The following is a 57671-nucleotide window of genomic DNA, read 5'->3' as shown; positions in this document are numbered from 1 at the left end:
CCAGCTAATGCGGCAGAAACCCCAACAGCAACCGCTTTTTTGCTACGTGCTCCATCTTGCGAGTCAGTATTATCCTCCACTTTTGCCAGATCACTATCCATTGATCTTGGAGAGGCGTGAACACCTTGATTCGCTGAAAGATAAGTCGCTTGAGCACTTAAACTAGGCTCGACATCAATATCATCTGTCGATAATACTAGTTCACCCGCCTCACCATCTATTATCTCACTATCTGTGGAAGACTGGGCAGGCGCTAGCGGAGTAGGCACCATAGCGTGTTCTGGAGTCACCGTGAACGACGCCAAATAAGCATCAAGATCATCGGATTCATTAGATATCGCTGTGTTTTTCAGTTGCCCTTTATCATCATATTGATAACGATGGTCTTGAGTTGTCGCGCCGTACATGGCCTGAGTTTCAACTGGCAATGTCCCATTATCGGAGTGAGAGTGGCGCTCAGCCGCTATCGGAATTGCGGTCTCAGTATCATCATACTCGGTGAACTGACGATGAGGCAAAGGCTTGCCGTTATGTCCAGTCAGCGTCTGATTCGCTTGCTGCAAACGTACCAATAGATCATCACCTTCATTCATCACTTGTGCGCTTTTGTTTTCTGGAAACAATTCAGAATGAGGTTCAGTGCTTGCTCGTACAAGAGCAGCATCAACAGAAGCGTCTAATGAAGGGGACGGTTCAGATTCAGATAAACCATGTGGTGCGTCTGTGTATTCTGACGGCGTAAGTTCAACTTCAGAATGAGCTCCATCACTTGAGGCCACCATTAGCATTGAGGCTTCATCGTGCTTAGTTACTTGAGTATCCCCTTTTGCGCTGAACAGCAGCGAAGTTAACTTATCAAGAAAGCTACTTGGCTCAGCATTAGCTGAATCTTGGCTACTCTGCCCAGCGGAGCCTTTCGCCAGATTGGCGATGGAGGTATTATCGACGGAAGAAGTTGAATTAATATTCATAGGCACATCGCTCGCATTGATACTGGATCATAAAACTACGCGCGATAATTATCGTGTGTAGCATGAGATGATCGGACTCTGAGTCTAAATAAATGCAAAAACTACGCCATGATTAAATATATTCACTGCAACGAGTGAGATGAAGGACTTCAACATCAAGGTCATGTAAGTACAGATAATAACTTGACGATTACTTAGGCATATTCCGTTGACGATTAAAATTGAGCGTCGAAAACTCATCCATTTGCTTTTGTTCTTTCCGTTCTTGAATACGTCGCTGCTCTGTGCGTTTTTTGTCAATTAACCATTCATATGAACGACGTTGCTGTCGAATATGCAACCAATGTTGCTGACTATTCTCAACTTGCTGCTTAAAATGGTTTTCCGCGCCGCGTTGTTTGGCTAACGTTTCATCGAGCTGAGTAAGAAATCGGTTTAAATGACCATATTGACTGGCGGACAATCCCGCTTGCCCACGCTCAACAAGCTGTTGACAGTATTCAAGTCGATACTGCTCAATTTGCTTCAATTGCTGATAGTAGCCTTCAAGCTCATTGCGAGCCTTGCTCAATACCATTACCGCTTGGTTTTCTTTCTCCTTGGCTTGCTCTAATAAAAATTCCAACGCATTGTCCATCGCAAGACTACTCCATGCTCAAGACATTTTTTAACATGCCAATACACATATCATAAGGCACCGATTCTTTCATTTCTTGCTGAAGATATTGATCCAACCTTGGTTTGAGAGTAAATGCGCTATCAATCGCCTTATCGGTGCCAGGCTTATAAGCACCAATCGAGACTAGATCTTGATTTTTACGGCAAATCGATAAAATTTGTCTTACCGCTCGAGACATAAGCATATGCTCATCCGTCGTGATCTGTGGCATTACCCGACTGACGGATTTCTCAACGTCAATCGCTGGATAATGGCCAGCATCAGCCATTTCTCTTGAGAGAACAATATGACCATCCAAAATGGCGCGCGACGCGTCTGCAATCGGATCTTGTAAATCATCGCCTTCCGTTAATACGGTAAAAAAAGCGGTAATAGAGCCTTGGTTCGGACCGCCATTACCTGCTCGTTCAACCAATGCCGGTAATTTAGCAAAGACCGAGGGTGGATAGCCTTTAGTCGCCGGAGGCTCGCCTACCGATAAGGCGATTTCCCGTTGTGCTTGAGCAAAGCGAGTTAAGGAGTCCATCAATAACAGAACATCCAATCCTTGATCGCGAAAATATTCAGCAATAGCCAGTGCGGTTTGACAGCCTTTTAGTCGCATCAATGGTGAGGAGTCTGCGGGTGCTGCGACCACAACCGCACGTTGACGACCGTCCACACCGAGTATTTCCTCAATAAATTCTTTTACTTCTCGACCACGTTCACCAATTAATCCCACGACGACCACTTGTGCAGTCGTGCCGCGAGTCATCATCCCTAAGGTGACGGATTTACCAACGCCTGAGCCAGCAAATAGACCGATACGCTGCCCTTTACCAACCGTTAATAGGCCGTTGATCGCTTTAATGCCAACATCTAACGGCTCAGAAATTGGCTTACGTAATAACGGATTTATCGGTTGGGCATTGAACGTTGCTTGTTGATCCGTATAGATAGGCCCAAGTCCGTCCAAAGGGTTACCGACCCCGTCAATCACTCGACCTAGCAACTCCATGCCGACGGCCAAACCCGCCTCTTCCGTCAAAGGTGTTACTTTTGCTCCCGGCAAAATACCACTCACCTGCTCACTGGGCATCAAAAACAGACTGTCACCAGAAAACCCAACCACTTCCGCTTCCATTTGACCAGACATGGTGTCGACTTTACATAAACTACCAATTGGTGCTCGGCACCCCGTCGCCTCTAGAGTAAGCCCAACCACACGTACAAGCTTACCTGATGCAACCGGTCTCGTTGTTAAACCTTGTGTTTTGTACTGCGCTAATCGCTCGGCCAATGACAGCATTACTCGTGTCCTACTTGATGACGATTAGTACCGCAAAAACGTTGTAATACGCTACGAATGCGTTCTTCCATACGGTAACTGACACTCGACTCACCAGCTTCAATTTGTACATCACCACGATTTAAGGCGGGTTCACTACTGAGTGTCCATTGGCGTGAACTTAACTCAGACTCACCATAGGCATTTTTAACCAATTCATGATCTTCAGGATGGAGTTTTAAGTGAATAGCATGCCCAGCAATAGGAAGCGCTTCGACCGATTCTTTGACTGTATCTAAAATGACTTGCGGATTGGTTTGCACTTCTACATGTACCACTTCTTTGACTAAGGTCAATACCATGTCGACGAGCTGTTTTTCAACTTGTGCGTTCATTAATTGTAACGGTTGGGCAAACTGATCCGCCAATTCAATCAAAACATTCACTTGCTCTTGAATGGCCTGCTGGCCAGCTTCGAGCCCTTCGAGCTTACCGGTTTGTAATCCTTCTTGGTGACCAACCTCAAAACCACCCTGTTTACCCAACTCAAATCCTTGTTGATAACCTTCCGCTTTGCCTTGCTCAATTCCTTCTTGATACGCGGAGCGCTTGATTGACTCAATTTCTTCATCGGTTAAAGTTTGAGGAACCTCTGGTTCAGGATCATCAAAACTTGGCATCCAAGCGGGATCATAATTCATTGCCGTTTCTTTGGCTTTCTTTCCCAGCTCCGCACCATAATCGGGTAATCCCCACTTTTTGGGTGACTCAGTATTACCATCCGAGCCTAAACGGATAAAACCGCGCTTTCTTTGTCCAGTCATGAAGCATCCTATCGCGAACTAAAAAGACCGCTAGTTCATTAAGAAAGACATTGAGGACAGAAGTCGTCAACAACCGTCCAATTAATCACAAGAATTCGTCAGCGCCACCAGACAGCATTAACTCACCACTGTCTGCCATTTTACGAGCAATCGCCAAGATTTCTTTCTGTGCCGCTTCAACATCGGATACTTTGATCGGTGCCATCGCTTCCAAATCATCTTTCATCAGTTCAGCCGCACGCTTAGACATGTTCTTGAAGATTTTATCTCGCAATGTTTCATCTGCACCTTTGAGCGCTTTCAGCAATACATCCTGTGGCACATCTCTGAGTAGTTTTTGGATACCTTGATCATCCACTTCAACTAAGTTTTCAAACACGAACATCAAGTCTTCAATCTGCGTCGCAAGATCTTCATCGAGTTCACGCATTTGCTCCATAGCGATACTTTCAATGCTGTTATCCAAATAGTTCATAATATCGGCCGCCGCTTTCAAGCCACCAATTTTTGCCGCTTGTGCACCAGCCTGACCAGCAAACTGCTTCTCCATAATTTCATTCAGCTCAGCTAAAGCTGATGGTTGCACTTCTTCAAGATGAGCAATACGCATTAATAATTGGAGTCGATCTCGCTCAGAAAATTGAGCCAGAATTTCGGCTGATTGATCCGGTTCAAGGTAAGACAGGACGATAGTTTGAATTTGTGGGTGCTCATTGACAATAATCGTCGCTACTTGTCTTGGATCCATCCATTTAAGTGAATCTAATCCTTTCGAACCCGTGCCTAAGAGAATCTGATCGACCAAGTTATTCGCTTTATCTTCACCCAACGCTGCGATTAGCGCATTACGCATAAAGTCTTCACTGCCCATACCAATATTGGTGTATTTCTGAATGTCTTCCAGAAATGCACGATGCACAGCGCTAACTTTATCTTGACTAAGATCTTTCGCCTTGGCCATCGCACTACCCACTCGCTGAACTTGCTTAGGTTCTAAGTGACGAATAATTCCAGCCGCATCATCTTCATTGAGGCTCAGCAATAAAATAGCAGCGCGCTCTTCACCAGGAATGGTTGAAATATCAATTCCCTGTTCAGAACCGTCTTTTTTGACTATCTCGTTAGGCATTTTGCATCCAATTCTTCACTACTTGAGCCGCAAGTTCAGGCTCGTTAGCCACAAGAGCACGTACTGCTTTGAGCACATCCTCATCCTTATGCAGATTAGGCAAATCAATCCCCGAGCCAAACTCGAAGAGATCTCCCCCTTCAATATCACTGCCAATTAGGCTGGTTTCACCATCAGCCCCAATGGGTAAACCATCAGGTCCATACAATTGATCCTCATCATCAACCGCTGGATTAAGCAGTTTCTTCATCGCAGGGCGAACCAAGACCAAAACAATCACGATGATGACCAGTGCACTGGCTAACCAACGAACCCAATCATTAAAGTGTGGGTTTTCCCAAATAGGGATATCAATCAGCGCATCACTCTCTGGCTCGGCAAACTGCATGCTGAGCACTTTAAGCAAATCACCACGACTTTCATTAAAGCCAACAGTACCAATCAATAGAGTTCGAATCGCACTGATTTCATTCTCGCTTAATGGTTGATAAGTCACTTGCCCAGTATCTGGATTAACTACTGCACGATTTTTGATCGCTACCGCTACCGTCTGGCGATTAATCACACCCGTTTGACGCCGCTCATGGCTGATCGTCGTGTCGAGCTCAAAATTGCGTGTGGCTTCACGATGGACAGAGCCTCGTCCTAAAATAGAGCCATCCTTCATTTGGGCAATATCTTGTGGAATGGAGGCATCAGCAGGAGGCTGGTTACTCAACGCGCCAGGAATTCCCGCCACCACATTACCGTTATTATAGTCTTCTAAGGTGTATTCACTGCGCGTGGCTGGAGTATTGGGGTCAAATACTTTACGCGTTTGCTCAATCGCACTGAAATCCAACTCGATATCAACTTGGGCGGTATAATTGCCTAAGCCTAAAATAGGGATTAAGACCGAATCAATTTTATTACGTAAATTTTCTTCTTGGCGACGCTCAAGCTCTTGCTCTTTGCGGCGAGCCGTTGCGATTGGGTCTTGTGAACCTGAGCTGAGTAGGCGTCCGTGTTGGTCGGTCACCGTCACCCGAGTCGGGCGCATACCAGGAACTGCACTGGCAACCATATCAACAATCGAGTCAACCTCTTCTTGTTTTAAGTTCATCCCTGTGCGTAGAGTTAATGATACTGAGGCAGAAGCTTCTTGATTGTGACGTACAAAGACGCTTTGTTGCGGTAAAGCAAGTAAGACTCGAGCACGGTTGACTTGACGCATCTCTTCAATCGCTTTGGCTAATTGCCGCTCACGACTGAGTTTTAGTCTTTCTTGTTCAAGACGCTGCGATACGCCAAACCCCATGTCTTGTAATAAAATATCATCGCCTGCATGACGAGTTTGATTCAACCCTGAACGAACCATATTGAGTCGAATACTATTGAAATCTTTGCTGGGTACTAAAATCGTATTGCCATCTAATCGATAGTTCTGTTTTTGCTGATCGAGATAATCCAAGACGGGGATCAGCTCTTCAGTTTCAAAAGCACCCAACGGACGCATTTCCGGCTCTTTAACCCAGAAAAACAACATCACGATTAATGAGACACAAATAGAGATAGATAGAACAAGCACAATTTGGCGTAAGAGATCTAAATCGCCCATGGCAAAATCAAGCTTAGAAGTACTTTTTTCTTCTAAATCAGGATTCTGCAAGCCATCATCTAAGCTCATTGAGGTCGAAAGCGCCTGCTCTCCACCAGAAGATATTGCCAGATCGGTTGTTTGTTTGTCTTCAGCCACAGTTTACATCCTATGGTTATACTGGCATGTTCATCAGCTCTTTGTACGCATCAACGAGCTTATTACGTACCTGAATGGTCGCTTCAAACGCCACACTCGATTTATTACGAGCAATCATCACATCAGATAAAGACACACCTTCATCTCCGCGATCAAAGCGTGTCTGTAGGTGACTTGATGATTGTTGTAACCCATTAACCGTATTGATGGCTTGAGTCAGCATTTGGCTAAAATCAGCGCCAACTTTTTGTCCAGTTGCCGCCGGACGAGCATTAGCCGCTTCCGCCATCATTGCTTGCATCTCGTTGTTTAAGCCATCTAATCTCATCACAGCCTCTCAATGCCAATTCTTTGACTATTTCATTCATATTGAGTAAATGAGCAATTAATATGCCACGTCAATTTACCCAGGAATATCAATCCCTGCATCACGCATTTTCGCTAGTTTATAACGTAATGTTCGCGGGCTAATACCCAACTTCTCCGCCATCTCTTTACGTCGACCATGACATTCAACTAACGTTTCCATAATAATGGTAAACTCTTGGTCCCGTAACTCATCACCCAATCCGACAGGACTCGATGGAGTCGGATTACTCGGTAAACTTTGCGCAACAGGCTTAATTTGTGGGCTGGAAATCTCATCTTGCTCGACCAACTGTTGTAAACCTGACGCATCTTGCCAATCAAGTCCCTCGAGCAGAATATGCTGTTGAGTAATATCTGCCTGCTCACTTAAAATTAACGCTCGCTGAATCACATTATCCAGTTCACGGACATTACCTGGCCATGTGTATTGATGAAGCTTTTCCATTGCAGCAGAGGAAATCGTCGGCACTGGTAAACCGAGTTTTTTACAATGGCGCTCGACAAGATGAGTCGCCAACGGTGCAATATCGCCTTTTCGCTCACATAATGCTGGCCAAGTGATTGGAAACACATTCAAACGATAATATAAGTCTTCGCGAAATTTATTTTCTTTCACGTAGTTTTTTAAATCTCGGTTACTGGTGGCAAGAACTCGTACATCGAGTTGAATACTTTTCCGACTGCCCAGCCTCTCAACTTCTCGCTCTTGGAGGACCCTAAGCAATTTAGCCTGTAGATTCAAATCCATCTCACTGATTTCATCCAATAAGATGGTTCCACCTTGAGCTTGTTCAAATTTACCGGGGCAGGCTTGCACTGCTCCAGTAAACGCCCCTTTTTCATAACCAAATAACGTTGCTTCCAACATATTATCAGGAATAGCAGCGCAGTTAATGGCAATAAACGGCCCATCTTTACGCGGAGAAGCATTATGGATATAACGCGACATCACTTCTTTGCCTGAACCACTTGGGCCAAGGACCATCACGTTAGCGTCGGTTCTCGCTACTTTTTCTGCGAGTGCCAGTAATTTTATGCTTTTTTCATCCGCCACCACGGCATCACCGTCATCATCGGACTTTACTGGTGCATAGCGACTGACCATATTAAGCAGCACTTCGGGAGCAAAGGGCTTCGCCATGTAGTCGATTGCCCCTTCTTTCATCGCTGCTACCGCATCTTCAATATTGGCGTAGGCCGTCATTAATAGCACCGGAACATTTGGCCAGTGCTGTTTAATATTGCGCAGCAGTGCTAATCCACCCATTCCGGCCATCTGCACATCAGAGACGACGATATCAACCGGATGTGTTTTCAGTTTAATGAGAGCATCCTCAGCACAATCAGCTTCTAACCATTCATATCCGGCTAAGGCCAAAGTGTCCACTAAGGCTTCACGGAGTCCCTCATCATCTTCAACGATTAAGACTTTACTTTGCGCCATGATCATTCTCCATTATCTGGTTGAGGTGAAGGGGATTGACGTTCAATCGGAAGACACAGAGTGAAACAAGCGCCTTCACCGAGCTGCGACAGCAATTCTAGTCGTCCATCATGAGCACGGCAGACCATTTGCACCACGGCCAGTCCAAGCCCTGTACCTTGTGAACGAGTTGTAAAAAAAGGCTCCATAATTTTATGGTGCAGCTCAGGCGCGATACCAGGCCCGTTATCTTGTACTGATATTTTCAACTCATCATTAACGACACGAAAGAAAACATCAATTTGTGCCCCTTTACCAATAATCTGAATGGCATTCATGACTAAATTACTGATAGCAGAAGCCAATGCGTTGGCATTACCTAATAGTACGGTATCTTCTTGCTCAACCTGTAAATCATAATCGATTTGATTATTTTTTAACGCCGTTTCAATCATAGGTGAGAACTCTGCCACCAATTCAGCCACAGAAAAGGGTTGGATGACTCGATTATCGCCACCCTTGGCAAACAGCAGCATGTCGTTTACTTGCTTTTCTAAATCGTGTAATCGATCAATCAGTTTAGATTGGAATCGTTCGCGAGTAGCACTCGGTAAATTCGCTGCAGCTAAATTAGAAGCATAGAGCATGGCACTCGATAATGGCGTTCTCACTTGATGGGCTAACGATGCGACCATCCGTCCCAAAGACGATAAACGCTGTAAATCACCAATTCGAGATTGTAATAAGCGAGTTTCAGTTAAATCGGTGATCAGGATAAGTTGACCAGTGGTTGACGCAGAAATGGCTAAACGAACTTTTCGACCATTACGTAACGAGATTTCATGACCGTCATCCTCACGGGGAGCAAAAGCTACTTGAATCACGCTATACCATTTTTCGCCAAGTAACGGAACTTGTAATAAGCGTTGTGCCTCAGGGTTCGCTTCACGCACAATCCCTTGAGTATCCAATAAAATCACCCCCGCAGGCATCACATCGAGCACTTGTTTATAACGCTCAACCTGATCTTCTAAAGAGTCTAAATGTGACTGTTGTTTGTGTACGGGATCATTCATCGTCGAAATCTTGCCTTAATATACAACAATAGTCTGAAATGCAAAATGCAAGCCAGACTATTATTCAATAATTTCAATGCATTAACGATAGTCAATTTATTGACCACGCCAAAAACTCGCTTTAGCGTTGCATATTATACTTACGCATTTTCTCAACCAATGTCGTACGACGCATGCCTAACATATCTGCTGCACGAGCAACAATTCCACTGTGGGCATCAAGCGCTTGATTAATTAGACTTACTTCAAGATCAGCAAGCAGCTCTTTCAAATTCACCCCCTCCGGTGGTAATGACTTTGCTGCATCAAAATGACCATTGAGATCATTATGAGATTCGAAGGTAAAGTTTTCTGAAAAAATATCTTCTAATACGTCACGCTCTTGCTCTTCAACGGAGCTAAAACGACACGGTTCAGGCTGAAACTCTGGTATATCACTGTAGCGGTATTTCGTTGGTAAATGATTCACATCGACCAAACTATTAGGGTACAAAATCACCATTCGTTCAACCAAATTCGCTAATTCACGAACATTACCTGGCCAATCATGCTCCATCAATGAATTGATCGCTCGAGGGGTAAAACAAATTGGTGAGCCGCCTTCGGCTTCCATACGAGTCATCAGCTCTTGCAGTAACAAAGGAATATCCTCTTTACGATCCTTTAAGGCTGGCATCTCAATAGGAAAAACGTTTAAACGGTAATACAGATCTTCTCGAAAACGTTGTTCAGTGATCATGCTGTCCAAATCGCGATGAGTCGCTGCAATAATTCTCACATCCGCTTTAATAGTTGAATTGCCTCCTACTCGCTCAAAGCATCGCTCTTGCAATACTCGCAATAACTTAACCTGCATATTCGTTGGCATATCACCTATTTCATCGAGGAATAAGGTTCCGCCTTCAGCGAGCTCAAAACGTCCTTTACGTGAGGTGATCGCCCCAGTAAACGATCCCTTTTCATGACCAAACAGTTCGCTCTCTAATAATTCAGCAGGAATGGCTCCGCAGTTAATCGGCACAAAAGGACCTTTACGGCGCGAGGAATGGTAATGAATATTGCGCGCAACCACCTCTTTACCGGTACCGGATTCACCTAAGATCAACACATTCGCTTCCGTATTTGCCACTTGCTCAATCAAGTGACGGACATCTTGAATACCAAGACTCTGCCCGACTAAACTACGAAATAAAGCATTATTTCGTGAAGGTGCTGATAGTGCTATGCCTTTACGGCCTAAGAATTCTTTACAATGACGCAACGCATCGCTGAGTTGTGGGTAGTTAAGTGGAAACTCTAATTCACCAATAAATTGGGGGAAATATTCAACAGAAAAATGGTGTTGGTTTGCCACAAGTAACGGTATATGGTTAGCTTGACTCAACGCTTGTGTCAGCTCATCTGATAACAAAGGAGCGCTAATCGAGCCTAAAATACATCCCGCCCATGAAGTTGACCAATCAATCAACCGAGCTTGAGAAGAGTCAATAACCTCACATTGCTCCCCGACAAATTCTAATATTGTACGAAAACTTTGACGAATTTCAGGATCGTCTTCGATGACAAGTAGTTTTGCTAAACCTTGCATAGGTGAGAATATTTGCCTTAATTTAGGGACGTTGTGGTTGCACCATTACCAATCATTTACTCCTTTTGACTAAATTGTACAGTCAACAGTAGTAAACAATAGACAACGTGTGAAATTCAGCAACAAAAAAAGCCACTTGGCTAGTTAGTGGCTTCTATTCTATTTAATTAAAAAAATAAGGCAACCAAGCATTTAGTTGGTGTGATATCGGTTAAAAGTTTAAGATAAAACTTATATCCCTACATCACTTGCGGTCAAGTTATGATATTCAGTAGGGATTTGATCCCATGCAGACTTGATTTCACGCAGAATATCTATCACATCATCGAGTGGTTGCGGCTCGTTTTTGTGGTTCGCAGTAGTGATTTGCGTGATCATAAATTCATACAATTGATCAAGGTTTTTTGCAATATCCCCGCCATCGTCCATCGACAAACAGCCACGCAAACTAATAATGATGTCCAGAGCCTTGCCTAAACGCTCACCTTTAACAGGGATGTTGCCTTGCTGCATTGCCGCTTTTCCTTGAATCAAACGCTCTATGGCTCCGGCCATCAGCATCTGGACGATTTTATGCGGTGAGGCCGCACTGAGCTGGCTATCCACTGATACTTTTTTGTACGCCTGTAAAGAACCACGCATAGTCTTCCTCTTTATAAAAACTTTTTGTATTGTTGAAGCGATTTATTACCGTATCGATATTGACGTAATGAGTTACCAATCGATAGGGTTTTAGACTGCATCATTTCAACAAGATGTTGTGTCTCTTGGATCGCGCTCTGCCATTCATCGGACTGCGCAAACTGCGGATTATCTACGATATAACTCAGTAATACCGCTAACAGTTGTTCCCTATTATCGACCAAGCGATGAATTTCTTCAGTGTTAATGTCGTCAATAGTTAACTTTTCTTTTATTTGTTGATTAATATCAAATAACGCTTGTAGATCGGCCTGCATGCCATTAACCCAGTGCATTCATCATACCTGCAAGTTGAGACTGCATCTTACCTGTCGCATCCTGCATGGCTGCAAATTTCGCATGAGTTCGTTTTTCTAACCCATCCATACGGCGATCCAATGCATCTTGATCATTGACTAATCGACGATTCTGCTCAGTAATACTGTTCTCACGAGTTCTAATCGAGCCGGTCGCTCCGGTCAAACCTTGAATCGCCTCTTCGACTCGTCGAGCAAAGCCTTGATTACCACCAAAAAAATCACCCAGTTGATTAAAATTATTATTCAACTGGCGATTGAGCATAGCATAGTTAATCTCTAAGTTCCCTTGACGGGTGGTAGTAATCCCTAATTCCGTCAAACTTTTGAGCTGCTCAGGCCCTTGTTCAATTGGTGATGAAAAAACCGATTTAAGTCGTGAATCGGCACTACGAACAATGCTATCTCCAGCAAGCGGTCCAGCGCGGCCTGTCCTTGGATCGACAGCCGATAATTCTTTACTGATTTGATAAAATTGATTGTAAGCCGCAACGAATTGCTCAATGTCTTGACGAACACTATCCCTATCGTACTCTATGCCAATTTCTGCTGGCCGTTGATTGGCGTCATGTCGACCTTTAAGAGTAAGATTAACGCCATCGATAGCATTTTCAATTATGTTATTTTCACTGGATAATGTCGCGATCCCATCAAGTAGGACCAAAGAATCTTGCCCAGCTTGAACTTGGATCATCCCTTGATATTCATCAAAAGAGTGCTGCGCGGCTTTTAATTGAGCTTGAACTTGTTCCATCTTTTCAAAAACAGCAAGCTCTTCAGCAGATAACTTGGCTCTTTCAGCGGCTTTTGCCTCCTCCGGAGTCATATTGCCGCTTTTTATCGCTTCTTGTATTGCGGCTTGCTCTTGGGCAAGTTTGGCATCAATTTTGGCTTGGGCTTCTTTAGGCGTCACATAAGAATCAAGCAACGTGCCTGACGCGGTATTACTCCAACCAGGAATATCGGCGGCCTTTGCTAAGCCATTTTCATCGAGTTCCGGTTGAGGTTCAGAGTAAGAGTCAAGCAAGGTACCTGAGGCAGTTTCGGTCCAACCGGGAATGCGCTCCTCAGGTCTTAAATAACGATTAGCCTCTTCTGCAGCCTTTATGCCAGCACTTGAGACATCATCGAGCTCTTGTGTTGTTGAGACCACTTGCTCAGCTTGAGCCGCGAGCTCGCTATCCACAGCACGTGCGGCCGCACCAATTTTTTCAGCCACTTGTGCCGCGATTTCTTGCTGCTCAGCCGTCAAAGGAGCAATAATTTGTTGCGCTTCAGCTCGTGCTTTCTCTAAATCTTTAACCCTTTGCTCTAAAGTTTTATACTCCAAGCGTTTTAACGGATTACCAGACTCAGCTTGCGCTTGAATTGAAATTTGGTGTTTTTCACCCGATAAATTCGAAGCAATGATCAGCCGAGGCCCTTCGACATCATTGATGATCGACGCTCGCACACCGGGGTTATTTTTATGGCCATTAATCTCTCGTATCACATCTGTCAGCCGAGAATTATTAGCAACATCAACTGTAAATTGTCTTTTCCCGAGAGAAATTTGCAGCTTACCCTCACCAAATCTTGTGTCACTCGGTATAACCTCTGACGCAATTTTATGGCTTTGAGCAAGCTGCAACACATCGACTGAGTATCTCCCAGCAATCGCATCGGTTGAAGCGGTTGCAGAAACAATCTGGTCATCAGAAGTGTCAACTTTGCGCACAGCAAACGCTTTCTCTTGACGAAAATTCGCCATGAGATTTCGCATGGTATCCAGTGATTCTCTGAGCCTGCCATAGGCACTAATACTGGCTTCATTATCATAGCGTTTATTATCAATGCTTTGCTGTTTTGGTATACGCTCAGCATCAACAATCGTCCTTACGACGCTATTGATATCAAAACCAGTGTTCATCCCCATTGGGCCTAAACTCATCCAATCACCTCAATCATACGATTACGCCTTAATCACCAGCAAGCCTGACTTTGGACTCTGCTCACGAGAGAGACGCCGTAATACTTCAAGCATTTCTTCTTCAGGGATCTGCCGAATAATGTCGCCCGTAGAGGCTTCATAAATCGTCACAACATCCCGTCCGGATTCTTCATCAACCCGAAACGCCAAACCTTTATTGATCGAATTAACAAACTCGTCCATTTTCTCAATAACCACTGCGCGTTGCTGCTCGTTTATCCGCTCTCTTTGTTGAGATTGTTTAATCGCGGCTTGCAACGCTTGTTCTTGGTTGCGTTTTAGTTGTTCAGACACTTGCGCATTGACTTTTTCTGTCTTGCGCACCGAACGGTGACTCTCCTGCGAAGAAGCACTTACCACGCTGTCGTTTCCTGAAGCAAGTTTAGTGCCACTTTGCGAGCCGTAAGGCTGGATGTTCGATGTGTAGGATGGTACTTCCATAACAATCTCCCTTCCACCTTATAGGTAGCTTAATCGCTAATCGCGCGTTCAGCTACCCATGCTGCCCATTGCACCGTCAGTTAACCTAACAGGCTAAGAGCTGCAGATGGTGACTGCTTCGCTTGAGCTAATACTGAGGTACTCGCTTGCTGCAAAATTTGTGCTTTAGTCATTGCCGTTGTTTCACGTGCGTAATCCGTATCTTGGATACGACTGCGCGAGGCATTGACGTTTTCATTAGTATTCTCTAAGTTATTAATCGCATGAGAGAATCGGTTTTGAAAAGCACCTAATGAAGCTCGCTGGCTATCCACCGACTTCAGTGCGCCATCAAGAATAGCAATCGCTTCTTGTGAACCAGCAACAGTAGTGACATCAATGTTTTTAACGTTAACATCTTGTCCTGCGCCAAAACCGATTTCGGTAGCAAGATCGCCAGCTATCGTCACATCACCGGTTACTTTTTGCGAAGAGGCATACAACTGAAGCTTGCCATCTTCACCGACGGAAGCATTGATATCTTCACTTTGACCATTGATGTAAGTCGCAACCTCTTCAAGATCATCACCAGATTTCGCGTTAATGGTGATTTCTCTCGCTTCACCCTGCTTATCGGTATAGTTAAGCGTGAGTTCAGTCGCGGTAGTGACTCTCCAATCTGGCGTTTGGCCTGTTTCTGCTCGATACGCTTTTCCGCCCATCTCAGCCGTATCAGAGCGCAAACTTCCCATCGTTAGCAACACCGCTTCGCCTGACTCAGCACCAATTTGGAAAGATTTACTACCAAAAGTACCGTTCAGCAGCCGGTTGCCACCAAAGGAGGTACTTTCCGCAATCCGGTTAAGTTCTTGGTTAAGGGCCGTGACTTCTTCTTGAATCGCGACACGCTCAGAGCGTGAGTTTGAACCGTTAGAAGATTGCAGGGCAAGATCTCGCATACGTTGCAAAATATTGGTACTTTCGCCCATCGCACCTTCTGCGGTTTGAGCAATAGAGATCCCATCATTTGCATTGCGTACTGCTACGTCAAGCCCTCGGCTTTGTGAAGTTAATCGGTTTGAGATTTGCAACCCTGCTGCATCATCACGAGCACTGTTAATACGATACCCCGATGATAGGCGTTCCATTGATTTTTGCACACCTTCAGCGGCACCATTCAGGTGGCGTTGTGCGGTCATCGCCGACACATTGGTGTTTACGTTAATTGCCATAGTTTGATCTCCTTAGGCGGATAGTTGGTATACCTTCAAGTCTCTCACCTCTCGTCGGTATACCTCATTTCTCTCGTATCCTTTAACGGCCTCAATTAAATATCCTTTAGGGAAATAGTCGACATTTTTCTATTTTTTTTCTTCTCATCGCTAAAAGGCGATCCAGCTCAAAAAATAACGCTCGTCTATGGCTAAAGATTACAAGAAACCGCCCCACCTAACTCAATTTCAAACATAAAAAAATCCAGCCGAAGCTGGATTCTTTGTAAAGGCAGAGATTGATTAGCCAAGTAAACTTAATGCGGCATTCGGTGCCTGCTTGGCTTGAGCTAAGATAGAACTTGAGGCTTGACCAAGGATTTGCGCTTTGGTTAACGCTGTGGTTTCCTTCGCAAAATCAGTATCTTTAATACGGCTCTTCGATGCATTAACGTTCTCGTTAATGTTATCCAAGTTGTTGATAGCATGGTTAAAGCGGTTTTGGAAGGCACCAAGTTCTGCACGGTGACTATCGACATATTGTAACGCGGCATCCACGATAGCCACAGACTCTTGGGCTCCACCAACACTGGTGACATCAATGGTACTGACAGTAACGGCTTGACTCGCCCCCATCGCCAGCTCAGTCGCTAACGTGCCACCAAAGGTCACATCGCCGTCGACTTTATGGTTACCAGTGAAAACCTGTAGTTGTCCTTTTTCATTAACTGAGGCTTGCACTAGGTCCGTTTGGCCATTGATGTAAGTGGCAAGTTCTTCAATGTCATCACCAACTTTGGCGCTGATATTAATGGTTTGCTCTACGCCGTTCACATCATTAAGTGTCATCGTTAATTCATTATTGCCATCGCTAACGGTCCAGTTCTTATCGGCTTCGGTTGCGGCCACATAGCTGTTCCCACCCATTTTAGCGTTATCACTACGCATGTCGTTAAGAGTCAACATGACGGCTTCACCACTGTTCGAACCAATTTGGAATGCTTTGGTTTGGAACGTGCCGTTAAGTAAACGGTTACCACCGAAAGACGTGGTTTCAGCAATACGATTGAGCTCATCATTCAGCGCGGTTACTTCTTCTTGAATCGCGACACGCTCTGATTTTGAGTTAGAGCCGTTAGCTGATTGCAATGATAGATCACGAATACGTTGTAAGATATTAGTGGTTTCTTGCATCGCACCTTCAGCCGTTTGTGCCATTGAGATACCATCATTGGCATTACGCACTGCGACATCTAAACCACGACTTTGTACATTTAAACGGTTAGAGATTTGTAGACCAGCAGCATCATCTTTAGCGCTGTTGATCTTAAAACCAGAAGATAGACGCTCCATCGACGTTTGTTGCGCATTAGTCGCGCTATTTAGGTAACGTTGTGCGGTCATTGCGGCTACGTTGGTATTTACATTCACTGCCATGGTAATTTCTCCAATTGATTTTCCGATGTTTCCGGTTTTCGACGTCTCGTAAAACCAAGGTAGTTCTCTCAAAGTTATTTTCTTAGCGGCGTGTTCTGAAAAACCTTTAGAATTTTTTTTACTTTTCTTTAAAAAAACTCACTTTGTGGTTAAAAACGCACCAAACTAGGAAAAATAACAAAAAAGGTATTTTTTTCACTCAAGCTTTCAAATGACCTGTCGATATAGATCTTTTTTTTAATTATTCAGTAAAGACAATGCGAGATGAGGCTGTTTTTTCGCTTGGCTAAGAATCGACGTGCTGACTTGTTGCAGTATTTGCTGTTTAACCATTTGAGTGGTTTCTTTAGCAAAGTCAGTATCTTTGATCCGGCTATTTGAGGCAGCTAATTGCTCATGCATATTATCAAGGTTATTAATGGCATGATAAAAACGATTTTGAAGGGCGCCTAATTCGGCACGGTGACTATCGACATACTGCAATGCGGTATCAATCACAGCGACAGCACTTTGCGCGCCACCAACGGTGGTGATATCAAGATCATTGACGGTTTCATACTTTCCAAAGGTAAGCTGTAGCTGGTCAGCCAAACCACCTGAAAAATAAGGCTGGCCGTGAATAAAATGGCTATGTTGATTTTCGAAATAAATCTGTAACTGTCCATGTTCATCAACCGAAGCCGACAGCTTATCGGTTTGACCATTAATATAAGTCGCTAATGACTCGATGTTATCACCGACTTTAGCCTGAATATCGACAGTTTCCGTTATGCCTGCGCGATTCATAAACGAAATAGACAACTGGTGATTCCCTTGTTCAACTTGCCAATCCGAACCTTTAGGCAGAGAAACATATTTAAAGCCGCCCATTAGCAACTGGTCACTCCGCATCGATTTCAAACCGACTTGTACCGCCTCTCCAGAGGCCGCACCAATCTGAAAAGAAGCTGAACCAAAGCGCCCATTAAGCAATTTACGCCCAGCAAAAGAGGTGGTTTCTGCAATTCGGTTTATTTCATCATTCAAAGCACTCATTTCTTCTTGAAGTGCTCGTCGCTCAGCTTGGCTATTCGAGCCATTCGCTGACTGTAAGGAGAGATCGCGCATTCGCTGCAAAAGGGTTGTTGTCTCTTGCATCCCGCCTTCTGCGGTTTGCATGATCGAAATACCGTCATTCGCATTACGCGCTGCGACGCCTAAACCTCGCATCTGTGTTTCTAATCGATTGGAGATTTGCAACCCAGCGACATCATCTTTAGCTCGATTAATTCGTTTACCAGAAGATAATCGATCCAGTGATTGCTGAAGGGCTACTGACGCTTGGCTAAGGTGCCGCTGAGCAACTAGCGCCGAAACATTGGTGTTGACCGAAAGAGACATGCTGTTTTATCAAATTGCTCATTAACTATTCTACTTGAATAGATATGTCGGTAATTTAGCAAAATACTTTAGGAAATATTGATATTTTCTAATAAGCAAATCAGAAATTGATACAACGTGATAATTCATCAACAACTTGGACAATAAGACTGCAAGCTCTTATGCATATAGATAACGATAGAATTGGTGCGAATGTATCGCAACTTAAAGTAGGAAGGAGATAAACACTGACTCACATAAACGAAATATATCTGGGATAGCTCAACACGACCAATATTCCTATAGATTATTTTGTAAAATACCATTGTTCATTCGAGTGTTTACTTTGAATCCCCCTTAGTTACTCTCTGTGAATGGACGACGAAAACAGTCGCGAACGATTCTGCTGTTAAATAAGTATAAAAAACACCATAACAGAACGATTAATGTGATGGCATTAACCCAATCAAAAGAACCTTGCTCTAGATAAACATGGTAAAGCGTTTGTATAAATTGCAAACCAACCATGAATAGAGTCAGTGATCTCCCTGAACTCACGATGCCGTTAATCCAGCTACGATCAGGAGTCCGCAAATTGATCAGCCACATCAATACCAGGCTAGGCATCCCCATAGATAAACCTAAATAAAACAATGAATGGTCTGGGTAAAATAATGTTAAAATCGTAGAACCATGGTCTCGGCTCACCCCTGCCACAACAAAAACAACCCACGCTTTAGCTAAAAACAGCCAAATAAACCAGACCAATAGTGGGGCTTTAAGAAAACCATATCGGTCATAGCGCTCTAAGCAATAAAGCATTCGTTTTGCCACCTCATTGAGAAAAAACGCCATAAACTTAACGTATACATTTAAAATAGCTAGGCTGATTATTCAATCCTTACGAAACTCTTACCTATTTCACGAATTTCTCACTTAAAGATAACACCTATTCATTCCGTCTCATTTGATAATAGAGAGGGGCGATGGTTCTATACTCAACGACAAATAGAAGTTAGGTGATTGGTAACAACATCTTACGTTCAACGTAACACCGCACACCGCTGGCCAGCGAGAGCAGCATTTTTTACAAAAACCAACACCCCGACAATAACCACTTAAATGATGAGGAAAAACCTAACAATGGACTAACAGAAAGTAAAATTTTTGTACTTTTCTCTATAAACATAAAACCACCTAAGCAGTTCATCCCTACCTCCGACAATAACAACATAAGCCATTGTTTTAAAATGGATTAATTAGTAATGATAACAAATAATAGAAAACAAATATAGTTTGATAACCTACAAACCAAGAACCTAACAAACTGATAAGCTTCGGATCTTAACTTTCACACAAGTAACCGGTTACTGACTAAGTGAACCTATATTAGAAGATAACTCATTGATATTATGAAAGCAGCGTTAGTCATATACCTATCTTCAACTTGACATCGATTTTATGATTTATACTCTAACTAAATAACGTCTAGTCTAAGATAGATAAAGCAGTGACGAACTTTACAATACTAACTCATAACTATACTAAAAAGATTTAACACTATGACCATACAATACAAGTACGCTGATAAATTCATTTTCGAGCCAGAAACATTTCGACTCATTTTAGAAAAAAAAGAGATCAAGTTGAGCCATAAAGAATCTGCGGTACTGGTTCAACTGTGCATCAATGCTACACGAGTTGTAGATCGTAGAACGATGTTAACAGAGATCTGGGGAGATAGAGAAAGTAGTGATATCAGTTTGAATAAAAACATTTTACTACTAAGACGAAAATTCGAATCCATTGGCATCAAAAATGCCATTGATACTGTCCCTAGGGTTGGTTATATCTTAAAATTAGATATTGAGACTATGCAAGGCGATTCACTCGCTCATCGAGAAGAGATTATCGATGACAGCATCAATACTGAAAAATTAGACGCGAATAACTCATCTAAAAAAGCTATAAATAAGCTAATACCAGTTATTTTAATCCTCTCTATAATCATAGTAACATCAATTGTAATAAACTTAACTGAAAAAGAAAAAATAACTGAAATATCGTTAATCCGTCCAAATAATAAAGACAATCAACGAACCATAATCTATACAAATGATATACCTGAAAATGATTATAAAAAATATATTACATTATCTGACCTCGTAAACAAAAGCATTCATTACTACGCTCTTATATCAAATGAAGCCATCTCATTTATTAATTTGGATAAAAAACAAAATATGACATGGCAGAAAACATTTTTAATTGATAAAAATAAAGATTTATCATCACAGATTAAGTGCATGGCCAATTATATAAATAGTTATGAAGCTAAACCACTTAATGTAAAAAACATACCAGGCATGACTTTTGTTCGTCTCAATTTTTATCGCTCTTGTTCTGAAAGTGATGCTTTTATTGGGACAATGCTGATAAAGAGCACAACTACAGATGACGGAACTTCAACATGGACTCAAGACTTTTCCTTCACAGGTAAAAATGATGAAGTTTTATTTCACTTAAAGCGCTTTTCAAGGGCATATAACTCTAAAAAATCGATGCATCTTGATATAAAATCATTCACTATTGATTATGTTAAACAAGAGGCTTTGCAACTTGATTTTGATTTAAATCGTATCTTTAATCAATTTACACAGGATGATATTTATTTAAAAACCGTAGATAAACAGCGTAAAATTTACCTATCATCCGTTTTTGGCGGGATTATTTTTCATGTAAGTACATTTCAGAATAATATGGAATAAAATTAAACTTATCTTTAGTGTGAGTTCAAGGTATTATTTATTCTCATGAGACAAACGAACGGCGTTTTTTATTCGTTCGTTTTTTAATTTTGTTTGCGCAAGAGGAGGTAAGTAACACATTTCAGACTCAAGCTGATTACTAACATTATGTTTTATGATAAAACATAATGTATTTACAAATCAAAATGATTTAAAAGGGTTAATAAAAGCAAACAACTCTAGAGAGATTTCGATTGCACTAATAATATATTAACTTTAAGTCAACTTACTAAAAAACATTATTGAATCTGTGGGTTATCAACTCCACTATCAGTTTATAAAAAGGATAAATAAGAAAATGAATAAACTTCGTTTCTCTTTACTCACATCAATGATTCTGGTTGGTATTTCACATACTGTATTAGCTGATGAATCAAATCTTTATTTAGGGGCAGGCGTCGGTGTCGGACATATTCATGGTTTAAATAACATCGAAGGGGTTCAATCTTCTGTTAATGATGCTACTGCTGGCAACCTATTTTTAGGTTATGACTTGAATGATTACCTGTCGATTGAAACGGGTTATCTTTATGTAGGTAAAGGAAAAACCGATCATCTTCCATTTAAAAATCAAGGCGCGAGCCTCAGCCTTAATGGACGAGTCCCATTGGTTGGCGATTTATCTTTACTCGGTGAATTCGGCGCTTATTGGTCTCGCACTGAAGGGCTTGGTGAAAAAGGCAGCAAGGCTTCGGCTATTTTAGGTACTGGTCTCTCTTATCAAATTAACGATCAGTTTGATATACAAGCCCGCTGGAGATATATCAAAAATGTCGCCGATCTGAATAGCGAAGTTTACCAAACACGATTTACACCCAATGAAAATATCGCCACGTTAGAATTGGTTTATCATCCTTTTAGAACGAAAAAGGTTGAACCTATTCAACAGACCAGTTACGAAGAACCGGTTACTCCTGCACAGGAAGAACAACCCGTAAGCGTGATCGTTGATAAACCCTTTGAAATTAACGCTGAGGTAAACTTTAGTCTCAACCAAACCACATTAGACAGTGAAGCATTACGATCTCTAGATAATCTGCAGCAACAACTATCAGAAATGAGCACGAAAAAACAGATGGAGACTATCGTGATTGGCTATTCTGATAGCTTGGGGGCGGATCTCGTCAGAGATCGGGTGGCTAAAGAGCGAGCAGAAGCAGTAGCCAATTATCTCGTGCATATCGGAGTCCCAGAAAGTCAAATGCACGTACAAGCAAAGACCATTTTTGATCCAACCTGCAGCGATGTAACCAATAAAGAAGAGCAGGTTGCTTGTCTCGCTCCTAATCGCCGTGTTGACATTAAAATCACCGGCTATCAAGAAGTGGAAGAACTCGCCTCGCCTTGGTAATTACCCATTATAGAAAATTTTGGCTGCCTATCTTCGTTTCCCCCTAAACAAAATTTCGCAGCCATACCCTTTGGCCTCACTCAACAGTGAGGCCATTTTTTTAGGTTTCATTTTCAAATGACATAACGATGCTGGCATACCAATGTAAAGTAGCTGATAACCATGGTCTCATAGAGATGCTTAATCCCATAAGCACGCACAGTTAAATCCCCCCCAAGACCCGATACTTCAGCAGCAGTAATAACAGGGTACTCATCCGGGCTGCTCACCTCATTACTCAGCGTCGTTGAAGTCTCTGCAGCGGTAGCATGCCCCACAGCACCAAATAAGCTTAGCGCTGCGAACGCCAATAACGTGGATAAATGCATTGTTTTCTGGTTGTCCTTCTATATTAGAGGTTTAGTTATTAAACGATTGAGGGCGGCAAGCTGTGTGTGAAAATCGTTTTCTCATTCCTGCGCAACCCACGCCGTTAGGCAATGTGATAGTGTCATTGGATTAGACGGGATTTCATGACGGAAATAATTCAGAATTATTCTAAAATCAATAGAATGCGAATAACGTTCAGTGAATGTTGACACGAATGATTAGGGCAATAGTGAACCACAAGGAGTGAATAAACGGCCGGGCGAGAACTGAGAACGAGGCAAATATCAGGAGAGTTATATACAGAACAGGCGCTATGTTAGCCAAACATAGCGCCTGTACGAACCGGATATTAGAAATGGTTAACTCAAATTATCCAATGACTCGCAGCATTGTTAACAGTTCGGGAACAACAACCAACGATTGTCGGTCCATCCGAGAGATTAAACTTCCCATCTCGTGGGTTGTAATAACTAGTAGGATGCAATTTTATTTGTACTCAACAATAACAGGAACAGCCCATTGGTACTTACCGGGTTTAGTCGGCGCAGCCGTCATTTCACCAGGGATCGGAACAGTACATCCATCCTTGCAGTCTAATGCCAAGCTACCCGTGGAAAAATCCTCGAACGTTATGCGAGTACCGGATTCAGGATCAATAAACTCACGGCTATTGTTGACCTTAACGTCGAATGCTGTTTTCTGGGAGCATTTCACATACATGTTCGTCTCAGATTTGTAGGGGCCAGGACCACTTATTATACCAAATCTCATCGAGTCGGGAACCTGTGCATCGCATGAAGCTGGTGGACCTGATGGCGCCCCTGCACCAGACATGTCTATAAAAAATTGATAATATGATACGCCATCATACCATTTGGTTGTCGTGGTGATGTAGATCATTAATCGGTAATCTTTTAGTTTTTCTTCATCATATTCAAATCGCACTGTACAGTTATTTCTTATGCTGTTTACTATATCACTCGCATTCGTACGCCATCTCTCTTGCCATTGTTCTACAGACATTGCTGGTAAATTGTAACCACACTCTTGGTCATCTGTCATTGTGGAATACAAAATGAATACTCGAAAATTCCCTGGGCGATCCTTTGGATTAGTAGAGGGGGATGCCTCACTTATATTCCCGTTTAATATGTCTCCCTCATCTAAGGATAGCGAGTAAACGTCCGGCATTTCTGTTTGAATAAATTGCCAGCTTAGTGCGGGTCCAGACAAGCATGAAGTAACTAGTAACGTCAGCCATGATAGGAACCGAGAGGCTTTTTTATGCCCAACATAATTTTTCATTTAAAGCACCTTATCCACCGTACCCGATAATTCTGCACTCGCGCTAGGCACTCCTGATGGGAATAGCCTTGGCGGCGAGCCTGCTCATAAAGCCGCAGAGATCGGGTACGGTAATGGCGCAGGGCGCGTGGCGCAATGCCCACTCTTCCCTGCTCGTTATACCAACCACCCAGCCAATCGAACCCTTTGCTTAGCTTACCTATCTGGGTTTTGTCTGGGTGAAGTGAAAAGCCGCCTTCGGCCAAATGGCCTCGTAAGGTGGCAAAGGCCCGTCGAAGCCGCCATCGGCTACGGGCGATAATAATCAAATAAACCATCGCGGATGTCATGGAGCACGTTGCCAGCGGTAGTCGTTAGTCATAATCCAGCGTGAAATTGGCGGTGGCATTAAAGGCCCCCGGCGTCACCCCTGCTTGTGCCGAAGGCAGTAACTGCACATAGGCGGCAAAATCAAGCACATTAGGCCCATCCGCTAAGGTTAAGGCACGGCTTGGCTTATTAATCGGTAACGCTTGGCCGCCTTGCTCTAGCCCTATCGCAATGCCTTTGGCCTTACTGTCACCGGAAAGGGCCAGTAACGTAGCATCTTCACTTTGCACACCAGAAAAAGTGACTTTGACACTGTCTGCAATGGTTGGATCGCACTGTTCAAGATGCAACTGAAACGGCTTACTCTGGGTTCGGCCATCACGCAACAGTTCTTTATTGATGATATTGCCAAAATCGACAGGGATGATTTCATCCCCAGGGCGTAGTGAGCATGGCTGACCCACCACCTCGGCGGTGATGGTCATCATCAGCTCATCTTTACCCGCTTGTGCCAAAGGTGCGAGAAACAGAGTCAAGAGTGGCAAAGTCGCTATCCAGCATTTACCCCAACGGTTACCACTGTTTGCAGCTTGCAGCGCAATGTATGGAATGCACATCATGGTTGCTTCCCTATTTGGCGGCTTTTTCAGGCAACAAACGGCAACTGCTGGTGCATTGATAGCTCAAGGTACGACGGCCACCGAAATCATCAACATAAGTAAAAGTTGGGTTTTGGCCAAGCTTTGCAACGGCTACATTAACCATTGCACTATCGTTAGGTGCCATCATCACCGCTTCAAACCCTTCCACACCATCACCTTTAACGCTGCTTGCTGCTGAAACGATCGTCACATAATACGGGGTGGGGTTACTGAGCTGATATTTTCCGTCTACCTGTTGCAAAGTCACTTGCTCCTGCCACGGCCCTTTATTACTGCCAGGTTGAACAACGAGACTCGCAGGGCGGTAAAAGAACTTAATGCGTGTTTGCAGAGCCAACTGCAGCGTGTTTGGTTTATCACTGCGTGGCGGCACTTCTCGCAGGCTAAAGTAGAACAAGCTCTCTTTATCTTGAGGTAGCTGCGCGACACTAGGGAGTGTCTGGATTTTTACCAAGCTCTCCATGCCAGGTTCCAAACGCTGAACTGGGGGTAACAAGGTAAAAGGCTGATTAACTTTATTACCTTCTTCATCTTCTAACCAAGCTTGTGCTAGGTAAGGCATGGTTTTGTTGTTGTTGCGAATGGTAAGGCTCATCGATTTGGCCTCTCCCGGGTAAATTACCCGGGTTCTGTCCAAAGAGACCGCTGCCTGTGACTGGCCTGCAAGCAGAGCCAGTAACATAGGAAAGGTATAACGCAATGTATTGTTCATATTGTTTATCTCAATCTAATAATAAACTATCGGTCATTAGTACAGGTGAGTTTGACCATTGTGTCTAACGCAGGTAATGGTGAAGGTAGCTGTATGTGACAATGTTGCTCTCTCCCCCAACGTGCTTCGACGACATCGCCACCATGTAGGCCAGCCAAGTAAGCCAGGCCATCCTCACCGACCATCCCCAAGGCCTGACCTTTTTCATTGAATACCTCTGTAGCAAAAGGTACCGATTTACCGTCCGATTTAACCAGTTCAAGCATCAACTTACTGCCCGAAAGCATATCGAAATGGCGATAACCGATAGCCCCTTCCGTTAAGGTTCCCATGGATATTGGTGTGCCGATTGGCTCGGCATTTTCGCCTAACTTATTGACATCAATACTGGTACGTTGACGATAGTAGCTAGCAACATCGGCCACCACTGCCTTACCGTATTTATCAGTATAAGTTGGCAGCCCACCGGCATGCACAGGTACATCCTTAGTACCATCTGTGTCGACCATAATGCGGCTGCCGCCCATCATACCCACACGGTGCACGGCTACGCCTTGCCCTGTAGCGGTTATTCCACCATTCAGTGATACACCCACTGCGGTTGATCCGCCGGTTTGATGGCTAAGGTTAGCCATAATATTGGCTTTATCACCAGTATAAGTATAGAAACCGCTCGCACTTTCACCAGCCGGTGACGTTGAGGCAGTCACTGAATAGCTGTTGCGTTCATCAACTCGATTATAGAAACTCATGCTATTGGTGGTTTTTCCGCCCATGGTTGAAGCGCTGTAACTAACGTGTTTATTATTTCCCAAAGGTACCGACAGCGTAAAATAAAGCCCATCATCAGTGCGATCATTTTGCTCAAGATGATAAGCGCTCACTGAGGTACTCAGATTTCGCCAGTCCATCACATCGAAGGAGTGAGAGAGCGAAAGACTAATTCGATCACTATCAGTCTGCGACCAATAGGACTGATGTGTATAGTCAACGTAAGCTCCCAACTTTGCATCTCTAAACTGTTTACTCAATACCACGCTGTACATCTCTTTCGAGCCGCCACGGTATGGCTCACCAATCTTTTTAGCGACCATAAAATCATTCATGGTCATAAAATCCCGCTCAGAGAAGCGATATCCTGCAAAAGCAACTTGGCTGTCATACTGTTCAAACATTTTCGAGTAGTTGACTCGATAAGAGCCGCCACTTTTCGTCCCTTCGGGAAGTTGAGCACGTGACTCAGTAATATCGAACGAAATAGCACCAAACTGAAGCAGATCTCGCCCTATACCTACAGATACGGCTGAATAATTATTAGCAAATAAACCGCCACCAAGTAGTGACCAGCCATTATTAACCCCCCAAGAAAATTCAGCACTGGCAAAGGCTGGACCATCTAACTCATGTTCTCTACTGCTAACTTTGCCACTGTTGAATTTGTAACGTAATGACCCAGGGCGAGATAAATAGGGAATAGTGGCAGTGTTAACTTGAAAAGTCTGCACTGAACCGTCTTGCTCTTCTACCTGCACATCCAACATGCCACTGATGGAGCTGCTCAGATCTTGAATTCTAAAAGGCCCTGATGCGACTTGCGTTTCATAAATAATCCGGCCTTGTTGGCTTATCACTACTTTGGCGTTTGTTTTAGCTATTCCTACCACTTCTGGTGCATAACCACGTAGATTCGGAGGCAGCATTTTATCATCGGTGATCAATGAAGCTCCGGTAAATTGGAAACCGTCAAAAATCGAATTGCCCAGATCTTGTTCACCCAACGTCAGTTTTGCATGCAGTTCTGGTAAAGCTCTATAGGCATAGACACGACGTACATCGAACTCACTTTGAGAATCTTCTAGACCATTTTTATTTTCGTTATGTTGGTAACGACCTTGCCAATTCGCTCGTAACCGCCACACGTTAGCATTAATCCCAGCCACACCGTAACCGGTCAGGCTGGTTTTATTGTTATATTCTGAATGGTCATTACGGAGGTTAATACCGTAATCAAGCAACGCACCGTTCACTCCGTTATCCCAGCGAGAAGGTGGCTCCCAAGAGTCACTCATATAATTTCGATAAGCTTGAGGTACGGAAAATGTCAGAGTGTCTTTATTTAATTCACCTCTAATAAGCATCCCTTCAAGTACCGAAGGGTTATAACAAACTGAACCTGCTTTTTTCGAAATAGGTGGGCTTGTCAATAACCGTTCAAGTTCGGCTGCTTTTAAGCCTAATTCATTAGCTAGGTCAGCGGTTAAGCAAACTTGTGATTCGTTCTCGCTCTGCTCATAAAAGAGTACTTTACGTTCACCAATCAGCATATTATTAACTACCATTTGCATGGTGTATTCACCAGGCACTATATATCCTGCTTGCTGAAATACTCCAGATTCAATGCTTTCTTTATCTTTGACATCGAGTAGATCAGTATTAAATTCAATATTTGCAGCAAGAGATGATTCTATTCCACCCAAAATAACCGATGAAACAATCAGAGATAATGTTTTTTTGTTTATATGTTTCAATTACCAACCCCATGCAAATCTTAAATATTAAATAAATACGCGCATCCCTGCGCGTATTGTCCTACAATATTTAGAACTAAAATTACTCGTAGCTGATCATAAAGTTTGCAGTTGCAGTAAACTCACCTGGGACTGCTTTTTCGCCTTCTTTAACAGTACCAACAAGTTTTGCACCAAAGTTCAGAATGTTTTCACCTTCAATTAGTGAGATGCCCTTAGTTTTTGTACCCAGTTCAATTGAAGAGCTGTCGTGCATGTTAACTAGAGCAATAGCAGCGCCTTTACCTGAACCTTGGATAGCCAGGGACTTAGTCATAACAGCGTCACCATTACCGGTGAATGTCATAGTGGCTGCTTTCGCTGTTTCTAGAGAGCAAGACTCAAGATGTACTTCAATAGGACGTAGTGGGGTCTCACCATTTTTTTCTAATAGAACATTGGAAATCTGACCCATTTGGATAGTCTGATCGACACTTTCCGGAGCAATAGAACACGGCGCATCAACGATAGAACCCACAAAGTTAATTACACCGTGACCATGGTCAACTGGCGCATCAGCAGCAAATACAGAAGCAGACATCATCAAAATTGCAGAAGCGATAATTGTTTTTTTCATTTCTTTTATACCCTTTAGTTTTTAAGGCTAATAATTGACTAATTGACTTTACGTTTATTGCACTCGAATTAATCGGCGATCTACACAACCCAAGAAAGCACACCTAACCCAAGTGACTGGAAGTATTATTCACAATCGAACCAAGGATTACCAAATACCAAAAAATACTAAAAAATCCATTTAAAAACAGAAACTTGTAATTAAATGCAGAGGGAGAATAAAACGAAATAAAATATGAATAATAGAAAACAAAACAAATAAGTCGAGGTAACACCATGCAAAATAAAGATTAACAGGGTGAATATAAAAATTAATGGTAAAAGTTAATAAGTGATATGTTTAAGCTTAGTATATGAATCCAAGAGGTATAATAGTGCTTATTGAGAGACTGAACGATAATAATTAGCTGATAAAAAAAGCCAGCGTAGGCTGGCTTAAGCATGAAACCCAAGGCTTGCTGCAATAGCAGCTCGGCGTTCGATGACCCATTGACTATCAAACGGCCCCCAATCCGATAACCGATAATAGCCATCATTATGACGACGTCCATCTTGAACAAAGCTGAGCTCAATTCCGATCCCCGGCATCGCTTTGATCACATCCTGAATGGTGCGACGTGGCCATCCGGTTTTTTCAATTAACTTAGGGACATTTGGTCGTTCAAGACTTTCAACTAATAAAGCAAGATATAACCGCCTTGCAAAAACAGGACTCAATTCCATTGATACCTCCTAAATGGTGCAGAGTGCATTATTTCTGTTTTGTCAGTTAAGATGTTGCGTTCGATCAATAACAGGCCAATCGATAGCGCTACAGAACCACTTTCTTATCTCCCACGTGCTATCCGCATAGTATTTGTGCACACTCAACCAAATCATCAATAGGTTTTTTTGTCACTACTTGCGCTTCCTGTTAGGATTTGAACTCTGAGTCATACCAATGATTAACCAGCCAATGATGACGATAAATTGGCACCAGAGCGAGGAAAAGGAACCTTATGCTTATTACTCTTTACGGCATCCCCAACTGCGACACCATCAAAAAAGCGCGAAAATGGTTAGACGCCAAGGGGGTCGAATATCAATTTCATGATTACCGAAAAGATGGTATTACTGCTGAATTAATCGATGAGTTTTTTCAAGCGCTCGGTTGGCAAAATGTGATCAATAAACGGGGAACGACTTATCGCCAATTGAGCCCACAGCAAAAAGAGAACCTCAATGAAACGACCGCTCTGCCTTTGTTACTTGAGCAACCTGCGATGATTAAACGCCCTATTTTACGTATCGAAAAATTACTCTATGTCGGTTTTAGCACCGATGATTACGCCACTCTTTTTCCATCACCACAAGGACAATAAGGATGATAGATAGCCCCGTACTCGCGCTAGCAAAAGATTTGATCAGTCGCGAATCCGTCACCCCAAATGATGCAGGTTGCCAACAGGTGATGATTGAACGCCTTGCCGCGTTGGGCTTTAATATTGAGCCGATGGTCTTCGAAGATACGACCAACTTTTGGGCTCGTAAAGGAACCGAAGGTCCTTTGTTTGTCTTTGCAGGTCACACCGATGTAGTTCCTGCTGGGCCTCTTTTTCAGTGGCATACACCGCCATTTGACCCCACCGTCATTGATGGCTATCTGCATGGTCGTGGTGCCGCGGATATGAAAGGCTCATTAGCGTGCATGATAGTGGCGGTAGAACGCTTTTTAGCGAAACATCCTAATCACAAGGGGTCCATCGGTTTTTTAATTACCTCTGATGAAGAAGGCCCTTTTATTAACGGGACAACTAAAGTGGTTGATGCGTTAATGGCTCGCAATGAGCTGATTGATATGTGCATTGTCGGCGAACCTTCTAGTACCTTAAAAGTCGGCGATGTTGTTAAAAATGGGCGTCGTGGTTCGATTACTGGCGATCTAACCATTAAAGGAACACAAGGCCATGTTGCTTACCCTCATTTAGCGAATAACCCCGTACATCAAGCGCTACCCGCTTTGGCGGAACTCGCAGCGACCACGTGGGATCAAGGCAATGCTTACTTTCCGCCAACCAGCTTCCAAATCCCGAACTTACAAGCAGGGACCGGCGCGTCAAATGTAATACCTGGTGAATTTAGTGTGCAATTCAATTTCCGATTTAGTACCGAATTGACCGAGCAAGAGATCAAACGTCGTGTGCACTCGGTATTAGACGCGCATGGTTTAGACTATGAGCTAAAATGGACATTGAGTGGTGATCCTTTTCTGACTGATGCTGGCTCGCTACTCGATGCGGTGGTTTATGCCGTCCAAGAGGTCAATCATCAACAGCCCCAGTTATTAACCACTGGAGGCACTTCTGATGGCCGCTTTATTGCCAAGATGGGCGCACAAGTCGTCGAGTTAGGACCTGTCAATGCCACTATTCATAAAGTCAATGAATGTGTCAGCATCGCAGATTTAGAGAAACTCACGGACATGTATCAAAACGTGCTGGAGCACCTTTTCGGCCAATGATGTCACCTAAACAATTAACGGGGAAAACCGACGACCACCTCAATGCGGTGCTCGTCGGCCAAAAAAACTTTTGGATTCATCCCCAAGTCAGCCAAGATTTGCTGGCTTTAAAACAAGCGGCCGACTCAGCTGGGTTTAATTTTAATATCGCCAGCGGTTTTCGATCTTTTGCGCGTCAGCAAAGTATATGGAATCGCAAAATGAATGGTGAGCTCGCTATCTTAGATGATAATAGCCAACCTATTGACACTTCTCTTTACTCAGAAGAACAACGAGTGTGGGCTATTTTACGCTGGTCTGCGTTACCTGGCGCAAGTCGCCATCACTGGGGGACTGATTTTGATGTTTTTGATCGCCATGGATTACCCGCCGGAGAGTCATTGCAGTTAGAGCCTTGGGAATATTTACAAGCCCATCAACGCCCATTCTATCAATGGTTAAAAGAGCATATTAAACCGTTTGGATTTTTTTTCCCTTACCAACAAAATAGTATCGGAGTCGCTTTTGAGCCTTGGCATATCAGCCATCGACTGACTGCTGAAAGGTGCTTAACACAATTAACCCTTGACGTACTCGCCGAACAATTAGCAGTTGAAGACCTATTAGGCAAACAAACCGTATTACAAAACCTAGAGACGATCTACAATCAGTACATCATCAATATTGCATAGGCAGGACGGATATGGACTTTTTATTCAACCCATGGGTGATTTCAATTGCTGCGATGAGCCTGATTATTGGTAATTTAGCGGCACTCAAATACCTATCCAAAATCAAATTCCAACCCATGAGCAAAAAAAAAGATTTTGAAAAGCTCAGCGAGCTAGACAAAAAACTGCAATCAATCACTGCCGAACTTGATTCCTCAGAACCGACACCATCAGAGCAGGAAATAGAAAAAACAGAACAAGCTAAAAAAGAGAGGGATACTTAACATTAGTATCCCTCGTCGTAGTAATGACTTAACTTAGTATTAAACTATTTCTCTGCAATCGCAGCCAGAACTGGAGCCATTTCTTTCAATAACTCTTCTTCAACAGGTTTACCTGCCGAGTTGGTTACGTTGACTGACGTTCGATTACCTAAATCACCAAACAAGAAAGTATAAGTGCCCGCCCTTAGATTCATGGGCTTGACACCAATATGATGCCAAAATTGATCATCAGGAGAGGCGTAACGCGCTTTAATAGTTCCCTGAGACTGATTACGCTCTTCAATAGTAAAGCCCATCTCAGGTAATAAAGTCGGTATACGCTGCCATAACACATCATAAGGTGTACGAGCAATGATCACCGGCAAACCACTACGGTCGGAGCCCATCGTGATGGGTATCTGCTTGACTAACTCTTGCGCTCGACGCGTCGCTTCTTCCCGCACTTGCTGATCATAACGGCTAGTAACTAAATTGGTCATAAAAGCGTTATAACGCTCTTTATTACTGGCGGTTACCGGCATTGGTTTACCATCTTCCCGCCAATCTATCAGGGATATTTTAAAACCAAAACGGTTGTTAGCTTCGACACGGGTTAACTCATAGCGGCTACCAAGCGTGGTATCCTCATCTTCAGAGACCCAATTAATCCAACTGGTTTCGACACGATTATCGCTCTGCTCTACCGCGCCAATCCCTCGCTCTTCCATCATGGTTAATGCCGTTTGCCATACTCTATCGGCTTCATCTTGACGAATCATCCACAAGGTTACTTCACCATTTTGGCGCTCCGCACGGGCGCCAGGAATTAACTCAAGAATTTGTTGAGGTGGACGAATATCCACTTTTCGGCCGATTTTCCCAGGGAATTGTCCTTCAGGAATCGTATAGTTAGGATAAAACTGAGGTACCGCGCCTTCAGGTAAGACCCAAGACGTTAATGGTTTAGTCTCTAAGTAAGCAAAATCATTTTTTGCTTGACGCCGCTGTGCCGGACTACTTGAACAAGCACTCAACACCAATACAGCCAGCGAACCAACAACCAGCTGGTGGGATAACTTCATTGAAACTCCTAAGTTGCTGAGAAGAGTCTCAGCCGTAAAACGTTATAGAATACAAGCTTCTGTCATAGCTTGGGCAACAAACGGGCGAGCGGATTCTGAAAGCTCAGTTAAAGGTAAACGTAAATGACCGTGTGCAATTAAACCCAATCGATGAGCCGCCCATTTCACTGGAATAGGGCTAGACTCAACAAACAGCCCCTTATGGAGAGGCATTAAACGTTGATTAATGATTTCCGCTTCTGCAAACTGGCCAGAAAGCGCAAGTGACATCATTTTAGCCATATCTGCGGCCGCAATATTATTAGTAACCGAGATAACGCCTCTTCCCCCCAGTTTAACAAACTCAAGCCCAGTAGCGTCATCGCCACTTAGCAAAACAAACTGGTCACCGCAAAGCTCACGATGTAACGCAATACGACTTAAATCACCCGTTGCGTCTTTGAGTGCAACAATATTTTTTAGTTCCGCTAAACGAGCAACGGTTTCTGGTTTTAAGTCAACAGCCGTTCGGCTCGGAACATTATAAAGAATCACCGGAATATCCGTTTCTTGGCTGATCGCTTGATAGTGCTGAAACAATCCCTCTTGCGTCGGTTTATTATAATAAGGAGTCACACTCAAATAACCTGCAATTCCGGTATTATTCAGTAAACGACTAAACGTTACCGACTCATGCGTCGCATTCGCTCCCGTTCCAGCAATAACGGGAATACGCCCAGCGGAAAACTCGACCGTTTTCGCCACAACTTTGACATGTTCTTCTACCGAAAGGGTCGATGACTCGCCTGTCGTACCGACAGAAACAATGGCGTCAGTCCCTGCGGCGACATGATAATCGACAAGTTTTTGTAAACTAACGTAGTCTACTTCACCGTCATGGTCGAAAGGCGTAATTAACGCAACGATACTTCCTGAAAACATGTCTATCTCCCTAAATTGATAACTTTTGCATGGTACTGCATGGCACTTAAAAAACACAAGGGGGGAGATCTGCTTAAATGACACCTAACCGTGAATATTTATCAAATCTTATAGCAGCGCCACTGAACCTAGTCGTGTCGAAGTCACTCAGTGGGCCCCCAAGAATCTATTAATACAACGTTAGTTCAGATAAACCAACGTTATTACTCTCGTTATGATTGCAAAAGAGAGTATGCATGGCTCTTTCGTTTGGTTATATACCTAAATGACTTGGCGTTGCAAGTCAGCGATAAATAAATGAATGCATGCCATGCGCATCGATAAACAAGCTGAGTGACTAGACAAACGTAGCTAGCCTCACAACATCAAGCTAGTCGGTTATACACTTGTTTTGTACAACGGATTGTCAACTTCCAGCAAGAAGGTGATTAACAATTATTGACTCATGACCATTCACCAGATGTACGATTTTCATATCGCTTATTAACTGTGTTAACATCAATGAAAACATTCAACTTAAGTGGCCTTATGATTCAACATCTCGTGATAACCGCTATAGGCTCTGACCGTGCGGGCGTTTGTAACCAAGTCGTTCAATTGGTTACTCAAGCTGGTTGTAACATTATTGATAGTCGTATTGCTTTATTTGGTAATGAATTTACCTTAATAATGCTGGTTTCTGGTAATACAAACAGCATTACTCGCGTCGAAAGCACACTGCCGTTACTCGGACAACAACAAGATCTGATCACGATGATGAAACGAACTTCTCCGCATCATCAGCCACATTATGCTTATAGTGTTGAAGTGTATGTCGAATCTGACGATAAACTTGGCTTAACTGAAAAATTTACCCATTTCTTTGCCGAGCGATACATTGGTATGGCTTCACTGAGCGCACAAACCATTCACAAATCAAAACTCAGTACCGAGCATGATCAATTTCATATTGCGATTACAGCTCAAGTCAATGCCGACTATAATCTTATGCAATTACAAGAAGAGTTTGCCGCACTCTGCCAACAGCTGGATGTGCGAGGCTCACTCAATTTCATAAAAAACAGTCAATAAAAGGAAAATAATCACCATGACTCCTCTACACGTAGGTTCAACAGTACCGACGCTGACTCGACTGGATCAACACGGCAAGCCAATCTCACTGGCAGATTTTGCAGGGAAAAAAGTACTGCTGTATTTTTATCCGAAAGCCATGACACCGGGCTGTACTGTACAAGCTCAAGGCTTACGTGACATTCAAGCAGAACTTGCAGCGCACAATGTCGTGGTACTCGGCGTAAGCATTGATCCCGTAGCTCGGTTAGGTAAGTTTATTGAGCGCGATAAGCTTAACTTCACATTATTGTCCGATGAAGATCATCAGTTGGCGGATCAATTTGGCGTTTGGGGAGAGAAAAAGTTTATGGGTAAAACTTACGATGGACTGCATCGGATCAGTTTTTTAATTGATGAACAAGGCAAAGTTGCTCATGTGTTTGATAAATTTAAAACCAAAGATCATCATCAGGTCGTTCTTAACTATTTAAATCAAGCATAACGTCGCAGAGGCATTCCCTTCGCTCAGTAAAAACCGCTCTATTATCAACAGAGCGGTTTTTTAGTCACGACTGATTAATTATCAATCAGTACGCTCAAACAATAAATTTACCTAAAATGGCGTCTTGCTCACGCACGTTCTCAGCTTGAACCTGCATGGCAATATTGGCCTCTTCAGCCGAGTCAGAAACTTGGGTTGATAAATCTTTTATCTTCACCGTATTGCTGTTAATTTCTTCCGCTACTAAGCTCTGTTGTTCCGCCGCAGAAGCAATCTGTAAGTTCATATCACTGATTTGCTGAATGGCATGGCGGATACGCTGTAATGCACCATCGGCTAACTGCGCTTTGGCAACCGCATCTACCGCCGTATCTTTACTCTCTTTCATCGCTTTCGATACCGAGCTAGAGCCAATCTGTAGTTGCTCAATCATACCGCGAATTTCCGTCGTTGATTGCTGAGTTCGTTGCGCTAACGTACGTACTTCATCAGCAACAACCGCGAAACCACGCCCCGATTCACCCGCACGCGCTGCTTCAATCGCCGCATTGAGTGCTAATAGGTTAGTTTGATCGGCGATATCGTTAATGACTTTTAAAATCGTTTCAATATTAGCCGTTGCCGACTCCAAACCTTGAACTTCTTTAACAGCCATTTCAATGTGCGCGGATAACTTATCGATCGATTGCGTCGTTACACTCACAACTTGCGAACCTTCAATGGTTGCTTCATCGGCTTCTTTTGCGGCAGAGGCGGCCCCTTGAGCATTATTGGCGACTTCCGTCGCGGTCACCGACATTTCATGCATCGCCGTCGCTAATTGCTCAAGCTCTTGCAACTGAGAGCGCATCGCTGAAGATGAACCTTCAACACTCATGATCGTCAGCTCAGCCCCACGCATGATCTCCTCACCAATCGCTTTCGATTGCTTGATTTGCGTTTGTAATGTCTCAGTGAAGGTATTAAAGCCGCGAGCAAGCTCAGCAAACTCTTGATCGGTATTGGTATCTAGACGTTGAGTTAAATCACCTTGTCCCGAAGCAACATCTTTGATCGCTTGATTCAGCACGCTCAGTGGACGCATCAATACCTTGATCAATAAGGTCAGGCCAATGATACTGACAATCACACCAATCAAAGTATAAATAATCGAACTATTACGTAGTTTAGTCAGTGCAACAAATGCTAGCGACTCATCAACCACTGCTCCCACATACCAATTTTCACTGGCGACACGACTGAAATAGACTAGGTGTGACTGGCCATTAATATCAACGTGCTGTATGCCCTCTTTTAATTGAACATCGGGTAAATAGGTCGTCAACTTCTGACCGTTATATTGCGTTTCAGGGTGCGCAATGGTTGAGCCATCGGCAGTCACAATAAACATGTAGCCCGCATCAAATAGGTTAATTCGATTAACCATTTCTGCTAATTGAGTCAGCTCTAAATCATAAAACATTGCGCCGATAAAGCGTCCAGCATGACGTACTGGCGTGCCGATAGAAATGATGATCGTATTGGTCGACGCGTCAGCATAAGGCGCGGTAACGACGAGTGAGTTCTGAGCTTTAGCGCCGATATACCATGGGCGACGTCTTGGGTCGTAATCACTACCCGGATCCCAACCGTCGTCATTCTCGACCATGGAACCATCTGATTCATAACCCAAACCGATGGATAAAAAGCTGCCTTTCAGCGCCGGTTTTTCTAGCACATTACTGACATATTGACGGTTTAAAGGATCAAGTTCTAAAGTTTCGGTGATGGTTTGAGCCATCCCTTTCTTGCTCCCCATATCCAAGCTAATGGTATTTTTTACTCCAGCGACCATTTCTTTTAAGCTGCTGTGCACCAAAGCTTGCACCTCTGAGCGAACCGTCGTCAACTGTTGCACAGACAATGAAACGACAATGACCAACAGTAGTGCAGATGAAGCTGCCACAATTTTTTGACTAAATTTCATAATTTCCCTCTACTAATCTTCCTGATGTTCTTTTTATTTTTTATGTGGGCGAAGTTGGCCTTAATCACTGTATCGCCAAGTTCAATCAAAACTTAAACGAGGATATTAAGAGTGTAAGCAAAAGTTAACTCTTTTTCCGCAACGACGACATAAACATCGCTTAATTATCTTTAAACAAAAAGCCTCATTTATAATAATGAGGCTTAACAATTCAATGATGAGGCAAAAAACACACCGTCATTTAACCATCGACAGAGGCCATGTCGTCATCATTACTGGGTAAAGCATGCCACACGGCTTTCACTAATGTGGCCAGAGGAATGGCGAAAAAGACGCCCCAGAATCCCCATAATCCGCCAAAAACTAACACTGCGATGATGATGGCAACTGGATGCAAATTGACCGCTTCAGAAAATAAAATAGGCACCAGTACATTACCATCCAAAATTTGAATAATGAAGTATGCCACCAATAAGGTATAGTATTGAGGCGTTAATCCCCATTGGAACAAACCAACAATCGCCACCGGAATTGTCACCGCTGCCGCCCCAATGTAGGGGATCAGAACCGAAAAACCTACCGCTACAGCGAGTAGCGCAGAGTAACGTAAATCTAAAATCGCAAACGTCACATAGCTCACGCCACCAACGATTAAAATTTCCAACACTTTACCGCGAATATAATTAGAAATTTGTTGATTCATTTCTAACCATACCTTGGTCGCTAAACGTCGATTTCGAGGCAAGACGCCACTCGCGATCGACATCATTTCTTGTTTATCTTTCAGTAAAAAAAACACCAACATCGGCACGAGAATCAAATATACCGCCAACGTTGCTAAACTAACCAACGAAGCTAATGAGCCTTTAACGACCGACTCTCCCATACTCAATGCTTTATTTTTAGCATTGTTCACTAACGATTCAACGATTTGTAAATTGGCCAACTCTGGATAGCGATCCGGTAAACTGGCAATAAAGTTTTGCAAACCGTTATACATATTAGGGATATCATTAATTAAATTAATTACTTGCTGCCAAATGGTTGGAACAATACCAAATAACGCCACTAACATGAGCCCGAGAAACAACGATACAATAACCAAAACTGATAAGGTTCTCGGGATCCCTAAACGGCATAATTGCGTGACAGGCCACTCAAGCAGATAGGCCAAGACAATCGCAACCAATAATGGGGCGATCAAGTGACCAAAAAAATAGATAATAACAAAACCAAAAAATAAGATAGCGACCAAACTAACCGCATGAGGATCGGAGAATCGTCTTTGATACCAACGATTGAGCATTTCAAACATCGAGCGGGCTCTCCTTAATAATAGAACACGAAAAATAGCCATGATTTGGCAAATTAACAGAGTGCACAGGCAACGTGTTGAGATAACCTTGAACACCAACATTACTCTGCCTGCCAATCAGAATAGTGAGATTTTGTCTATCATCAAGCGCTAAGATGTGACGCTTTGCAAGTAATAATGTCATTAGGCAGTACGACTTAGGCAAATCAACAATCTTGGGTTCCATTTTAGAGCTCAATCCTTAATATAGACTCAAACCACCGATGGATGGATCAGATGGTTCCTCGTTATTAAACGCGAGGAGAAGTGGCAACACAGTGTATAAAGCAAACACCAATAATACCACTGCCGCCGTCAGTAAACGAGATGACTTTCTCCGGCGTAGGAAACCAATTACATCGTGCAGTGTCTTAGAGAAAGATAAGCTTGGAGCATTCCCTATCACCATGAAAATAAAACGTTCTCTTGTTTACCTCTGCCTTGCGGCAACCTTAAGTCCTCTTTCCGGTGCGTATGCGAACCGTTTTGGGAGTGATAGCATAGAGCTGCCCGATATTGGTACCGTAGCGGGCTCAACATTAACAATTGATCAAGAGCTTATCTATGGCGATGCGTATATGCGCATGTTACGTAATAGCCGTCCTATCATCAATGATCCTGTCATTAATGAGTATATCGAAACCTTGGGTTATCGCTTAGTTGCTAGCTCCGACGATGTCAAAACACCATTTACCTTCTTCATGATCCGCGATCGTAACATTAACGCTTTTGCGTTTTTCGGTGGTTATATTGCATTGCATTCTGGCCTACTGCTACACGCTCAATCAGAAAGTGAACTCGCATCTGTCATGGCGCATGAAATTGCTCACGTCACTCAGCGCCATTTAGCACGCAGTATGGAGGAACAAGCTCGTCGCTCTCCAGCAACGATTGCCGCCTTAGCTGGCTCACTACTGTTAGCCATCGCCGCGCCTCAAGCAGGAATTGCCGCTATCACCGCAACGACAGCGGGTAGTATGCAAAGCCAAATTAATTACACTCGCAGTAATGAAAAAGAAGCGGATCGCTTTGGGATTGCGACTTTAGCTAAAGCTGGGTTTGATGTGCATGCCATGCCACGCTTTTTTGGTCGTCTTGCTGACGAATATCGTTACGCCAGTACACCACCACCGATGCTACTGACTCACCCTCTACCCGAAGATCGTATTACGGATAGCCGAGCTCGAGCACAGCAGTTTCCTAGTGTGAATGTTGCCCCTTCTCTGAATTATCATTTAACACGCTCGCGAGTTGTCGCTCGTTACGCCGGAATCAACAGTGAAGCCGCATTAGATTGGTTTAAACGTAACCAAAGAAAAGCGGACCCGAGTATGGCTGCCGCTTTTGATTATGGTAAAGCACTCGTTTATCTTGATACTAAACAATACGACGAAGCAGAAAGCCGCTTAAAAACGTTGCTACAAAGCCATCCTGACAATAATTTTTACCTCGATGCGATGAGTGATCTTCTGATTGATACTGAACGTGCAACAGAAGCACAATCCATGCTGGCTCAAGCATTGCAACGCAAACCCAATAATCCGGTGTTGGTGATAAACTACGCCAATGCCTTAATCAAAAATGACCAGTTTCCAGAAGCTATCCGAATGCTACAGCGCTACACACATGATCGCCCAAATGATGTCAATGGATGGCATTTATTAGCAGAGGCCAACAGTCGAAGTGGTAATAGTGCGGAAGATTTAGCAGCCCGAGCCGAAATTTTTGCTTTAGGTGCGAACTGGAATAAAGCGATTCAATTTTATACCCAAGCCAGTCAGCTTGCTCCTTTAGGAAGTTTGCAACAAGCTCGCTATGATGCACGACTCGATCAGCTCATGGTACAAAGAGATCGATTTTTAGCGCTACGATAAATTTAGCGACTCAAGTCATTGTTAGCCAACAATGACTCGAAGTGGTCGATGGTCAGCAAACGAGTGAACCCCTAATAATATCGACAGGGGAAAACGACGCAGCCTCGTCAATTCGCGGAACAATGAACCACTTAAATAATAAACCATCTTTATTAAGGAGAAAGGATGTCCGTTACCATTTATCATAATCCACGCTGCTCTAAAAGCCGAGAAACGTTAGCTTTATTAGAAGCGCGTAACCTACAACCTAATATTATTCATTATTTACAAACTCCACTGACGATTGAACAACTCAAAGCCATTTATGCAAAGTTACCCCATAGTCAGGTTCGCGACATGATGCGTTGTAAAGAAGCCTTGTACAAAACCCTGAATTTAGACGATCCTTCCCTCTCGGACGAGGCGTTATTTTCAGCCATGGCAGAACACCCCTCTCTGATCGAACGTCCGATTGTTGTGGTAAATCAACAAGCCCGTCTCGGCCGCCCACCAGAACAGGTACTGGACATCTTATGACCCGTCTGATCGTTTTGTACTACAGCCGTCACGGCAGTACTCAAAGCTTGGCTCGGCACATTGCCCGAGGCATTGAGTCAGTCTCTGGATGTGAGGCGATTTTGCGTACCGTTCCTGAGCTGGAACCTACGCAAGGAAACGCGAGCGAGCCGTACTTAACCCTAGATGAGTTAGAGCAGTGTCATGGCTTAGCCGTTGGCAGCCCCGTTTGGTTCGGAAATATGGCCGCGCCATTAAAACATTTTTGGGATCAAACGACTCCACTATGGGTTAAAGGCTCGTTAATTGATAAACCTGCCTGCGTATTTACTAGCTCAGCAACGTTACACGGTGGACAAGAGACGACCCAACAGACCATGATGCTGCCTTTACTGCATCATGGCATGTTGATCATGGGGATTCCTTATTCAGAGCCTAAGTTACATACAACCCGAACGGGAGGTACTCCCTACGGAGCCAGTCATGTGGCAGACTCTGTAAATACCACTTTAAGTCATGATGAAAGTGAATTAGCACAACGTCTTGGTCAGCGCCTAGCTCAACTTGCCGTTACCTTAAATAATAGCAATAACCATTAATCGAGAATGTTAGTCCAAACCAATGAGAAGTTGGGACTAACATTAAATCGGTAGAAGGGATTTTTTTATTTTTCCAGCTTGGATAATCATCGTCATTTTGTGCTCAGGATCCTCTAAAAAGCTAATATCATGATTTAGATCTCCCGCGACTAAAAGTATATCAGCCAATGCTTGTTCTTTTATCACGCCTAATGCGCCGGGATAAGGATCACAGTGACCGGATAATTTTAGCAGCTGCCCATTTTTACCAGTCGCCATCGCTAAGACTTCTAATGGCGTGAAAAAACGTGTCAGCTTAGACAACATCTTGCCCTGCTTACTGAGATTGCTTGGTGTAAATAAGATATCAGTGCCCCAAGCAGTATTGATCTGATATTTTTTCGCCAGCTCGTAAGCTCTTATCGTCCCTTCAGCCACTAATTTCTGCTTTTTAATATTTGCTTCATCTTGATAGACGTTAGAATCTTCATCAGCAAGGAAAGGCTGCAAACTCCACCAAATCCCCTGCTTAGCCATCAGCTGGGCCGTTTTTTCATCACATAACTGACCATGCTCAATACACTTTACCCCGCATTCGATCGCTCGTTGAATACTCTCACTGGTGTAAGCATGAACCATCACATAAGTGCCCCAGTCACTGGCCGCCGCAACCGCCGCTTTGATTTCATGTGCAGTATATTGATTGGTAAACAAATGATCATGAGGAGAAGCAACTCCTCCTCCAGCCATTATCTTAATTTGCGCCGCACCTTGCATCAATTGTTCACGAACAGCCTTGAGTACCGCGTCATGGCCATCGGCGATTGAAGAAATACCAGCGCGTTCAATACTACTGAGTGTATTGCAATTAAATAAGTCGGCGGAAGTTCTAAAATCCGCATGGCCCGATGTTTGCGAAATCATTGCTCCAGAAGGATAAATTCTTGGACCATCAAACAAGTGGTTATCAATGGCTTTCTTAAGCGAAAAACTCGGGCCTCCAGCATCTCTCACGGTCGTAAAACCACGCATTAAAGTATTGTTCGCTTCTTTCACGGCAAGGAGATGAAGATAGCTAATCTCTTCCATCATCGCTTGAGACTTAGTAATGGCACACAACATTGAGTGCCAATGAGCGTCAATCAAACCGGGCATTAATGTATAGCCTTGACAATCAATCACGCTGTCTTGGGTAAGTGGCAATGGTTGGTCAATAAGAACCGTGATAATTTTGCCACTGTCGATCAATACACTAGCATTTGCTTTAATCGTCAGGGTTTCGCCATCAAATAATTGCGCATTTGTTAGCCAGTATCGGTTCCTATGCTCGACCGATGGACTCGGTGTCAGCGCTGCTGATAGCTGCTCATACACCACATGGGATGCTTGAGGAGTGAGTGCTAAACGTTGATGAATGGTCTCTATTCCTTGACTACCACATTGGCAGTGACTGGTTGTTTCACTCATAACCACTCCTCTATTAATATTTTTTATTTAATAGCTCTTATCAAATAACGTCAATCGTCGTTATTTAATGTTATTTGCATTGATAAACCATAAGGGGGAAATTCATCCCCCCTTAGAAAATTCACTTAATCTTGCCAAGAAAAATAAAGCTGCGTTCTTTTAGGGGGAGTAACCACCGATGACTCATCCTCTGACTGACGACCATCTTTCGCCTTATCTTGCTGAACGTTCTTACGCTCAATTAGCTTCGGCGCCGCTCTTTGCGTCACTTGACGAAGACGAAGCACTTCTTGAGCGAAATCTGCTTCGCTAGCTAATAAATGCACATTGAAGATAACTTCATCCCCTTGAATACTCACAATATCCAAAGAGGCAACAGAACTTAAGCGTCTGACGCTCTCCTCTAAGGTAAAGAAAGCCCGAGCATTATTAATCGGTTTAAATGCAGCCCAAAGGGTTTGTGAGGACTCAGTGCCGACTAACACAGCACTTTTTTTAGCATAGTGGTTGGCCAATACGTCGATCAATGTATTCACAGCCTCCTCACCTGACGTCTGCCCGCTCATGGGTGCTTTCGGAGAGGTTAGCAGCTGATCGGCCGATTGATCGTACAACGCCCAACGCAAAGTAGAACCTTGAGCTCGTAGCACTAAAATGGCATCGCTGGCGTAACGCTGACTCGCTGTCGCAATGGACTCCGTAAAGCCTCCCCACAGATCAGAACTCTGGATCCCCGTCACATCCTCAAAGTCACCAACCGGAAGCGTTAAGGGTAAACCTCGCTGTTCAGCCTGCCTTTTTAATTGCGATACCATGTCAGTTTGTGAATGGTCCCAAATAATACGGCGCTCATAGTCAGATTCTTCCACTAACCATACTAAAATATTAGCCCGTTCTTCAGGCCAAAACGCTAAATGCGCTTGAGTCAACAGTGCGCGGATACGAGGCCCACTAAAAGCCACTCTTAATGTTCTTTGATCATTGAGTTGTCCATAGCTGATCTGATTAGCATACTGAGCACTTTGACGCAGCGCTTTACTGACGACGTCATTGCTCAATGAGTCCTGACTACCCGTCGCTCGAATAACCACCTCTTGCATGGCACGAATTCGAGCCTCGGCTTCTGGATCGTTGTGCTGCTCATCCATCACAACTTCAGCTTGGTACAAATTGATTTTGGTTAATGCCAATGCAGGTAGACTGATTAACCCAATCAACAACAAAACGAAATAGCGCATACGGTTACCATAGATTCCAAGTGAACATTGATGATAAGCAACTATCTAGGTCGGGGCAAGGCGCTGTACGAGGGCCAGTGTCAATTTTCCGCAGTTTTTCCGCCTCTCAATCCCTCTTCATTAGTGACAACGTCTGACCTTTTCAATCGATTAATGAGCGTAAACCAGAAAAAGTTTGATCCATAACCCATAGCAATCGTTTGCAAAGATGATAGAATCCCGCGAATTTTATTTTGCTTCAGGGAAAACACGATGAAAAATGCCATTCAAGGCGCACAAATGCTATTTGTCGCATTTGGTGCTCTGGTCTTGGTTCCATTACTAACCGGGCTTGATCCTAACGTTGCTCTGTTTGGGGCAGGTGTTGGCACCTTAATCTTTCAGCTCATCACTCGCCGATCTGTACCTATCTTTCTCGCCTCTTCTTTCGCTTTTATTGCTCCGATCATGTATGGCGTACAGACCTGGGGAATTGGCGCAACAATGGGTGGCCTAATGGCCGCAGGCGCAGTCTATGTGTTACTCGGCGCTATCATTAAAGTTCGAGGTGTGGGCTTTGTACACACGCTATTACCGCCCGTGGTCGTTGGACCGGTTATTATGGTGATCGGATTGGGTCTCGCGCCTACCGCAGTCAATATGGCTCTAGGTAGAACAGGGGATGGTTCAATACAACTGATCGATGCACAAGCTGCATTATGGATCTCTGCGATTTCATTGCTGGTCACTGTCGGAGTGAGTGTTTTTTCGCGAGGCTTTTTTAAGCTGATCCCTATTTGTGCAGGTATTGCCGCGGGTTATAGCGTTTCTCTCTACTTTGGTGTGGTCAGCTTTGTTCCTGTTCAGCAAGCCGCATGGCTTGCATTGCCAAACTTTACCTTTCCTGAATTTAATATTAATGCCATTTTATTTATGATTCCGGTCGCGATTGCTCCAGCCGTTGAGCACGTAGGTGATATGTTAGCCATATCCAATGTGACCGGAAAAGATTATCTGAAGAAACCGGGCTTACACCGTACTATTGCGGGTGATGGGTTTGCCACTATGGCAGCCAGTATGGTCGGTGCACCACCGAACACCACTTACAGTGAAGTCACTGGTGCAGTCATGTTAACCAAAGCTTTTAACCCGGTGATTATGACTTGGGCGGCAGTAACAGCGATTATATTAGCCTTGGTCGGTAAACTTGGGGCATTGTTACAAACCATTCCTATCCCAGTAATGGGTGGCATTATGATTTTGCTGTTTGGGTCAATTGCTACCGTTGGGCTCAACACGCTGATCCGAAACCAAGTCGACCTACACAAATCACGAAATCTAGTTATTGTCGCTGTCACCTTAGTCTTTGGCATCGGTGGCATGGCATTTGGTATTGGTGAATTTAGTTTACAAGGCGTAAGCCTGTGTGGGATTGTTGCGATTGTTCTTAATTTAGTACTACCAAAAGATCTCGGTGAAAACCAAGTCGTCGATAACACGCAGATGGATAAGCATTGATCATGTCGCCAAGGCAGTGGCAAATTCAAGTAGGAAAATGATAAGTAAAGCTCTCGTTCATCTGAGGATCATCAATAGACGTCATCGAGATGGACGAGAGTATCCAAGCGACCAACTCGCCATAACAGGCTAGAAAAATTTATTGGCATAAATCAGCAAGTTCACCGCCAGTAAGCTTTGCGAGATCTTGTGGGCTGAGTTCGATCTCTAAACCACGCTTCCCTGCACTGACACACAAAGTGGTCAATGTCTCGGCGCTGCTGTGAATAAAAGTCGGCAAGCGTTTCTTCTGCCCTAAAGGACTGATCCCACCAACCACATAACCCGTCACTTTTTGAGCCACCTCAGGGTCAGCCATTTCGGCTTTTTTCGCTTTTGCTGCTTTTGCTGCGAGCTTTAAGTTGAGCTTTTTCTCGACAGGGATCACCGCAACGGCTAAATGCTTGGCTTCACCATTGAGACAGAACAATAACGTTTTGAATACCGTCGCCGGATCTTGTCCCAAGGCTTGCGCAGCCTCTAAGCCATAGCTAGGGTGGCTAGGATCGTGCTCATAGTGATGAATCGTGTGGGCGATGTGCTTTTTTTTCGCTAAATCAATTGCTGGGGTCATACTTAGCCACTCCTTATTGCCCAAACAAAAAAAACGAGTAAGGAATTATCTTACTCGTTTTTTTAAAGCGCAAGGACTTAACTTAACGAATATCGATCGGTGCAAAGCTCTTAATCAAATCATCCAAGGCTTTCATTTGTGCCAAGAAAGGCTCAAGCTTATCTAATGGTAATGCTGACGGACCATCACATTTTGCTTGGTCAGGCGTTGGGTGGGCTTCGATAAATAAACCGGCGATCCCCGTTGCTAATCCAGCTTTAGCCAGTTCTACGGTTTGCTCGCGGCGGCCACCAGAAGCGGCTCCCAATGGATCGCGCATCTGTAGTGAGTGGGTAACATCAAAAATAATTGGACTGCCTTGAGAGGCTTTTTTCATCACGCCAAATCCAAGCATATCGACCACTAAGTTATCGTACCCGTGACAAGCACCGCGTTCACATAAAATTACTTGATCATTGCCACATTCCGCGAACTTTTCAACAATATTGCCAACTTGCCCAGGGCTCATAAACTGCGGTTTTTTAACGTTAATAACTGCGCCCGTTTTTGCCATCGCTTCGACTAAATCCGTTTGACGAGCCAAAAATGCGGGTAACTGGATAACATCGACAACCTCAGAGACTGGTTGAGCCTGCGCTTCGGTATGTACGTCGGTAATGATTTTCACCCCGAAGGTCTCTTTCAGCTCTTGAAAGATTTTCATGCCCTCTTCCAAGCCAGGCCCACGGTATGAATGTACCGAGCTACGGTTAGCCTTATCGAACGACGCTTTAAACACGTAAGGAATACCAAGCTTTTCGGTTACTTTGACGTAGTGCTCGCAAATTTGCATCGCCAAATCACGAGATTCCAACACATTCATACCCGCAAACAGCGTAAAGGGATGATCATTGGCGACCGGAATATGACCGATATGAACAATTTTTTGTTCCATAGTGAGTTCTCTTAAGTTGTGATTAATGCAGCGTCACTGGATAAACCGTCAGCGCATTCATTTGATTCTTGAGTAACTGCGCTGCAGGATCATCAGGGCAGTGTTCAATAAAGTATTGGAAATCGGATAACGCCACCTGATGACAATCTAACTGCTGATAGATAAAACCACGATCACGTATCTCATAAGGATCATCAGGGACAAAAGTTAACGCTAAATTGGTACAGCGCAGCGCCAAAGTATAGCGCTCTTCGCGCAACAAGGCACTTTTCAATAAGGCTAGCCAACGACCAATAATCGTTGGATTGTCTGTCGGTTGGATGTGTTCTGCCTGTAAACGAGCTAAAGGACCTTTATGACCAACCAACCACGCATTAAGCATGTATTTCGAGACAAACTCGCCAGAAAAAGGATTAAGATACAAGGGCGCTTCGTCTGGCCAATGAACTTCAAGTAAAAATTGGGTAGGGAAAGTAATCCCTTGTACGGGAAAGTCAAAGCGCCTAGCAAAATAGAGTAATAAAGCCCCGAGACTGACGGGTATTCCCTGACGACGCTCAAGGACTTTATCAATAAAACCATTACGAGAATGGAAATAGGACTCTTTATCACCACAAAAGCCCCACTGACGATAAAAAACATCCAAAAATAGAGCGAAACGCTGCTTTGCATTCGATTCATCAGCCAAAGCAAGCTCAGCTTGATGATACAACTTTTGTAACTCAGCGAGAGCCCAATCGACCTTTGTCTCTGGGTTGATGGCCTTATTTAATGCCAGCGCACCTTCCACTAAATCCATTGCATCAAAATCTTCATCAAACAAGTTCAACATAGATTTATCGAGTCCATGATATTAACTGAAAAACATCGGAGCTTTAGAAGCGGTAACTTTGCCTGCCATAATCAACCACCCCATGGCACCAAGAAAAGCAAACGAGCGCAGCAGTTTATTACGGCCAAATTTGAGGGCAAAAAAGCCCAAAGCAATATAAGCCAAGACACAAGTAATTTTATCGGTCATCCACGGTGCTGCTGCCGTATAAGGTATAAAGCCAGTGATCACAATAAGCCAAATTCCAGTGATTAATAACAGACTATCGTTGATGTGCGGATAAATTTTCAGAAACTTATGTTGTAACCAATGAGAATCCATCATCATTAAAATATAACGAACACTCAATAAGAAAGCGCTAATCGCAATAGTGAAAAGATGGAGTGATTTAAGTCCTTCGTACATGTGTTCCTCTTTAAAATCGATATTGACCCAAGGTGACTCGATCGTTACCAGCATAATCTTGCTCGGTAACCACTTGTTGATACCCTAGTTCATTGAGAATGGTTTGCACCGCTTTGCCTTGTTGATAACCATGTTCAAACAATAACCATCCTTGATCGAGTAAGTATTCACGAGCCATTATCGCGATATGTTTAATATCGGCTAATCCATTATCGCCTGCGACCAAAGCGCTTTTAGGTTCAAAACGGACATCGCCTTGCTGTAAATGGGGATCGTGTTCCTCGATGTAAGGCGGGTTAGAGGCAATCACAGCAAACTTTATACCGTTAGCGAGAGGGGTAAACCAACTGCCTTGTAAAAATGTGACATTGGTGATTCGTAATCGTTTGCGATTATCGTCGGCAAGCTCAACGGCCTCTGAGCGTAGATCAATACCCAGCACATTACGCTGAGGCAACTCTGAAGCAAGGGCTAATGCAATAGCCCCATTTCCTGTCCCTAAGTCAAGGATATCACCGTCACAAAGCTCAGCTTTATCGAGTGCCAATTCAACTAAGCGCTCAGTATCAGGTCGAGGTATTAAGGTCGATGGCGCAACTTTTAGGGGCAACGACCAAAATTCGCGTTCCCCAATAATATAAGCGATCGGCTCACCTACGATGCGCCGTGCGAGTAATGCTTCAAAAGCGGAAACCAAGTCTGGGCTGAGTACTTTATCTGGCCACGTCAGTAAATACGAACGTGGTTTTTGTAACACATGGCAAAGCAGTAGAGTAGCATCGAGAGACGGCGAATCACTGCCGCTCTCGGTCAATTGCCGCTTCGCCTTAGCCAATAAGGCTTGTATCATCATGACGATTAATCAACTAATGGTTATCGGATAACGCAGCCAGCAGATCCGCTTGATGCTCTTGGACAACGGGATCAATCAAAGCTTGTAAATCACCTTCCATCACTTCATTAAGACGATAAATAGTGAGGTTAATACGATGATCGGAAACACGGCTTTGTGGGTAGTTATAAGTACGAATACGATCACTGCGATCGCCTGAACCGAGTAGGTTGCGTCGTGTATCGGAGATTTCCGCTGCGCGTTTTTTCTCTTCCGCTTGAACAATCCGAGCGCCAAGTACAGACATCGCTTTAGCTTTGTTCTTATGTTGAGAACGCTCATCCTGACACTCAACCACAATCCCCGTCGGCAAGTGAGTAATCCGAATCGCTGAATCCGTCGTGTTAACGTGCTGACCACCCGCCCCTGATGAGCGGAAGGTATCAATTTTTAGATCGCTGGCTTTAATTTCAGGAATTTCTGCTTCAGGAATTTCTGGCATGACCGCCACGGTACAGGCTGACGTGTGTACACGGCCCTGAGATTCGGTTGCGGGAACACGCTGCACTCGGTGGCCGCCCGATTCAAATTTCAATACCCCGTAAGCTCCGTCACCATTAACTTTGGCTATCATCTCTTTGTAACCACCATGCTCAGCTTCACTCGCCGACATGACTTCAATCCGCCAGCCTTTTTTCTCAGCAAAACGGCTGTACATGCGGAATAGATCACCAGCAAAAATACCGGCTTCGTCACCACCAGCACCAGCACGAATTTCTAGAAAGCAGTTACGATCATCGTTCGGATCTTTCGGCAATAACAAAATTTGCAGCTCAGCACTTAAGCGCTCAATTTCAGCTTTGGCCGTTTTCATCTCATCTTGCGCCATCTCGCGCATTTCCGCGTCGTCTTCTTTGGCCATCTCTTCTGCAGCCAGCAAATCTTCCTGAGCTTGTTGATAGGCTTGGAAGCATTTGGTGACTTCTTCGAGCTGCGAGTACTCTTTTGAGAGCGATCGAAATTTATTTTGATCACCGATCACGGCAGGATCACCTAATAAGTGTTGCACTTCTTCGTAGCGCTCCACCAAAGATTCAAGCTTAACTAAAATCGACGCTTTCATAATTTCTTCTTTAATAAATAAGGATTTACAAATAATTACAGGTCATCAAGACCCAAACTTTGTCTAATAATTGCCAGTTTTGCTGGCTCCCCTTGCTCCGCTGCCATCTGCAACGCGCGCGTTGGGGTATGGATTAATCTATTGGTCAGTTTATTACTTAACTCGATCAACAATTTTTCCGCATCGCCTCCAGCGGCTAACGCTTGTAAACTTTTACTGAGTAACTCTTCACGGATGTGACTCGCGGATTGACGATAGTCACGAATACTATCCACGGCCTGCAGCGAGCGCATCCAGCTCATGAACTCCGCGCTTTCCTCACTGACGATCGCTTCGGCTTGAATTGCCTCAATCTTCCGTTGCTCAATATTGTTCTCAACGATGGACTGTAAATCATCCACTGAATAGAGATAAGCGTCATCGAGTTCACTAACTTGTGATTCTACATCACGCGGCACGGCAATATCGACTAACAGCATCGGTTGGTGGCGACGCGCTTTGAGTGCACTTTCAACCATCCCTTTACCAATGATGGGGAGCGGACTAGCGGTCGAGCTAATCACAATGTCCGCCTGTGCTAAATAATCAGGGATCTCATTTAAGGTGATCACTTCAGCGTCAAAATTTTGCGCCAAAGCCATAGCCCGCTCACGAGTTCGGTTAGCCACGATCATGCGCTGGCAACCGTGACCATCTAAGTGCTTAGCAACCAATTCGATGGTCTCTCCTGCTCCAACCAACAGCACCGTAGCTTTGGTCAATGACTCGAATATGTGTTTTGCTAGTGTACAGGCGGCATAAGCAACGGAGACAGCATGACCACCGATATCCGTTTCGGTCCGCACGCGTTTGGCAACCGAAAACGCTTTTTGAAACAACTTATCTAAGGCCGAATCCACCATGCGATTTTCTCGCGAATCCGCATACGCTTGTTTTACTTGCCCTAAAATCTGTGGTTCACCCAAAACTAATGAATCCAACCCACAAGCGACGCGCATCAGATGACGAATTGCCGCCTGCTCTTCATGAACATATAAACTGGGTTTTAACGTTTCCAAATTGACTTGATGAAACTGAGATAGCCACTCTATTAGCTTATTCTTACTTGCCACCTTAACATCGCAATACAGCTCAGTTCGGTTACAGGTTGACAAAATCACACTTCCCTTGACATAAGGTTGACCAGATAAATGGCGTAAGGCTTCGGACAGTTTATCTGGTCCAAAGGCCACTTTTTCTCGCAACTCAACCGAAGCTGTATTGTGATTGATACCAATAACAAGCAAGGACATGTATCGAGGGTTCTCTGATAAGAAGTGGATTGAGCGGCGAATTTTACTTGATGCACCTATTTATTGAAAGAGCGATTGGGATTTGTTTTCCCGAGTTCGTGATATCAATGGTATAGTGACGGCTCTTGTGTCCCATAAATGGATAAATAACGAGCATATGATAATATTTCCGCCACGTATTTTTCTGATGATCACCTTACTCTTAGGGTTATGGGGCTGCAGCAGCCTTCCTGACCCTATTAGTGATGTAGAATGGCAATCACACCAAGCTCGCTTAAAGACCATTAAGCAGTTTCAACTGGTTGGCAAACTTGCCTATATTGATCCCAATCAGCGTCAATCTCTCAACTTTCAGTGGCAAATATCCCCCCAGCAAACCCAACTACGCCTAAGCACATTTTTAGGGCAAACGGTATTAAACTTATCGATTGATCAACAGGGTGCACAAGTCATCACTCATGATGACAACGTCTACCGAGCTGACAATGCCGAACAATTGATTGCTTCTCTGACTGGGTTAACGCTGCCTATCGAACTTTTACAAGCGTGGATTATCGGTTTACCCACTCAAGCGGATCACTTTGAATTAAATTCGAACAATACCTTGGCTAGATTACAAAAAAAACAAGGCCTTTCTCGCTGGACTGTGGATTACCATCGCTACCGCGAATACCCCTGGCAAGATAAACCTCTTCCTTTGCCAGACCGAGTATTACTCACCCAACAGGATACTTCGATTAACCTAGTGATTTCTAAATGGACACTCACACCATGATACAACAAACAACGGTGTGGCCATCACCCGCTAAATTAAATCTGTTTTTGTACATTACCGGCCAACGTGCTGATGGCTATCACGACTTACAGACATTATTTCAATTTATTGACTATGGCGATGAACTAACGATTACCGTCAATCAAACAGGCCAGATCACTCTCACACCTCCGTTAGCAGACGTCGCCCTGCAAGACAATCTGATTTATCGTGCAGCTCGTGCCTTGCAACAGCAAACCCAGAGCTCGCTCGGCGCGGATATTCAATTAATCAAACGCTTACCCATGGGCGGTGGAATTGGTGGTGGCTCTTCTAATGCGGCAACAGTATTGGTGGCGCTCAATTATTTATGGGGCTGTCGGTTAAGCGATGATCAACTCGCCACAATTGGCTTAACCTTAGGGGCCGATGTTCCAGTTTTTATTCACGGCTTCTCCGCTTTTGCCGAAGGTGTTGGAGAAAAGCTCCAACCAGTGCAGCCAGAAGAAAAATATTATCTCGTGGTTCGTCCAAATGTGAGTATTGCAACAAAAGTGATTTTTTCTCATCCCAATTTACCGAGAAACACAGCAAAACGTGATATTAATACCCTACTCAATGCGAACTACGAAAACGATTGCGAAAAAATTGTCCGATTGGAGTACCCAGAGGTTGATAAGCAACTTTCATGGCTGCTACAATACGCGCCGTCAAGATTGACCGGGACTGGGTCTTGCGTTTTCGCTGAATTTTCGAGCAAAAAAGAAGCGCAGGCTGTCCTAGCGAAACTCCCAGACACTGTCTCTGCGTTTGTCGCTCAAGGCCGCAACGTATCACCACTAAAAGAGACACTGGCTGATTACCAATCAGCCGACACCCAACCTAATTAAAAACTGGACGCAACCCTGAGGTTTCCACCGTGCCTGATATGAAGCTATTTGCTGGTAACGCCACACCTGAACTAGCCCAACGTATTGCTGAACGTCTATACATCTCCCTTGGTGATGCTACTGTTTCTCGCTTCTCTGATGGAGAAGTGGCAGTGCAGATCAACGAAAATGTTCGTGGTAGCGATGTATTTATTATTCAATCAACTTGTGCCCCAACCAATGACAATTTAATGGAATTGGTGGTAATGATTGACGCAATGCGCCGCGCTTCAGCAGGCCGTATTACTGCTGTCATCCCTTACTTTGGCTATGCACGCCAAGACCGTCGAGTGCGTTCTGCTCGAGTTCCGATTACGGCGAAAGTCGTTGCTGACTTTCTCTCTAACGTAGGGGTTGATCGAGTCTTAACCATCGACCTACACGCAGAGCAAATTCAAGGTTTCTTTGATGTCCCAGTAGACAACATCTTCGGTACTCCCGTTCTCTTGGAAGACATGAAAGCACGTAATCTAGAAGATCCTGTTGTTGTATCTCCGGATCTGGGTGGTGTGGTACGTGCTCGCGCGACAGCAAAAGCACTCGGTGATATTGATATTGCGATTGTTGATAAACGTCGCCCGCGTGCTAACGTCTCTGAAGTCATGAACTTAATCGGTGACGTTGAAGGGCGTGACTGCGTGATTGTCGACGATATGATCGATACCGGCGGCACCTTATGCAAAGCAGCTGAAGCACTTAAAGAGCGCGGAGCAAAACGTGTATTTGCTTATGCAACCCATGCGGTATTTTCAGGCAATGCGGCCAAAAATATTAAAAACTCCGTACTTGATCAAGTGATCGTTACCGATTCAATCACTTTGTCTAAAGAAATGGCAGCAACGGGTAAAGTAACTCAGCTAACCTTATCGACCATGCTTGCAGAAGCCATTCGTCGCATCAGTAACGAAGAGTCTATCTCTGCTATGTTTAACTAAGCTTGCGGTAGTCTTTGATCGGTAAAATACCTCGTCAAAATGACGAGGTATTTTTGTTTCACGGCGTCAAACATCAGCCATCTCGCCCTTTTGCGCTTTTCTATGCTATCATACCGCGCTTTTTTCGTTTCCGAAGGGATCCTAGCCTTGAGTCAACCAATTAAATTACTTGTCGGTCTGGCCAACCCGGGGCCTGAATACGTCAATACACGACATAATGCAGGTGCATGGGTCATCGAAGAACTGGCCAGAGTGCACAATACGACACTAAAAAGTGAAGTGAAGTTCTTCGGATTAACTGGTCGTATTTTGGTTAATGGCGAAGACCTACGTTTACTGATTCCGACGACTTATATGAATTTATCCGGTAAAGCCGTCGCGGCTCTTGCTAAGTTTTATCAGATTAAACCAGAAGAAATCATGATAGCTCATGACGAACTGGATCTTCCTCCCGGTGTAGCTAAATTTAAGCAGGGTGGCGGACATGGTGGTCATAATGGGTTAAAAGACACCATCAGTAAATTAGGCAACAATAAAGAATTCTACCGTCTTCGTATTGGCATTGGCCATCCAGGACACAAAGATAAAGTGGCAGGTTATGTGTTAAGTAAAGCTCCTAACCAAGAGCACGAGTGCATCCTAGCAGCAGTAGATGAGTCTGTTCGCTGTCTCGATATCTTACTGAAAGATGGCCTAACTAAAGCGCAAAACCGCTTACACACGTTCAAAGCTGAATAAGGTTACCAAATATGGGTTTTAAATGTGGCATTGTCGGTTTACCTAACGTAGGTAAATCAACTCTTTTTAATGCACTGACTAATGCAGGTATCGAAGCGGCTAACTTCCCGTTTTGTACTATTGAACCAAACACTGGTGTCGTACCAGTGCCTGATTTGCGTCTTGACGCATTGGCAAAAATTGTCAATCCGCAACGCATATTACCCACCACAATGGAGTTTGTGGACATCGCAGGCTTAGTCGCTGGCGCATCAAAAGGGGAAGGATTAGGTAATAAATTTTTAGCTAACATCCGCGAAACTGATGCGATTGGTCACGTAGTCCGCTGCTTTGAGAACGAAAATATTGTTCACGTCGCAGGAAAAGTATCACCTATTGAAGACATCGAAGTGATCAATCTTGAGTTGGCTCTCGCTGACTTAGACAGTTGCGAACGCGCGATTCAACGTCAAACGAAACGTGCCAAAGGTGGCGATAAAGACGCTAAATTTGAGCTTACTGTTTTAGAAAAACTATTGCCCGTACTGACAGAAGGCGGATCGGCACGCTCAGTAGCGTTAAGCAAAGAAGAGCTTGCCGCGGTTGGATACCTTAATTTCCTCACCCTTAAGCCAACCATGTACATTGCTAATGTGAATGAAGATGGCTTTGAAAATAACCCCTATTTAGATGCAGTCCGAGCTCATGCCGCCCAAGAAAATGCCTCTGTCGTCGCCGTATGTGCAGCGATTGAAGCTGAACTATCTGAATTAGAAGAAGAAGAGCGTGCTGAGTTTCTTGCTGATCTGGGTATTGAAGAGCCAGGCTTAAACCGAGTGATTCGTTCAGGTTATGAACTGCTTGATTTGCAAACTTACTTTACCGCAGGGGTTAAAGAGGTCCGTGCTTGGACCGTTCCAGTAGGAGCTACAGCCCCTCAAGCGGCAGGAAAAATCCACACTGATTTTGAACGTGGATTTATTCGCGCCGAAGTGATCGGTTACAACGACTTCATCCAATATCAAGGTGAAAGTGGTGCAAAAGAAGCCGGAAAATGGCGCTTAGAGGGTAAAGATTATATTGTCAAAGATGGTGATGTCATCCATTTCCGCTTTAATGTATAACACTTAACCTCTATCGAAAAAAGCCAACGTAATGTTGGCTTTTTTGTAACGCTCGTTCACGGCTTATTTTCACATCAATCATCAATAAACTACGATTATCGGTTTGATGTAGAATAAGAAAATCTCTCGCTTTGGGATAGATTTTGATCAGAAATAGCCAGCTTTGTTTAAAAAAAACTCGAACAGTTGGTTTTCGGGAATTTATTCAAAAAAACTATTGACGCTCTACAGCCATATCCGCATAATGCGCACCGTTCGCAGTGAGAAGGCAACTTCAAAACTTCGAAATTTAAAGCTGACTGTGAGTGATAAGCAGTTTAGCAATTGGCTACGTAGCTCAGCTGGTTAGAGCACATCACTCATAATGATGGGGTCACAGGTTCGAATCCCGTCGTAGCCACCATTTCCTAAGTGTTCTTTCGTAGAATATTTAGGAAATAATGCGGAAATGGCGAAATTGGTAGACGCACCAGATTTAGGTTCTGGCGCCGCAAGGTGTGAGAGTTCAAGTCTCTCTTTCCGCACCATTTATTGATAAGCTGTCCAAAGCAACTTATCACCGTAGGTCTATCGCCAAGCGGTAAGGCAGCGGCTTTTGATGCCGCCATTCCCTGGTTCGAATCCAGGT

General features: G+C 43.9%; 55 protein-coding genes and 3 tRNA genes (2 of these 58 cut by a window edge). 20 read left to right on the top strand and 38 right to left on the bottom strand.

The genetic code is table 11. From position 1 onward, the window contains the following. The 18 genes from AACS00_RS03775 to AACS00_RS03690 form a co-directional block, all read right to left on the bottom strand. Positions 1-971, bottom strand: partial view of a flagellar hook-length control protein FliK gene (locus AACS00_RS03775; RefSeq protein ID WP_110166563.1) — the 5' portion only. It extends 769 nt beyond the left edge of the window; 971 of the gene's 1740 nt are visible here — the first part of the coding sequence; it begins with the start codon at positions 969-971; the stop codon falls past the left edge of the window. A 190-nt stretch (positions 972-1161) separates the two neighbouring features. Continuing rightward, positions 1162-1608: a flagellar export protein FliJ gene (fliJ, locus tag AACS00_RS03770; RefSeq protein WP_110166562.1), complete on the bottom strand. Its 447-nt coding sequence runs from the start codon at positions 1606-1608 to the stop codon at positions 1162-1164. 7 nt (positions 1609-1615) lie between these two features. Continuing rightward, positions 1616-2938, bottom strand: a complete 1323-nt coding sequence (gene fliI / locus AACS00_RS03765) for a flagellar protein export ATPase FliI (protein ID WP_110166561.1) — start codon at positions 2936-2938, stop codon at positions 1616-1618. Beyond that, a complete protein-coding gene (gene fliH, locus AACS00_RS03760) occupies positions 2938-3741 on the bottom strand; it encodes a flagellar assembly protein FliH (protein ID WP_110166560.1) in 804 nt (267 codons plus the stop codon). Before fliH ends, fliI begins: the two co-directional genes overlap by 1 nt. A gap of 85 nt (positions 3742-3826) precedes the next feature. Beyond that, a complete protein-coding gene (gene fliG / locus AACS00_RS03755) occupies positions 3827-4870 on the bottom strand; it encodes a flagellar motor switch protein FliG (protein WP_072669909.1) in 1044 nt (347 codons plus the stop codon). Next, positions 4863-6605 (bottom strand): flagellar basal-body MS-ring/collar protein FliF, encoded by a 1743-nt coding sequence (gene fliF, locus AACS00_RS03750; RefSeq protein ID WP_072669910.1) that lies wholly within the window; start codon positions 6603-6605, stop codon positions 4863-4865. The genes fliG and fliF overlap by 8 nt, the downstream gene beginning before the upstream one ends. A 16-nt stretch (positions 6606-6621) precedes the next feature. Continuing rightward, positions 6622-6933 (bottom strand): flagellar hook-basal body complex protein FliE, encoded by a 312-nt coding sequence (fliE, locus tag AACS00_RS03745; protein WP_072669911.1) that lies wholly within the window; start codon positions 6931-6933, stop codon positions 6622-6624. A 75-nt stretch (positions 6934-7008) separates the two neighbouring features. After that, positions 7009-8418 (bottom strand): sigma-54-dependent transcriptional regulator, encoded by a 1410-nt coding sequence (locus AACS00_RS03740; RefSeq protein WP_072669912.1) that lies wholly within the window; start codon positions 8416-8418, stop codon positions 7009-7011. Positions 8419-8420: 2 nt separating this feature from the next. Then, positions 8421-9473, bottom strand: coding sequence for a sensor histidine kinase (locus AACS00_RS03735; protein WP_072669913.1), 1053 nt, complete (start codon positions 9471-9473; stop codon positions 8421-8423). Between the two features lie 121 nt (positions 9474-9594). Further along, entirely contained in the window at positions 9595-11061 is a 1467-nt protein-coding gene (locus tag AACS00_RS03730) for a sigma-54 dependent transcriptional regulator (RefSeq protein WP_110166559.1), read from the bottom strand. A gap of 231 nt (positions 11062-11292) precedes the next feature. Then, entirely contained in the window at positions 11293-11703 is a 411-nt protein-coding gene (fliS, locus tag AACS00_RS03725; protein WP_072669915.1) for a flagellar export chaperone FliS, read from the bottom strand. Between the two features lie 11 nt (positions 11704-11714). Further along, entirely contained in the window at positions 11715-12020 is a 306-nt protein-coding gene (locus AACS00_RS03720; RefSeq protein WP_072670064.1) for a flagellar protein FliT, read from the bottom strand. A 4-nt stretch (positions 12021-12024) separates the two neighbouring features. Further along, positions 12025-13989, bottom strand: coding sequence for a flagellar filament capping protein FliD (gene fliD / locus AACS00_RS03715; RefSeq protein WP_110166558.1), 1965 nt, complete (start codon positions 13987-13989; stop codon positions 12025-12027). Positions 13990-14010: 21 nt separating this feature from the next. Beyond that, a complete protein-coding gene (gene flaG / locus AACS00_RS03710; protein ID WP_040904131.1) occupies positions 14011-14469 on the bottom strand; it encodes a flagellar protein FlaG in 459 nt (152 codons plus the stop codon). An 80-nt stretch (positions 14470-14549) separates the two neighbouring features. Continuing rightward, positions 14550-15680 (bottom strand): flagellin, encoded by a 1131-nt coding sequence (locus AACS00_RS03705; protein ID WP_110166557.1) that lies wholly within the window; start codon positions 15678-15680, stop codon positions 14550-14552. A gap of 282 nt (positions 15681-15962) precedes the next feature. Beyond that, complete coding sequence (locus AACS00_RS03700) at positions 15963-17096, bottom strand: flagellin (protein ID WP_110166556.1); 1134 nt, start codon at positions 17094-17096, stop codon at positions 15963-15965. Positions 17097-17333: 237 nt separating this feature from the next. Next, positions 17334-18476 (bottom strand): flagellin, encoded by a 1143-nt coding sequence (locus AACS00_RS03695; protein WP_110166555.1) that lies wholly within the window; start codon positions 18474-18476, stop codon positions 17334-17336. A 336-nt stretch (positions 18477-18812) separates the two neighbouring features. Next, positions 18813-19277, bottom strand: coding sequence for a DUF2919 domain-containing protein (locus AACS00_RS03690; protein ID WP_110166554.1), 465 nt, complete (start codon positions 19275-19277; stop codon positions 18813-18815). A 740-nt stretch (positions 19278-20017) separates the two neighbouring features. On the opposite strand from AACS00_RS03690, the gene AACS00_RS03685 reads away from it, so the two are divergent. Together AACS00_RS03685 and AACS00_RS03680 are read left to right on the top strand one after the other, a co-directional pair. After that, complete coding sequence (locus AACS00_RS03685; protein ID WP_110166553.1) at positions 20018-21223, top strand: winged helix-turn-helix domain-containing protein; 1206 nt, start codon at positions 20018-20020, stop codon at positions 21221-21223. 337 nt (positions 21224-21560) lie between these two features. After that, the gene (locus AACS00_RS03680) at positions 21561-22613 is read left to right on the top strand and encodes an outer membrane beta-barrel protein (protein ID WP_110166552.1); all 1053 of its coding nucleotides are present in this window, start codon (positions 21561-21563) and stop codon (positions 22611-22613) included. Positions 22614-22726: 113 nt separating this feature from the next. Here AACS00_RS03680 and AACS00_RS03675 read toward each other — a convergent pair whose 3' ends face one another. From AACS00_RS03675 to AACS00_RS03645, 7 genes are all read right to left on the bottom strand, one after another. Next, entirely contained in the window at positions 22727-22981 is a 255-nt protein-coding gene (locus tag AACS00_RS03675; protein ID WP_110166551.1) for a hypothetical protein, read from the bottom strand. 487 nt (positions 22982-23468) lie between these two features. Further along, positions 23469-24287 (bottom strand): hypothetical protein, encoded by an 819-nt coding sequence (locus AACS00_RS03670; protein WP_110166550.1) that lies wholly within the window; start codon positions 24285-24287, stop codon positions 23469-23471. A gap of 353 nt (positions 24288-24640) precedes the next feature. Further along, positions 24641-25216, bottom strand: a complete 576-nt coding sequence (locus AACS00_RS03665) for a fimbrial protein (protein ID WP_146205766.1) — start codon at positions 25214-25216, stop codon at positions 24641-24643. A 10-nt stretch (positions 25217-25226) separates the two neighbouring features. After that, the gene (locus tag AACS00_RS03660) at positions 25227-25970 is read right to left on the bottom strand and encodes a fimbria/pilus periplasmic chaperone (RefSeq protein ID WP_110166549.1); all 744 of its coding nucleotides are present in this window, start codon (positions 25968-25970) and stop codon (positions 25227-25229) included. A 26-nt stretch (positions 25971-25996) separates the two neighbouring features. Further along, complete coding sequence (locus AACS00_RS03655) at positions 25997-28498, bottom strand: fimbria/pilus outer membrane usher protein (protein ID WP_258306832.1); 2502 nt, start codon at positions 28496-28498, stop codon at positions 25997-25999. 82 nt (positions 28499-28580) lie between these two features. Next, the gene (locus AACS00_RS03650) at positions 28581-29114 is read right to left on the bottom strand and encodes a fimbrial protein (RefSeq protein ID WP_110166548.1); all 534 of its coding nucleotides are present in this window, start codon (positions 29112-29114) and stop codon (positions 28581-28583) included. 434 nt (positions 29115-29548) lie between these two features. Further along, complete coding sequence (locus AACS00_RS03645; RefSeq protein WP_072669923.1) at positions 29549-29836, bottom strand: winged helix-turn-helix domain-containing protein; 288 nt, start codon at positions 29834-29836, stop codon at positions 29549-29551. Positions 29837-30111: 275 nt separating this feature from the next. Here AACS00_RS03645 and AACS00_RS03640 point away from each other — a divergent pair, with 275 nt between their 5' ends. The 4 genes from AACS00_RS03640 to AACS00_RS03625 are packed head-to-tail and all read left to right on the top strand — an operon-like array spanning position 30112 to position 32547. Next, positions 30112-30474, top strand: a complete 363-nt coding sequence (locus tag AACS00_RS03640) for an ArsC family reductase (protein WP_072669924.1) — start codon at positions 30112-30114, stop codon at positions 30472-30474. Between the two features lie 2 nt (positions 30475-30476). Further along, entirely contained in the window at positions 30477-31613 is a 1137-nt protein-coding gene (gene dapE, locus AACS00_RS03635; protein ID WP_110166547.1) for a succinyl-diaminopimelate desuccinylase, read from the top strand. Then, positions 31613-32284, top strand: a complete 672-nt coding sequence (locus tag AACS00_RS03630) for a M15 family metallopeptidase (protein WP_181397477.1) — start codon at positions 31613-31615, stop codon at positions 32282-32284. The genes dapE and AACS00_RS03630 overlap by 1 nt, the downstream gene beginning before the upstream one ends. Positions 32285-32295: 11 nt before the next feature. Beyond that, complete coding sequence (locus AACS00_RS03625) at positions 32296-32547, top strand: DUF2897 family protein (protein ID WP_072669927.1); 252 nt, start codon at positions 32296-32298, stop codon at positions 32545-32547. Between the two features lie 44 nt (positions 32548-32591). Here the strand turns inward: AACS00_RS03625 and bamC are convergent, their stop codons facing one another. Together bamC and dapA are read right to left on the bottom strand one after the other, a co-directional pair. Further along, positions 32592-33608, bottom strand: a complete 1017-nt coding sequence (gene bamC / locus AACS00_RS03620; protein WP_072669928.1) for an outer membrane protein assembly factor BamC — start codon at positions 33606-33608, stop codon at positions 32592-32594. Between the two features lie 42 nt (positions 33609-33650). After that, a complete protein-coding gene (gene dapA / locus AACS00_RS03615) occupies positions 33651-34529 on the bottom strand; it encodes a 4-hydroxy-tetrahydrodipicolinate synthase (protein WP_072669929.1) in 879 nt (292 codons plus the stop codon). Positions 34530-35057: 528 nt separating this feature from the next. On the opposite strand from dapA, the gene AACS00_RS03610 reads away from it, so the two are divergent. Both AACS00_RS03610 and bcp read left to right on the top strand, forming a co-directional pair. After that, the gene (locus AACS00_RS03610; protein ID WP_110166546.1) at positions 35058-35600 is read left to right on the top strand and encodes a glycine cleavage system protein R; all 543 of its coding nucleotides are present in this window, start codon (positions 35058-35060) and stop codon (positions 35598-35600) included. Between the two features lie 16 nt (positions 35601-35616). Then, positions 35617-36084 (top strand): thioredoxin-dependent thiol peroxidase, encoded by a 468-nt coding sequence (gene bcp / locus AACS00_RS03605; protein WP_110166545.1) that lies wholly within the window; start codon positions 35617-35619, stop codon positions 36082-36084. Positions 36085-36178: 94 nt separating this feature from the next. Here the strand turns inward: bcp and AACS00_RS03600 are convergent, their stop codons facing one another. Continuing rightward, positions 36179-38050 (bottom strand): methyl-accepting chemotaxis protein, encoded by a 1872-nt coding sequence (locus AACS00_RS03600; protein WP_110166544.1) that lies wholly within the window; start codon positions 38048-38050, stop codon positions 36179-36181. Between the two features lie 241 nt (positions 38051-38291). Further along, a complete protein-coding gene (locus tag AACS00_RS03595) occupies positions 38292-39365 on the bottom strand; it encodes an AI-2E family transporter (protein ID WP_110166543.1) in 1074 nt (357 codons plus the stop codon). Positions 39366-39811: 446 nt separating this feature from the next. Between AACS00_RS03595 and AACS00_RS03590 the strand changes: the two genes are divergently transcribed. The 3 genes from AACS00_RS03590 to wrbA all read left to right on the top strand — a co-directional run bounded on the left by AACS00_RS03590 (position 39812) and on the right by wrbA (position 42372). After that, positions 39812-41278 (top strand): beta-barrel assembly-enhancing protease, encoded by a 1467-nt coding sequence (locus tag AACS00_RS03590; protein WP_072669935.1) that lies wholly within the window; start codon positions 39812-39814, stop codon positions 41276-41278. A 165-nt stretch (positions 41279-41443) separates the two neighbouring features. Then, positions 41444-41794 (top strand): arsenate reductase (glutaredoxin), encoded by a 351-nt coding sequence (gene arsC / locus AACS00_RS03585; RefSeq protein WP_110166541.1) that lies wholly within the window; start codon positions 41444-41446, stop codon positions 41792-41794. Further along, complete coding sequence (gene wrbA, locus AACS00_RS03580; RefSeq protein WP_110166540.1) at positions 41791-42372, top strand: NAD(P)H:quinone oxidoreductase; 582 nt, start codon at positions 41791-41793, stop codon at positions 42370-42372. Before arsC ends, wrbA begins: the two co-directional genes overlap by 4 nt. 42 nt (positions 42373-42414) lie before the next feature. On the opposite strand, the gene AACS00_RS03575 is transcribed toward wrbA, so the two are convergent. After that, positions 42415-43818 (bottom strand): metal-dependent hydrolase family protein, encoded by a 1404-nt coding sequence (locus AACS00_RS03575; RefSeq protein WP_110166539.1) that lies wholly within the window; start codon positions 43816-43818, stop codon positions 42415-42417. A gap of 125 nt (positions 43819-43943) precedes the next feature. Continuing rightward, the gene (locus tag AACS00_RS03570) at positions 43944-45056 is read right to left on the bottom strand and encodes a DUF2066 domain-containing protein (RefSeq protein ID WP_110166538.1); all 1113 of its coding nucleotides are present in this window, start codon (positions 45054-45056) and stop codon (positions 43944-43946) included. A 252-nt stretch (positions 45057-45308) separates the two neighbouring features. Between AACS00_RS03570 and AACS00_RS03565 the strand changes: the two genes are divergently transcribed. Next, positions 45309-46553 (top strand): uracil-xanthine permease family protein, encoded by a 1245-nt coding sequence (locus AACS00_RS03565; RefSeq protein WP_072669940.1) that lies wholly within the window; start codon positions 45309-45311, stop codon positions 46551-46553. A gap of 139 nt (positions 46554-46692) precedes the next feature. On the opposite strand, the gene ybaK is transcribed toward AACS00_RS03565, so the two are convergent. The 7 genes from ybaK to hemA form a co-directional block, all read right to left on the bottom strand. Beyond that, positions 46693-47166: a Cys-tRNA(Pro) deacylase gene (gene ybaK, locus AACS00_RS03560; protein ID WP_072669941.1), complete on the bottom strand. Its 474-nt coding sequence runs from the start codon at positions 47164-47166 to the stop codon at positions 46693-46695. An 82-nt stretch (positions 47167-47248) separates the two neighbouring features. Further along, positions 47249-48100 carry a 3-deoxy-8-phosphooctulonate synthase gene (gene kdsA, locus AACS00_RS03555; protein WP_110166537.1) on the bottom strand — a complete coding sequence of 284 codons (852 nt, stop codon included), beginning with the start codon at positions 48098-48100 and terminating at the stop codon, positions 47249-47251. A gap of 22 nt (positions 48101-48122) precedes the next feature. Next, positions 48123-48932 carry a SirB1 family protein gene (locus tag AACS00_RS03550; RefSeq protein WP_072669943.1) on the bottom strand — a complete coding sequence of 270 codons (810 nt, stop codon included), beginning with the start codon at positions 48930-48932 and terminating at the stop codon, positions 48123-48125. Between the two features lie 21 nt (positions 48933-48953). Then, positions 48954-49337 (bottom strand): SirB2 family protein, encoded by a 384-nt coding sequence (locus AACS00_RS03545; protein ID WP_072669944.1) that lies wholly within the window; start codon positions 49335-49337, stop codon positions 48954-48956. Positions 49338-49347: 10 nt separating this feature from the next. After that, the gene (gene prmC, locus AACS00_RS03540; RefSeq protein ID WP_375152938.1) at positions 49348-50196 is read right to left on the bottom strand and encodes a peptide chain release factor N(5)-glutamine methyltransferase; all 849 of its coding nucleotides are present in this window, start codon (positions 50194-50196) and stop codon (positions 49348-49350) included. A 7-nt stretch (positions 50197-50203) separates the two neighbouring features. Continuing rightward, on the bottom strand, positions 50204-51292 hold the full coding sequence (gene prfA / locus AACS00_RS03535; protein WP_072669946.1) for a peptide chain release factor 1: 1089 nt from the start codon (positions 51290-51292) through the stop codon (positions 50204-50206). A 35-nt stretch (positions 51293-51327) separates the two neighbouring features. After that, complete coding sequence (gene hemA / locus AACS00_RS03530; protein ID WP_072669947.1) at positions 51328-52584, bottom strand: glutamyl-tRNA reductase; 1257 nt, start codon at positions 52582-52584, stop codon at positions 51328-51330. 157 nt (positions 52585-52741) lie between these two features. Between hemA and lolB the strand changes: the two genes are divergently transcribed. The 8 genes from lolB to AACS00_RS03490 form a co-directional block, all read left to right on the top strand. After that, entirely contained in the window at positions 52742-53359 is a 618-nt protein-coding gene (gene lolB, locus AACS00_RS03525; RefSeq protein WP_181397448.1) for a lipoprotein insertase outer membrane protein LolB, read from the top strand. Further along, entirely contained in the window at positions 53356-54228 is an 873-nt protein-coding gene (gene ispE, locus AACS00_RS03520; protein WP_110166535.1) for a 4-(cytidine 5'-diphospho)-2-C-methyl-D-erythritol kinase, read from the top strand. Before lolB ends, ispE begins: the two co-directional genes overlap by 4 nt. 29 nt (positions 54229-54257) lie before the next feature. After that, positions 54258-55202 (top strand): ribose-phosphate pyrophosphokinase, encoded by a 945-nt coding sequence (locus AACS00_RS03515; protein WP_004394723.1) that lies wholly within the window; start codon positions 54258-54260, stop codon positions 55200-55202. A 147-nt stretch (positions 55203-55349) separates the two neighbouring features. Beyond that, entirely contained in the window at positions 55350-55940 is a 591-nt protein-coding gene (gene pth / locus AACS00_RS03510; protein WP_072670065.1) for an aminoacyl-tRNA hydrolase, read from the top strand. An 11-nt stretch (positions 55941-55951) separates the two neighbouring features. Beyond that, positions 55952-57043 carry a redox-regulated ATPase YchF gene (gene ychF, locus AACS00_RS03505; RefSeq protein WP_110166534.1) on the top strand — a complete coding sequence of 364 codons (1092 nt, stop codon included), beginning with the start codon at positions 55952-55954 and terminating at the stop codon, positions 57041-57043. Between the two features lie 326 nt (positions 57044-57369). Then, a tRNA-Met gene (locus AACS00_RS03500) sits at positions 57370-57446 on the top strand. A 39-nt stretch (positions 57447-57485) separates the two neighbouring features. Further along, positions 57486-57570 (top strand) — tRNA-Leu (locus tag AACS00_RS03495). Between the two features lie 36 nt (positions 57571-57606). Continuing rightward, positions 57607-57671: transfer RNA gene (locus AACS00_RS03490), tRNA-Gln, on the top strand; it runs 10 nt beyond the window's last position.

It is taken from the genome of Vibrio sp. 11986-1-5 (genome assembly GCF_963878025.1).
Classification (GTDB): Bacteria; Pseudomonadota; Gammaproteobacteria; order Enterobacterales; family Vibrionaceae; genus Vibrio; species Vibrio injensis.
This window is presented reverse-complemented; position numbering and strand designations above follow the sequence as displayed.

What these genes read in the sequence shown, in the direction of transcription:
- fliJ (WP_110166562.1), bottom strand. Translation starts at nt 1,608, where the DNA reads ATGGACAATGCGTTGGAATTTTTATTAGAGCAAGCCAAGGAGAAAGAA.
- fliI (WP_110166561.1), bottom strand. Translation starts at nt 2,938, where the DNA reads ATGCTGTCATTGGCCGAGCGATTAGCGCAGTACAAAACACAAGGTTTA.
- fliH (WP_110166560.1), bottom strand. Translation starts at nt 3,741, where the DNA reads ATGACTGGACAAAGAAAGCGCGGTTTTATCCGTTTAGGCTCGGATGGT.
- fliG (WP_072669909.1), bottom strand. Translation starts at nt 4,870, where the DNA reads ATGCCTAACGAGATAGTCAAAAAAGACGGTTCTGAACAGGGAATTGAT.
- fliE (WP_072669911.1), bottom strand. Translation starts at nt 6,933, where the DNA reads ATGAGATTAGATGGCTTAAACAACGAGATGCAAGCAATGATGGCGGAA.
- AACS00_RS03740 (WP_072669912.1), bottom strand. Translation starts at nt 8,418, where the DNA reads ATGGCGCAAAGTAAAGTCTTAATCGTTGAAGATGATGAGGGACTCCGT.
- AACS00_RS03735 (WP_072669913.1), bottom strand. Translation starts at nt 9,473, where the DNA reads ATGAATGATCCCGTACACAAACAACAGTCACATTTAGACTCTTTAGAA.
- AACS00_RS03730 (WP_110166559.1), bottom strand. Translation starts at nt 11,061, where the DNA reads ATGCAAGGTTTAGCAAAACTACTTGTCATCGAAGACGATCCTGAAATT.
- fliS (WP_072669915.1), bottom strand. Translation starts at nt 11,703, where the DNA reads ATGCGTGGTTCTTTACAGGCGTACAAAAAAGTATCAGTGGATAGCCAG.
- AACS00_RS03720 (WP_072670064.1), bottom strand. Translation starts at nt 12,020, where the DNA reads ATGCAGGCCGATCTACAAGCGTTATTTGATATTAATCAACAAATAAAA.
- fliD (WP_110166558.1), bottom strand. Translation starts at nt 13,989, where the DNA reads ATGAGTTTAGGCCCAATGGGGATGAACACTGGTTTTGATATCAATAGC.
- flaG (WP_040904131.1), bottom strand. Translation starts at nt 14,469, where the DNA reads ATGGAAGTACCATCCTACACATCGAACATCCAGCCTTACGGCTCGCAA.
- AACS00_RS03705 (WP_110166557.1), bottom strand. Translation starts at nt 15,680, where the DNA reads ATGGCAATTAACGTAAACACCAATGTGTCGGCGATGACCGCACAACGC.
- AACS00_RS03700 (WP_110166556.1), bottom strand. Translation starts at nt 17,096, where the DNA reads ATGGCAGTGAATGTAAATACCAACGTAGCCGCAATGACCGCACAACGT.
- AACS00_RS03695 (WP_110166555.1), bottom strand. Translation starts at nt 18,476, where the DNA reads ATGTCTCTTTCGGTCAACACCAATGTTTCGGCGCTAGTTGCTCAGCGG.
- AACS00_RS03690 (WP_110166554.1), bottom strand. Translation starts at nt 19,277, where the DNA reads ATGCTTTATTGCTTAGAGCGCTATGACCGATATGGTTTTCTTAAAGCC.
- AACS00_RS03685 (WP_110166553.1), top strand. Translation starts at nt 20,018, where the DNA reads ATGACCATACAATACAAGTACGCTGATAAATTCATTTTCGAGCCAGAA.
- AACS00_RS03680 (WP_110166552.1), top strand. Translation starts at nt 21,561, where the DNA reads ATGAATAAACTTCGTTTCTCTTTACTCACATCAATGATTCTGGTTGGT.
- AACS00_RS03675 (WP_110166551.1), bottom strand. Translation starts at nt 22,981, where the DNA reads ATGCATTTATCCACGTTATTGGCGTTCGCAGCGCTAAGCTTATTTGGT.
- AACS00_RS03670 (WP_110166550.1), bottom strand. Translation starts at nt 24,287, where the DNA reads ATGAAAAATTATGTTGGGCATAAAAAAGCCTCTCGGTTCCTATCATGG.
- AACS00_RS03665 (WP_146205766.1), bottom strand. Translation starts at nt 25,216, where the DNA reads ATGATGTGCATTCCATACATTGCGCTGCAAGCTGCAAACAGTGGTAAC.
- AACS00_RS03660 (WP_110166549.1), bottom strand. Translation starts at nt 25,970, where the DNA reads ATGAACAATACATTGCGTTATACCTTTCCTATGTTACTGGCTCTGCTT.
- AACS00_RS03650 (WP_110166548.1), bottom strand. Translation starts at nt 29,114, where the DNA reads ATGAAAAAAACAATTATCGCTTCTGCAATTTTGATGATGTCTGCTTCT.
- AACS00_RS03645 (WP_072669923.1), bottom strand. Translation starts at nt 29,836, where the DNA reads ATGGAATTGAGTCCTGTTTTTGCAAGGCGGTTATATCTTGCTTTATTA.
- AACS00_RS03640 (WP_072669924.1), top strand. Translation starts at nt 30,112, where the DNA reads ATGCTTATTACTCTTTACGGCATCCCCAACTGCGACACCATCAAAAAA.
- dapE (WP_110166547.1), top strand. Translation starts at nt 30,477, where the DNA reads ATGATAGATAGCCCCGTACTCGCGCTAGCAAAAGATTTGATCAGTCGC.
- AACS00_RS03630 (WP_181397477.1), top strand. Translation starts at nt 31,613, where the DNA reads ATGTCACCTAAACAATTAACGGGGAAAACCGACGACCACCTCAATGCG.
- AACS00_RS03625 (WP_072669927.1), top strand. Translation starts at nt 32,296, where the DNA reads ATGGACTTTTTATTCAACCCATGGGTGATTTCAATTGCTGCGATGAGC.
- bamC (WP_072669928.1), bottom strand. Translation starts at nt 33,608, where the DNA reads ATGAAGTTATCCCACCAGCTGGTTGTTGGTTCGCTGGCTGTATTGGTG.
- dapA (WP_072669929.1), bottom strand. Translation starts at nt 34,529, where the DNA reads ATGTTTTCAGGAAGTATCGTTGCGTTAATTACGCCTTTCGACCATGAC.
- AACS00_RS03610 (WP_110166546.1), top strand. Translation starts at nt 35,058, where the DNA reads ATGATTCAACATCTCGTGATAACCGCTATAGGCTCTGACCGTGCGGGC.
- bcp (WP_110166545.1), top strand. Translation starts at nt 35,617, where the DNA reads ATGACTCCTCTACACGTAGGTTCAACAGTACCGACGCTGACTCGACTG.
- AACS00_RS03600 (WP_110166544.1), bottom strand. Translation starts at nt 38,050, where the DNA reads ATGAAATTTAGTCAAAAAATTGTGGCAGCTTCATCTGCACTACTGTTG.
- AACS00_RS03595 (WP_110166543.1), bottom strand. Translation starts at nt 39,365, where the DNA reads ATGTTTGAAATGCTCAATCGTTGGTATCAAAGACGATTCTCCGATCCT.
- AACS00_RS03590 (WP_072669935.1), top strand. Translation starts at nt 39,812, where the DNA reads ATGAAAATAAAACGTTCTCTTGTTTACCTCTGCCTTGCGGCAACCTTA.
- arsC (WP_110166541.1), top strand. Translation starts at nt 41,444, where the DNA reads ATGTCCGTTACCATTTATCATAATCCACGCTGCTCTAAAAGCCGAGAA.
- wrbA (WP_110166540.1), top strand. Translation starts at nt 41,791, where the DNA reads ATGACCCGTCTGATCGTTTTGTACTACAGCCGTCACGGCAGTACTCAA.
- AACS00_RS03575 (WP_110166539.1), bottom strand. Translation starts at nt 43,818, where the DNA reads ATGAGTGAAACAACCAGTCACTGCCAATGTGGTAGTCAAGGAATAGAG.
- AACS00_RS03570 (WP_110166538.1), bottom strand. Translation starts at nt 45,056, where the DNA reads ATGCGCTATTTCGTTTTGTTGTTGATTGGGTTAATCAGTCTACCTGCA.
- AACS00_RS03565 (WP_072669940.1), top strand. Translation starts at nt 45,309, where the DNA reads ATGAAAAATGCCATTCAAGGCGCACAAATGCTATTTGTCGCATTTGGT.
- ybaK (WP_072669941.1), bottom strand. Translation starts at nt 47,166, where the DNA reads ATGACCCCAGCAATTGATTTAGCGAAAAAAAAGCACATCGCCCACACG.
- kdsA (WP_110166537.1), bottom strand. Translation starts at nt 48,100, where the DNA reads ATGGAACAAAAAATTGTTCATATCGGTCATATTCCGGTCGCCAATGAT.
- AACS00_RS03550 (WP_072669943.1), bottom strand. Translation starts at nt 48,932, where the DNA reads ATGTTGAACTTGTTTGATGAAGATTTTGATGCAATGGATTTAGTGGAA.
- AACS00_RS03545 (WP_072669944.1), bottom strand. Translation starts at nt 49,337, where the DNA reads ATGTACGAAGGACTTAAATCACTCCATCTTTTCACTATTGCGATTAGC.
- prfA (WP_072669946.1), bottom strand. Translation starts at nt 51,292, where the DNA reads ATGAAAGCGTCGATTTTAGTTAAGCTTGAATCTTTGGTGGAGCGCTAC.
- hemA (WP_072669947.1), bottom strand. Translation starts at nt 52,584, where the DNA reads ATGTCCTTGCTTGTTATTGGTATCAATCACAATACAGCTTCGGTTGAG.
- lolB (WP_181397448.1), top strand. Translation starts at nt 52,742, where the DNA reads ATGATAATATTTCCGCCACGTATTTTTCTGATGATCACCTTACTCTTA.
- ispE (WP_110166535.1), top strand. Translation starts at nt 53,356, where the DNA reads ATGATACAACAAACAACGGTGTGGCCATCACCCGCTAAATTAAATCTG.
- ychF (WP_110166534.1), top strand. Translation starts at nt 55,952, where the DNA reads ATGGGTTTTAAATGTGGCATTGTCGGTTTACCTAACGTAGGTAAATCA.